Genomic DNA, 57,671 nt, shown 5'->3' with positions numbered 1-57,671 from the left:
GCGGCTATCGGCGACGGCGAAATGACAAGCACCTATTCGTACATCGGCACGAGTTATGGCAGCTACTATTGCACGAACTCCTGCTACGGCTACGGAAAAGCGCAGAGCAGCAATTCCTATGCAGACAGCAAACGGACAGCTAAGTTTGACTTCCGTGCGCCTGCAACACTGCTTGATTATCCGGTGTACTTCAATACCATCTTGATCGGTGGCGTCTGCTATGCAGAACTTCCCAATTCCGAGCTTGTGCCGAATTATACGATCACCGGATATCCGGTGGGTACCGGCGACGGAACAACGAAAGATTTTCTCTGCCCGTTCAGTTATTTTGTGAAGGACACGGATTCTATTACCGTGGGTGGCAATACTCTAACTCGTGGCGTAGATTACACGGTTATCAATGACAACAACCATGAAATGCTGCAGGAGCTGACACCTTTTGCAAGAGCCAAAGCATCCGGCGGCAACCGGGAGAAAAACCGGTCCGGAGTCGGCCTCTTCACAAGGCCCCTCTACAAGTGGCCTTCCAACTATCCGACGGATTTCGGAAACACCAATGGCTGGTATTCCAATTACAAGGATTCGGAATTTGTCTCCCGGATCTATAAAGGCAACCCAGTGATCTTTGATCTGGGTGATTCTTATGAACTCAATAAGTTTAGACTCCCCGCTTCCTTTACGGCGGCAACTTTCACGTTAAGTGTTTCTACCGACGGAGAGACTTATACAGAAGTTTTCTCAGAAGCAAAGGCCGCAAACACGGTTCTGGAAAAGGACTTCGATGCGACGGGACGTTACTGGAAACTGGAAACCACAGCAGATACATCGACGGTGGATTTCAGTGCAGATCCGGCAGCGGTTCCTTTCCTTGGCAAGGTTCAGGACGGATACATTCACTTCAAGGAGGCTCCGGCAAGCGGAGCTGCGATCACAATGAATGTTGCGATGGATCGCCCGTTCAAGACAGGAGAAACAGTCATCGATTACTCAGCGACTCTTGAAATTACAGTCTGACAGAAAGGAGGAGATGTGTTCATGGCACTTACCTTTGATAAGACGATCAATCTGACAGCGTATGACAAGAACCCATCTCCGAAGTTTGTCCGGCAGCTATCCATCACTCATGAGGCTACTGACGGAGAGCTGGTCCAGTACTATGTTCTCCCCTCCTCTATGACCGAAGAGGATAAAAACACTCACGCAATCGGAATCTACGATGAAGAAAACAAATCGTGGTCCTATACAGACTACGACGAAGTGCAGTGGAATACTCCGGGACAGAGAATTGCAGGAAACCGTCTGGAGAGGCTTGGCGTGAAGACGTTTCCGGATGTTGGAGCCATTGCCTTTTATAAGATTGCTTTTCGTGACATCTCAAGAATTGTCGCACCTGTAAATCCCAAAAATGAAAAGACCGATGCTCCGAAACTTTCTGCTGTCCAGAACAGTGATGGCACGATTACTTTCACAATCACGCCTCCGGAAAAGACGGAATACCGCTGCTATCGTCTTGTGATGATGGACGGCGCTTTCTCCGTGGATCATATCAGCTATGATCTGACATTTGCCGTGGATCCTCCGATTGTCTCGGGAACCTATGACTGTTTCTGTATCGGATTTCCGGATGAAGGCCAGTACTGCTCCAAGGACAGCAACGTGATCCGGCTTTCCATCACTGGAAAAGAAAGCACTTATGAGGAACCCTATTATTCCAAGGATGATCTGGATGCTTTGAAGATAAGGCTTGCTGATACTTACTCGAAGAAGGAAATCGACGATGCGCTTGCTGCTCTCAACGCAAAGCTCGAAGACGGAGACATAGGGGAATATTAATGAAGAAGCTATATACCGAAGAAAACATACAGCTCATCGCCGATGCCATCCGGGAAAAGAACGGTGAGACCAGAAAATATAAGGTGTCAGAAATGCCGGCTGCTATTCTTACTCTCCCGACAGATGGCTCGGAAGGCGCCGGTGGTAAGAACTACGTATTCATTACGGATTCCAAAGAGACTGTGATTTCTGAGTTTCCGCACGACATCAGCACTGTCTGGCTCCTCTCCGATACCATCCTGTCACCGGATATTGAGCTGAAAGATATCGACTGCTCTGTGGTATCGGCGGTTTCCTATGTGAACCGGCTGATGTTAAAACTCACAATCGATACCAGCCAGGTGAAAAAAGGAGAGGAATTTTCTATCCGCATAAACAGCGATGGATATCTGAACCACAACGGAAACTCCATCCGGCGAAAGCTCCCGATCATCAATACGCTGGATCTTTTTGATAACACCGATCTGGGCAGAAATACCATAACCAATACCTATTCCGATGAGGGAACCTGCAGCATTACCACTTCAAAATTCGGTATCATTCAGTTTCCGAATCTACAGGCGACGCTTTCAAAGGCAAGATCGCTGTACACTTCCTGCTCAGTTACCGGTAACTGCCTATTTAATGCCGGCGGCTGTACGCTCGGTATCAACCAGAGAGATAACGGCTACAAAACAATCAGCCTTCAGGAGGTCCCTGTAGATGATGCCATTTCATCCACGAGAATCACATGGGACGGCTACATGCCCTATAGCCAGAACGAATCCAACCGTGGAATGTGGGACCTGTATTTCCTTGGCAACGGCGATTTTTATATCCGGATTACATCACTCGGCACAAACGGCAGCGGATCATACCAGATCAACGGGAATAGCTTCACGAATCCCGGCGCTGGTGGATATGTCTCGTTTTACCGGAAAGATTACTATGGAACGAAGTTTGATATCGTAACTGAAAAATACGATATTTCAAAGCATCACTCCGGGGCTGACGAGGTTCTGAAAAGCATCAGCTTAACCGATGTCCTCGCTGATGTAGATGGCCTTTCCTACATCTTGAAGAGTGATGTAGATGATCAGACCTATACCGTCGGGAACGAAAACTTCTCGTGGCCGCTGGCTGGTAAGACTTACACCACGTTCTACGTCAGCACGAACTCGTGGATCGGAGTCACTGGTTCCGGTTCAGAAGAGGTCAAGGTAAACCGAAAAGACGCCAAGGCGCATCTCCTCTCACACGGGAACTACAAGCTGACTGATATCGGCATCACCTGCTACAAGATTCGATGGGAAGGATATCAATACTACAGTGGCAGTTCCTCTGTGAATCAGATCTGGGAGCTTTATCTTTTTGAAAATGGTGATGCCATGATTCGGATGGAGAAGAAATCGACCTCGGATGGCAAGTTTTCTTTCTTTGGCACGACCTTCTCCATAAACGAAGGAGAATGCGTCTCTTTTTATCGGACCGGTGAATCGACCGGCAAGTTTACGGCTGCAACAGAAGTCTATGACATTACAAAGCATGTGTCATGAAGGAGGTGATACCGTTGATAGACTTCATTTTGAAGTATTGGATTCAGGAGTTGTTCGCTCTGGTCATCGCCATCATCACATGGCTTTGGCGAGCACTTCTGCGAAGAAAACAGGAAAACGAACAGATCAGAGAAGGAATGATGGCACTGCTGCACGACCGGATTTATCAGGCCTGCAGCTTTTTTATTGCCCGGGGATGGTGCTCACCGGATGACCGGAGCAACCTAGAGTACCTGTACAAACCATACAAGGCACTTGGCGGCAACGGAACCGGAGAAACCCTGTACAAAAAGTGTCAGGAACTGCCCCTCTCGGCAGACAGTAAAGAAAAGGAGGAATGAAGCTATGGACTTTGGAATCGCTAGTGTGGCAGCAATCACGGTGATCGCCTATCTCGTCGGTATCGGCTGCAAAGCGGCTGGCTCCGTGAAGGATGAGCTGATCCCGGTGATCTGCGGTTGCGTCGGTGCCGTGCTCGGAATCGCCGGGCTGTATCTCATGCCGGACTTCCCAGCCAAGGATATCATCAACGCCCTCGCAGTCGGCATCGTATCCGGTCTTGCAGCAACCGGTGTAAACCAGATCTACAAGCAGCTGACCAAAACGAATCAGTGAGAGGAGGTGATCCTCATATCTCGGCTGCTCCTTCCGTCAAAGGAGCGCTTCCGGCTCTTTGGGCTTCAAAACCCAGGGAGCCTTTCTTATTGTCACAAATCTTAAGGAGGTAAGAACATGAGTGAGTTCAGAGGTATTGACGTCAGCCACTGGCAAGGAGCCATTGACTGGACAAGAGTCAAAGCAGCCGGTATTCAGTTCGCCATTATCAAGTCTGGCGGATCGGATGACGGATTCTACACAGATCCCAGATGGGAAGAAAACTACAGAAATGCGAAGACTAACGGCGTCGCTGTCGGAGCGTATTATTTTGTCGGGCCTGGCTGCACTTCCGCAGCAGACGGAAAGGCAGATGCAGAACGCTTCCTTGCACAGCTCAAGGGAAAGCAGCTCGAATATCCTGTCTTTATTGATCTGGAAGCCACTGTTCCTTCTGCCAAGACAGGCGCTACGGAAGCTACGATTGCATTCTGCCGAGCACTGGAAGCGGCTGGATATTTTGCAGGGATTTACAGCTCCACCGATTCCGGCTTCCGTGAGAGACTGGATGATTCCAAGCTCACGCCATTCACACATTGGGTCGCTCAGTATGCTTCCAAATGTACCTATTGCGGGGCTTACGGGATCTGGCAGTATTCTTCCACCGGCTCAGTAAACGGCATCAGCGGAAATGTCGATATGAATATTTCCTACATCGACTATCCGTCCACTATTAAGACCGGTGGATTCAACGGGTTTGCAAAGCAGCAGGCTCCTGCTCCCACTCCGGCACCAGCGCCGGCAAGAAAGAGCGTGGATGAAATCGCGCATGAAGTTCTGAGCGGTTCATGGGGAAACGGAGACGACAGGAAGAACCATCTTGCTGCCGCTGGATACAGCTATGACGCTGTTCAGGCCAAAGTAAATGAGCTGATGGGGGCCTATAACCAGCCGCAGGTGATCTATTACACCGTGCGTTCCGGTGATACGCTCTCTGCCATTGCAAGGAAGTACGGCACATCTGTCGGCACAATCCAAAAGCTCAATCCTACGCTGATCCGAAATGTGAACCTGATCAAGGTTGGATGGAAAATCCGTGTGGAATAAAGAAATGGCCAGAGGACTGTTCTTATGAGTGTTATCCTCTGGCCTTATTTTTTTCTCTACAAACTGGAATTTGCTATTACAGTTTCTTTCTGTATAGAAGGCATTTCAAAGCAACATCGCCTTGCAATTCAAGGACAATGCTTTGCTCGCCTATACGTTCAAATCCACGATGTTCATAAAACTGATAGGTGCAATTTGTATCTGTGTAAAGGTATATCTCTTTGCCTTGTTTTATTCTTGTAAGTTCATTTAACAGAAATGTACCGACACCTTTGACCTTGCTGTCAGGATTAGCTGCTAAAAAGCGAATTTCTCCGTCTGGGTTGAACTGCTCCGTATATTTTTCATACATTGCTTTATTAGCTTCGTTATATGGCATAACACCGCTACCGAAAAATAGGTTTTGAATCACATCTACAAATTTAACATATGCACTTTTCCAAAAAGACTTGTATGGTTTCGGTTCGTTTTTCATATCTACAACAAGAACGCCAAGAAGCTTATCTCCTTCATAGGCGGCAAGCACTTGTGTGGCGTTCGTATATTCCAGATACCAAAAGTATTGCCCATAGGCATTTAGTATAAATTTGTTTTTCAAATACTCTTCAAAATGCATACCTTGGATAGCAAAACGGATTACTTTTTTGAAATCTTTTTGCTGAATCTCTTTTATCTGCAATCGAACTCACCTCGCTGTCAAATTCTAATTTGTTGTTCTCTAATCTGATTCTATACCACTCTGTCTATACCGTTCAATAAATATCTGTTCCTTGCCTGAAGGTATCCTCTTCGAATGCCCGCAGGCTTTTTTTATTTTTTCTCATTCAGGGGTGCGTTTCTCCCCTCCTTTCGAGGACGGAAGACATGAAGGGAGAACAACAAAGAATCGAGGTGATGACATGAAACTCAGACACAGAATCCGCATCAACGTCACGGACAGCTCCGGACGCAGGACAAAGGTAGTAAGCAGCGGTGTCCGCCACCTTCCGATGAAACTCCTCACAGCTCTCTTCGGGGAAAACACGGAAGTACTAATCCTCTCTCCTGGTCAGAGCGTCCAGTCAGTAGAAATCCATGAAATGAAAGGAGGCGAAACAAATGACTCAGGAAGAACTGCTTAAGGCAATCGCAGAAGATTTCCGCAGAACAGCCGACCACATTGAAAAGCTCACAGGTGTAGAAAGCCCCGCCGATCCTAAAGCGGAAACGGCCCCGTCTGCAGAAAACGTACCGGATGAAAAGCCGGTGACACTCGAGGAAGTTCGCACGGTTCTCTCTGCAAAGAGCAGCGAAGGCTATGGAAGCCAGGTCCGCGATCTCATCCACTCATTCGGTGCAGAGAAGCTCAGCGCGGTCGATCCCTCGCACTACAGGAAAATGCTGAAGAAAGCTGAGGTGATCGGGAATGCCGGTTAATCACGCAATGCTCTCTCCTTCCAGTGCACACAGGTGGCTTCACTGTACGCCTTCCGCACTGCTCGAGAAATCCTTCAGTGATACCAGCTCTCCTGCTTCAGCGGAAGGAACTGCCGCTCATGCCCTTGCTGACCACAAAGTAAAGCGAGCTCTCAAGCGTCGCAGCAAACGTCCAGTGTCTGATTACAACACAGACGAGATGGAGGAATGCACTGACGATTACCGTGACTTTGTCATGGAGCAGCTTGGCAAGGAAAGACAGACCTGCAGTGATGCTCAGGCTTACACGGAGATCGAACTTGACCTTTCAGCTTACATTCCGCATGGCTTTGGGACCAGCGACTGCATCATTGTTTCCGATAACAGGATGCATGTCATTGATCTGAAGTACGGTCAGGGAGTGCTCGTGGAGTCAGAAGAAAACCCGCAGATGATGCTCTATGCACTCGGCGCACTGGATCTCTTCGGAGATCTGTACAACTTCGAGGAAGTATCGCTGACCATCTTCCAGCCGAGACGAGACAATATTTCGACCTGGAACACCACGGTATCACACCTCAGGGAATGGGCAGATGAAGTCTTAAAACCTAAAGTTGCTCTGGCCAATGAAGGACTCGGCGATTACTGCTCCGGCGACTGGTGCCGCTTTTGCAAAGCAGCAGTCAAGTGCCGTGCAAGAGCCGAAAAGCAGCTCGCTCTCGCAAAGTACGAATTCCAGAAGCCACCCCTCCTCTCGGATGAAGAGATTGATGAGATCCTTCCCGATCTCGATCCACTGATGAAATGGGCTGAAGATCTGATGCAGTATGCCACAGATGAAGCTGCCGAACATGGGAAGAAGTGGAAAACCTACAAACTTGTCGAGGGACGCTCAAAGAGAAAGTACACAGATGAGCAGGCTGTATCAGAGGCCGCGAAGAATGCCGGCTATACCGACATTTACAGGAGAAGCCTCATCCCCATCACGGAAATGGAACGCCTGATGGGTAAGAAAACGTTCCATGAAGTTCTTGGCGGACTTGTGATGAAGCCGCCGGGCAAACCGACGCTCGTACCGAGATCGGACGGGCGACCGGAAATAATGGCAGATGATGTTCATAACGAATTCAAGGAGGAAATTTAATTATGCCTATTAACAATCATTCTACAAAAGTCGTAACCGGTATCGTAAGACTCTCTTATGCAAATGTATGGGAACCGAAGTCCATCAACGGAGGCAAGGAAAAGTACAGCGTTTCGCTGATCATCCCGAAGTCCGACAAGAAGACCATTGACGCTATCAACAAGGCGGTCGATGCGGCTATCGAGGACGGCGTAAGCAAGTTCGGCGGCAAGAAGCCGAACAAGGCAGCCATCAAGCTCCCTCTCCGCGACGGTGATATTGAGCGTGATGACGAGGCCTACAAGGACAGCTTCTTCGTCAATGCCAACAGCACCACTCCGCCCCAGATCGTTGACGCTCATGTTCAGCCGATTCTAGATCGCAGCGAAGTTTACAGCGGCTGCTATGCGAGGGTATCCGTCACTTTCTACGCTTTCAACTCCAATGGAAACAAGGGCGTGGCCTGCGGCCTTGGTAACATTCAGAAGATCAGGGACGGAGAGCCTCTCGGCGGTCATAGCAGTGCTGCTGATGATTTCTCCGACTTCTCCGACAACAACGGCGATGATGATTTTCTTGGCTAATAGCAGAAAGGCAACGATATGAAATCCAAATACCTCGTGAATTGAAAAAGTAAATTCCAGTGTAGAAGTAAATTCTACTGCAACTTAAAAAGTTCCCTTTTTTTAATATTTCAGATGCAATTCTGTTCTGAGATGCATATAATTAGGATAACTTTACTGACAAAAACCTAAATTTAGACATGCTGAATAAGCCGCTGGAAATGCAGTATGCGAGACTGAATTCCACCAGCCACATTGAAAAAATGTGAAAAGTTTACTTCCAGTCTGACAGCAGATTTTTGTCTGGTTAGTTGTTTCGAATCAGCTTAGGCGAGAGTTTGACTTCATCAGGGTCAATGCGCCTAAGCTGTAGCTTTTTTAAGACTGCCTCGCCGTATGCTTCGGCAGAAACGTCATAGGGTGTACTTCCATTCAGGCTTTTACGTGGCATAGAGTTTATGTGGTTCACAATTAGATTGACGTCCCATTGTGTCAGAAACTCAAAACTTGTGCCTTTTGGCAAGACCATTCTAAGCAGCGTATGAACATTTTCCACGCCGCCTTTCTGGCAGCTCCGCATTGGATCACAGAAGTAAATGCTGGTACGCTCGACCCCCTTGATTCCTGTCTCAAGATCCTGCGGTTTTCCGAATTCGACTCCTCTGTCTGTCAGGATCGTACCGAATAACCGGTTGAACTCATAGGTGCCGATCTTTGCCTCCAGATGGTTATATACAAGACGCACGGCTCCTGGAGTACAACGATTCATCAGAAATGCCAGGAATAGCCTCTCCTGTGTAAAATAAAAGGTCAGAAGGCATTTGCGGCTGTCTCTGCTGGATTTCACCGTATCCATCTCGACCCATTGGTCCAGCTGCAGTTTCTGGAAACAGTCAAAAGTTCGTCCGATGAATACTTCGCGATCGGTGATCTGTGTTTTATGGCACTTCCTCGGCTTGAATTTTGTTTTTCGCTTGAGGTCGATGTTTCTGGCACAGAAACGGCCGTCATTGATGTACTGGTACATGGTTCGTACCGACATATCAATCTCTGGATGATTCGTCAGGATCTGATATGGAGACTGGCCTTGATCGATCAGAGGAGATACGACCCGGTCAATGGCTTGTAGCTCCTTTCGTGTGCGGTTGATGCCGGCTCGTGAACTGGAGAGCAGCTCGGTATATTTCCGGTCCGCAAATCTGGCATCATAGCGGTATTTCTGGCTGATATGGCACTTGGACGGTGTGAGCTGCTTAGGACATCCATTGCAGACATAGGGTGCCCTATCAAGGCGCTGACAGCGTTCTCGCTTGAAGTCCGGGCAGTGCTGATTGCAGGTTGGGCACGAGGCACACTTGATCCCGCAGCGAATGATCTTTCCACATGCATTGGTCTTCCTGCAATGATAGCGATGCTCACAGAAATTCTTCAGGTTTACGAAAAGGCCATGATCTTTCCACACGCTGAGACGGTGAGCCTTGACCTCCTTTGAGATGGTGGTTGGATCCTTACAAAGGTTCTTGGCAATGTCCTTGAAGGTTCTTCCTTCGTTGATTGCTTTTTCAATGTACAGTCTGTCATTGAGCGTCAGATGTTTTTGATTGCCTGGTATTAACTTACTCATTGATTTCCTTCTACTGCTGTCAGAAGGACAGGGCAATCATAGTACAATTATATGAAAGAGTAAATGCTACCTATGCAAGACTAACTTCCACATATAAAACCAAGAGTGGAATTTAAAATTTCATTTTTCAAATCCAAATACCTGTGTTACAATAAAACTGTATCACAAATACCTGTGTTACAATAAAACTGTATTGGGAACAAGAAAGGAAGATTCAAATGGCAAATATCATGATCTTAGGCGCACACGGGCAAATTGCAACGTTAGCGCGGCATCAGTTGCTGAAAGAAACCGATCATCACCTGAGTTTGTTTCTACGCAATGCCGGGCGGCTACAAGACGTCAATCCGCAACGGGAGACGGTGATTGACGGGGATGTCACCGACACCGCCAAGTTGACCAAGGCGCTTGCTGGCATTGACGTTGTCTATGCCAACCTTGGCAACAAGGGAATTGAAGATCAGGCAAAATCCGTCGTGAAAGCGATGGATGCTGCAGGTGTGAGTCGATTGATTTGGATTTCGACGTTGGGAATTTACGATGAAGTCCCCGGCGCTTTTGGCAAGTGGAATCATCAAATGCTTGATGGTGGTTATCTTGAAACCTACGCCGCAGCCGCCAAAGTCATTGAAAATTCTGACTTAAAATATACGATCATTCGGCCAGCTTGGCTTTCCAATAAAAACATTGTCAGTTATGAATTAACGGAAAAAGGCGAGCCATTTAAGGGCACAGAAGTCTCTCGGCGCAGCATCGCTGACTTCGTCGTCAAGCTGATTAACGATCCAAGCAAACACATCGGTGCTTCACTTGGCGTTGACCAACCTAACACCCAAGGCGATAAGCCTTCCTTCTATTAAAGTAACCAGTCATCGGCCAAATCAAAAAGAGTTTATTTCCGTGTTCATCACTGGGAAATAAACTCTTTTCTGTTGCCATGCCCTTTACTTGGCTATCAAAGTATTATCTTTTTAAGCTCGTCAGGTTCATTGACAGAAGCTTCAAGCAATTCTTGAATATCAATTTGCCAAGGATCAGTAAGCATTTCATCGATTGGTTTTAATACTTTCTTTTCGTCCAGCTTGATTACTCCTAACATCAAAATAATAATTTCAGTTTAGATACGCAGTTCTTAGACATTCTTGATACAGTTCTCTACATCATCTACGCCCTCTTCGGGCTCGGCGGACTGGGACTCACGATCATTATGGTCGTGATTTCCATCCGGAATACAAAGCGCGACGATGCGTTTGAGAAGGAACTGCACGACCAGAAGATGAAAAACGAGGCAGCCGCTGCAGAGCGTGACAAGGAATTCGCAGCGGAAAAACAGCAGTGGGACAAGGAATACCATGAAAGACGCATGGCTGCTCTCGAAGATCTGAAGCACTGACAACTGAATAACGGCAACATATAACGGCGGCGGGAGGCAGAATTCCCGCCGCTTATTTTTTTTTATGGAGACACATTATGAAATCACTTAGTATCGATCTCGAAACATTCTCAGACGTCGATCTGAACAAGTCTGGTGTGTACCGGTACACGGAAAGTCCGGCCTTTGAGATTCTTCTCTTCGGATTTGCCAGAGATGATGATCCGGTAACCGTCCTGGATCTGACTGCCGGCGATACCGTTCCTGAAGATGTTCTGGATGCACTGACAGACGAAACAGTGACAAAGTGGGCATTTAATGCAAGTTTTGAACGGATCTGTCTTTCCGCATATCTTAGAAAATATTACCCGGAGTGCTTTGTCACCTACAGTATTCCGGAAGACAGCGTCCGAAATTACCTCGACCCGGCATCCTGGCGCTGTTCCATGATCTGGTCTGCCTATCTTGGCCTTCCCCTCTCTCTGAAAGGCGTCGGCGAGGCATTAGATCTCGAAGAACAGAAAATGGCAGAAGGCAAGGAACTCCTCCGCTACTTCTGCACTCCGTGCAAGCCGACAAAGGCGAACGGCGGCAGAACAAGGAATCTCCCCTCTGACGCACCGGATAAATGGGAGGTCTTTAAGAAATACAACCGCCGCGATGTCGAGGCGGAAATGTCCATCAAAAAGCACCTGCGTAACTTCCCTGTCCCGGAATCAGTCTGGGAGGAATACCACATCGATCAGGAGATTAATGACCGAGGCATTCTTGTAGACCTTGAGATGGCAGAACAGGCCATTGCAATTGACAGCCGGTCAAGAGCCTCTCTTACCGAGAAGCTCAAGAAGCTGACCGGTCTTTCCAATCCGAACTCTGTCGTGCAGATGAAGGACTGGCTGAGTGCCCACGGCCTTAAGACAGATACCCTTGGCAAGAAGGCTGTGGCATCCCTTCTGGAAACTGCTCCGGATGATCTGAAGGAAGTGTTAAAGCTCCGTCAGCAAATTGCCAAATCCTCTGTAAAGAAGTATCAGGCCATGCAGAACGCTGCCTGTCGGGACCACAGAGCAAGAGGAATGTTCCAGTTCTATGGGGCAAACCGCAGTGGACGATTCTCCGGGCGGCTGATTCAGTTACAGAACCTTCCTCAGAACCACATGCCGGATCTGGCGGAGGCAAGAGCCCTCGTGAAAAGCGGCGACTATGATTCTCTGGATCTTCTCTATGATTCCGTTCCGAATGTTCTGTCCGAACTGATCCGAACTGCTTTTATTCCCCGTCCCGGTATGAAATTCATTGTCAGTGACTTCTCTTCCATCGAGGCAAGAGTCCTGGCTTATCTGTCCGGTGAACAGCATACGATAGACTCCTTTGCCAAAGGCGAAGATATCTACTGTGCAACTGCATCAGCCATGTTCCACAAACCTGTGGTCAAGCATGGCATCAACGGTGAGCTCCGCCAGAAAGGTAAGATTGCGACGCTGGCCTGCGGTTATGGCGGTTCCGTGGGCGCTCTGAAGGCGATGGGTGCCCTTGATATGGGACTCAAGGAAGAAGATCTCCAGCCCATCGTGGACGCTTGGCGTGCCGCAAACCCGAATATCACGCAGTTTTGGTGGGACGTCGACCGTGCCGTGAAGGAAGTTATCCGGACAAAGGGAACCAGGGAAGTCAGGGGAATCCGGTTCTTCTACAAAAGCCAGATGCTCTTTATCCATCTTCCTTCCGGCAGAGATCTGGCCTACGTGAAGCCGATGATCCAGCCGAATCAGTATGGCGGCGAATCCATCACATACATGGGCATCGGATCCACGAAGAAGTGGGAACGCATTGAATCATACGGTCCGAAGATCGTGGAGAACATTACCCAGGCGATCAGCCGCGACATTCTCTGCTACGCCATGCGGACGCTCTCCCACTGCTTTATCTGCGCTCATGTACACGATGAGCTGATCATCGAATGCGGCATGGACGTATCCGTCGACGCGGTCTGCAAGCAGATGGGAAGAACCCCTCCGTGGGCACCCGGACTTCTGCTCCGTGCGGACGGCTACGAATGCGAATTTTATAAGAAAGACTGACGTTTCTGATGGGCAGACGCACTTTTTAATCCGAAGGGGTGCGTTCTGCCCGTCTTTTTGAGGACGGAAGACATGAAGGAGGTGCTCATCCATGACCGATGAACAGAAAACCCGTATCTTCCGTATGAGAGAACAGGGAATGAGCTATGACGCGATTGCCGAGTCCCTCTCCCTTTCCAAGAATACCGTCAAGTCTTACTGCCGCCGGAACAACCTTTCCGGACGCAGGAAACAGGAGTCTGATGATGCAAAGCCTGCGGAATTCTGTCCGAACTGCGGAAAGCCCGTCCGGCAGATTCCGGGAAGAAAACATATCCGGTTCTGCAGCAGTGCCTGCCGTCAGGAATGGTGGAACAGCCATCTGGACCAGGTGCATCGGAAAGCGGTATATGACTTCACCTGCGCATGCTGCGGCAGACCCTTTTCCGCCTATGGCAACGCACACCGGAAATACTGCTCTCACGCATGCTACATCAAAGCGAGATTCAAAGGAGGCGCTGACCAGTGAATAAAGAAAAATGCGAAGCCGAGCGCCACTACCAGGCGAGCCTGTCGGCAGCAAAATCCATGCTGAAATCCGGCATCATCACCCGGAAGGAATACGACGAAATTGATACAATCCTGCTCCGCAAATACCGCCCTGTTTTCGGCACTTTATTCTCAGATAACGCTTGATACCATCGGCGGGTCTGAGTGATGAATAGACACGGAAAGGAGCTGATTTCATGAAGAAAATTACAGAAATCAAAAAGATGAAACCGGTCCTGCCGGAGCGGAAAAAGGTCGCTGCCTACTGCCGTGTATCCATGGAAACAGAACGGCTGCACCATTCCCTCTCGGCGCAGGTATCCCGTTACAGCGAACTGATCCAGAGCAATCCACAGTGGGAGTTCGCCGGGATCTACGCCGACGAGGGCATCAGCGGGACAAAGGCGGAAAAGCGCCCGGAGTTCATGCGTCTTATTGCAGACTGTGACGCCGGAAAGATCGACATTGTACTGACGAAAAGCATCAGTCGGTTCGCGAGAAACACCGTTGACCTTCTGAAAACGGTCCGGCACCTGAAAGACATTGGCGTGGAAGTCCGGTTTGAAAAGGAAAACATCCGCTCCCTCAGTGATGACGGAGAACTGATGCTCACGCTGCTCGCTTCCTTCGCGCAGGAAGAGTCGCGTTCCATATCTGAGAATGAAAAGTGGAGCGTGAAAAAGCGGATGGAACAAGGCATCCCGACTGCAAAGCCGCCCATTCTCGGATATAAATGGGTGGGAAATCATCTGGAGATTGTCCCGGAAGAAGCCGCAGTAGTCAAACGCATTTTTCAGAATTTTCTTGACGGAAAGTCCCGACTTGAAACAGAACGCGAGCTTGAAGCGGAAGGTATTCGTTCCGTGAACGGAAACGTCATGCGAGACTCCCAGCTAAAGCACATCCTTAACAATATTACCTATACGGGTAACACTCTTCTGCAGAAGGAATTCGTAGAGGATCCAATCACGAAAAAACGCCGAAAAAACAAAGGACAGCTTCCACAGTATTACATTGAAAACACGCATGAAGCCATCATCGACTACGACACATGGAAATATGTGCAGGACGAGATGGAACGGCGACGGGAACTCGGAGCTCTGGCGAACAAGAGCTTGAACACCTGCTGCTTCACTGGAAAAATAAAATGCCCATACTGTGGATTCAGCTACATGCACAACCATCGCAACAAGAACGGTCACCCTCAGGAATACTGGAATTGCGGCAGCAAGAAGAAAAAACAGGAACCCGATAAGAAGTGCCCGGTCGGTGGCACAATCAGCCAGAAGGCGCTCGAGAAAGCCTGCTGTGAAGTGCTTGGGCTTTCCGAATTTGACGAGGCTGTATTTCTTGAAAAGGTTGACCATATCGAAGTGCCGGAGAAATACACGCTCCAATTCTTCTTAAAAGATGGAACGGAGATCACCCGTCCTGCTCCGAATACCGGCCATCAGGACTGCTGGACAGCGGAATACCGGGCTGAGACTTCAAAGAAACGCCGCGAGCATCCCTACGCCAAAGGCACAACAGAGCTTTCCGGAAGAATCAAATGCGCTGCATGCGGCTGTAATTTCCGTCGCTGCACGCAGCCTGCTTCCAATCCGAACAAGCCGAAAATGCACTACTGGCGCTGTTCAAATCACAGCAATGGATGCATAACCATCGGATTACGTGAGGACGTTCTGAAGAAGCAGATCGCCGAGGTCATGGGAATTCCTGAATATGATGCGGATCTTTTCAAAAATCAGATTCCGCTGATCTATGTGAAAGACAAAGATCTTCTGGAAATTCACTTTAAAGACGGACGGGTCGAAACTACGCAATACGCTCCTCCGGAAAAGACCTTCACGCCTCGCAGCGAAGAATCTAGAGAACACATGCGGCAGCTCATGAAGGAAAGATGGACTCCGGAATATAAGGCTCAGATGAGCAGGAAGATGAAACAGATAAGGAGTGAGAAATTTTGGAACAGCAGCGGAAAGTAAAAACCATCCCGGCGACGCTGACGCCTATTACCGCCACTCCGATTGGCGAGAACAAGAAACGCCGTGTCGCAGCCTATGCCCGTGTATCCACCGATCATGATGAGCAGTTCACAAGCTACGAAGCTCAGATCGACTACTACACGAAATACATCAAATCGAGAAGTGACTGGGAATTCGTCAAGGTCTATACAGACGAGGGAATTTCCGGCACCGGAACGAAAAAGAGAATCGGCTTCCGCACCATGATCGATGATGCCCTTGCCGGAAAGATCGACCTGATCGTCACGAAGTCCGTCAGCCGCTTCGCAAGAAACACGGTAGACAGCCTTACGACCATCCGTGAGCTGAAGGAGCACAGCGTCGAATGTTATTTCGAGAAGGAGAATATCTGGACCTTCGACGGTAAGGGAGAACTTCTGATCACAATCATGTCAAGCCTCGCGCAGGAAGAATCCCGCAGCATTTCCGAGAACTGCACCTGGGGCCAGAGGAAACGGTTCGCCGACGGAAAGGTGACCGTGCCGTTCAAACGCTTCCTCGGATACGACCGAGGGCCTAACGGCGAGCTGGTAGTCAATGAAGAACAGGCCAAACTTGTAAAACGGATCTACCGGATGTTTATGGAAGGCACAACACCTTACGGAATTGCCACTAAGCTCACGGAGGAGAATATTCCATCACCAAGTGGCAAGCAGAAATGGCATGCCGGAACGGTAAAGGCTATCCTCTCCAATGAAAAATACAAGGGTGACGCACTCTTGCAGAAGTCCTTCACCGTCGACTTCCTGACCAAGAAAACAAAAATCAATGAAGGTGAGGTCCCGCAGTACTATGTCGAAAAGGACCACGAAGCAATCATTGATCCGGAGATCTTCGATCAGGTCCAGGATGAACTGAAGCGCCGCTGCCCCGGTAGAAACCGCTACAGTGGCGTTCATGTTTTCTCCGGCAAGGTAAAATGCGGACAGTGCGGGAGCTGGTACGGCTCTAAGGTCTGGCATTCCAATGACAAATACCGCCGGACGATCTGGCAGTGTAATCATAAGTACGATGGAGGTGAGAAATGCAAAACGCCAGTCCTCACGGATGATGAACTCAAGGGAAAATACATCTCAGCAGTCAACAAGCTGTTTGCCGACAAGAAATCGATTCTGGCAGATTATAACGAGATCCTCGCTGGACCGCTTTACGATACTTCCGGACTGGAAAGGAAAAGGACAGAATATGAAGACGAAATGAGTACCGCAGCTGAACTGGTGCAGAAGGAAATCAAGAAGAACGCTCTGGAACCGCAGAATCAGGCAGAATACCAGAAGCGGTATGACACCCTGACAGAACGCTTCAATGCAGCGAAAAAGAGTCTCGCCGACACCGAAGCTGAAATCAGCAGAAAAGAACTCGCCCGCTCTTCTATCCGGCAGTTTCTGGCTACGCTTGGCAAACAAAAAGACCTTGTGACAACATTCGACGCCGTACAATTCCAGAGCCTCGTTGATTTCATCACGGTTTACAGCAAAGATGACATCCGGATAAACTTCAAGAACGGGATGGAAATCAAAGCCTGAAACCAAATATCCATAGAACAAAATGCGCCACCTACGACAAAACCGGAGGTGACGTTTTTTATTCGTTCTGCAGCAATTCACGTATTCTTTTCGTCAGACCTCACTATTGTCTGCTTCTGGATCTACATCTTGTCCGGGATGCATACTGACAGCACCCTTGGCCTGTAAATTGGCTAGATTCTCCAGCATTATCTTTCCGATCTCGGTCGGATCATAATTGCACGCGGAACAAATGAGCCGCAGCCCATCTGGCGTCAACATACGACCATGCCTCGTGTCATCCAGCAACTTCTGATATTCTTCATATTGCTTGTTTGTAATCTTCTTCATTGCTTCGCTTCCTTTAGCAATGTGCAAATGCCTTGATAGCATAAACAGCAACTACTGCTGCCGGAATGCTCATCAAGGCAACAGCAGCTGGCCAACCAGTAAGACTGACATTTACAGTTGAATGCTTTGCTAATTCCGGTGCTCCCATTGTTAAGTTTTCAATCCCATTTTCCATGTTGCTATCCTTTCTCCGCTGCTTATTTGCGGTTGCTATATTTATGCCTCATTGGCCTGCATCGTTTAGAATGGATAGAATCTGACTGATGTAATCCATTGCTTCTTCATCTGAACGCTCAAGAAGTTTTGCGACCTTTCTTACCACTTCTAGACGATCAACAGTAGACATTTCTTGTGTTTTTACTTCAGGAGATGGAATTTCCGTGTACACCAGAAGGCGATTTCCAACTAAGTGACTGTTGTATCTTCCGTTACAGTTTTTAGTGAGGTAGGCAGAAACACCTCTTAAATGATTCCCAATTGCAAAACTGGAAACCATATCTACGGGAACCCTTACCTCAAGGACCACATTGTTTCCGATTAACATCGGAACTTCCAATTGAACATTGTATCTGGAGTACAGGTTAAGAGATGCGCTTTCTGTCGCATCGCGGATGTCCCGTAAACAGTCTGCTGCCTTGATGCTCGAATCAGCAAATTCTATCTGTATGAACTTAGATACCATCTTCATATTTCAGGTCTCCTTTTGTATCTACATTCGGAGTTACTTGTAAATTTGTTCTAAATATATCACGCTTGTTGCCAGATGTAAATACTTTCAGCGTGATTTGTAAAATATTTGGGCTCAAAAAAAATCGGGCTATAACCCGACATCTACATTGCACCCTTATTTTCGACCTTGCACCCTTTTTTCATGCGCACATTCTGGAAATGTTAAATTGTATCATTTTCGGTCGGATGTTTTCAGTTCATGATTTTTGCGTACCGTATCCATCAGTACACTGCGGGTTTCAATATACTGGATCGTTGATTCCCGGTTAGACGCATTGGACAGTCTGGTATACTTCCACAGCAATTGCAGATCATTCAGAAAACGTTCGTGATTGCCGGTATCTTCATCAAAGGCCACAATGACCTGCAGTGGCGGAATGACATCACCCGGCAGACTGTCCGGTCCTAAGGCATGGATGAAATAGCTGCTGATCTGGTAAAAGAGATCCTTGTAATTATGCTGAGAAAGATAGCGGAGATAGAAGAGAAACTCTGTGCCGCCTTCATCCAGAATGTCATTGCGCTTCATGACGGGCAGCAGTTTCTTTGCACAGTCATAGGAATCTGCCGGCTTTTTTGTGCGGTAAAGTTCCAGTATCATCATGGTAGGATTGCTGGCTGCGGATGGATATTCTTTAATCAGTTCCTGCACAAGAGAAATATATCTGCCTGCGTCTTCTTCTTGTTTTGTGAACGAGGCAAGCAGGGCACACTCGGCAATGGCAATTGTGGCATACTCCTCGTATCTTTCGTTCAGTCTCAGCTGGTCCAGCAGGCTTTCCGCTTTCTGTACATAGGCATAGGCATTGCCATAAGCATCTGCCCGCAGACATACATCGGCCAGGTTGATATTCATCAGTGTGATCTGTTCGCTCAGATTATGTTCTTCTGCAAAGGCAAGCCCCTGCAGGTAGGCTTCCATGGCACTGGCTGTATTGCCCATACGCATGGAGACCAGTCCGATCATGTTCAGGATGCCAATGATCTGCGGCCATGTCTGTGTCTTGAGAAGATGGCTCAGGGCAGAACGCAGCAGATCATATGCCTGCATGGCATGACCGGAACGATAGTATACAAAGCATCTGGCATACAGTGCCAGTCCCTGAAGGTAATCATCCTGCATCGTCTTGCCGGTTTTGAGCAGTACGTCTGCGGCTGTATTGACCGTGTCATCCTTTTCCTTGCGCATATTCAACAGGATATCGACATATGTTCTGATTTGAGGAGAATAATCGTCACGCATGCCTCTATTGTAGCCATAATTAACTCTGGTTTTTGAGTAATGAAACAAATAACCTGCCGGATGATAAAAATGTTATGAAACAAATGTAAATTCTATCATCCAAGGATCCTCTCATTCCCTTTACAATCAAGCCGTTTTTTACTAATATAACGTTGGTTTTTCACTTGGCAGTGCATTTGTCAGCTTTGGGAAGGAAGGACGGGATTATGGCTGTTTCTTTGCTTGACTGGTTTACTGTACCGCATTCTTTCCACACTGATGGAGGCGCTCTGCCATCATTTCACAACACGATTTACGCCCATGGAGTATCCATGGGCTGATTTTGTTTTGCAAAAGGAGAACAGATGAAAAAAGTTGGGATTGTCATGGGCAGTGACAGTGATCTTGGGGTCATGAAGAAGGCTGCCGCCGTACTGGATCAGTTTGATGTACCGTATGAAGTGCATGTTTACAGTGCACACCGCACACCGCTGGAAGCATCCGGGTTTGCTGAAAAGGCAAAGGAAAATGGCTTTGGTGTCATTATTGCCGGGGCTGGCATGGCTGCGGCACTGGCCGGGGTACTGGCTGCGCATACAACCCTGCCGGTCATCGGTGTACCGCTGAAGAGTGCAGCTCTGGAAGGCACGGATGCACTGCTTGCGACCGTCATGATGCCAGGCGGCATTCCGGTTGCCACGGTTGCCATCGATGGTTCCAAGAACGCCGCCTGGCTTGCTTTACAGATTCTTGCCGTAAGCGATGAAGATCTTGCCAAGAAATTAGCAGATGAGCGTGTAAAGATGCACGATGGCGTGATTGCTAAGGATGCGGCTGTTCAGAAGGAGTTTGCAAAGTAATGGAAAAGAGTTATTCAAAGAGCTACAAGGATGCCGGTGTGGATGTGACAGCCGGATATCGTTCGGTTGAGCTGATGAAGAAGGATGTGGCTTCCACAGCCAGAGAAGAGGTTCTGGATACAATCGGCGGCTTTGGCGGCCTGTTTGCCCCGAAGGTAAGCGGCATGAAAAAGCCGGTGCTTGTGTCTGGCACCGATGGTGTCGGTACCAAACTCAAGATTGCATTCCTGATGGACAAACATGACACCGTCGGTATTGACTGCGTTGCCATGTGCGTCAACGATGTGATCTGTGCCGGTGCCGAGCCGCTGTTCTTCCTGGATTACATTGCCTGCGGCAGGAATGAGCCGGAAAAGATTGCGACCATTGTCAAAGGTGTTGCTGCTGGCTGTAAAGAAAGCGGCTGTGCTTTGATCGGCGGGGAAACTGCTGAACATCCAGGCCTGATGCCGGAAGATGAATATGATCTTGCCGGTTTTACGGTTGGCATGGTTGATGAAGAGAAAATCCTGGATAAAAACAGTGTCATGGCTGGTGATGTGTGCATTGGCTTAGCATCATCCGGTGTGCATTCCAATGGTTTTTCCCTGGTGAGAAAAGTGTTTGGCATTGACAATGCGGATGTACTTGATGGTTACGAAGAAGAACTTGGGGCACCGCTTGGTGAAGTGCTGTTAACACCGACCCGTCTGTATGTCAAACCAATCCTCTCCTTATTAGATAAGGTACATGTGAAGTCCATTGCCCATATTACCGGCGGCGGCTTCTATGAGAATATGCCAAGAGCCTTTGGCGAGAATCTGTCTGCCTGCATCAGAAAGGGCAGCTGGCCGGTGCTGCCGATCTTTGATCTGATCCAGAAGAAGGGCGGCATTTCTGAGCATGATATGTTCAATACGTTCAATATGGGTATTGGCATGATGGTTATCGTGGCAAAGGAAGATGTGGATGCCACGCTGGCTTCTTTGAAGGAAAGCAATGTGCCTGCCTATGTCATTGGTGAAATGGTGGAAGGCAGCCATACGGTGGAGTTCAGATGACAAGGATTGCAGTTCTTGTTTCAGGGGGCGGGACCAATCTGCAGGCTCTGCTGAATGCGGAAAAGGATGGAAAGATCCCGTATGGGCAGATTGTTCTGGTTGTTTCATCCCGCCCGGATGCCTATGCATTGCAGAGGGCTGAGAAAGCCAATAAGAAGACGGCAGTGATTCGCAGGAAAGACTATGCCAGTGCGGATGATTACGACCAGGCCATGCTTTCTCTTTTGAAAGACAATGGCATTGAAGAAGTCATCCTGGCCGGTTTCCTGTCCATTCTGGGATCCCGTGTCATTGCGGCGTATCCCAAGCGGATCATCAATATTCATCCCTCTTTGATCCCTTCTTTCTGCGGCAAAGGCTACTATGGCCTGCATGTCCATGAGGCAGCTTTACAGCGTGGGGTGAAGGTGACCGGCGCAACCGTGCACTATGTCAATGAGATTCCTGATGGCGGTGAGATCATTGCCCAGAAAGCGGTTGAGATTCTGCCGGGTGATACACCGAAAGTGCTGCAGAAGCGGGTGATGGAACAGGCGGAATGGATCCTGCTGCCAAAGGCAGCGGCGGATCTTGCCGAGAGAATTGAAAAGGAGAAGAAGTCATGAAACCAGTTGATTTATATGCCTGGCTGCAGGCAAAGACATACCCGGGCCGGGGCATTGCCATTGGCCGCACACCTTGTGGTAAGAAGATGCGCATTGCCTATTGGATCATGGGCCGCTCTGACAACAGCCGCAACCGGATTTTTGTGACAACCGATGACGGTATCCGCACCCAGGCCTTTGATCCTTCCCGGTGTTCTGATCCTTCTTTGATCATCTATCATCCGGTCAGAGTCTTCCAGGATAATACGATTGTCACCAATGGCGACCAGACCGATACGATTCTGGAATTTCTCAAGAATGGAAAGAGCTTTGAAGAAGCACTGGATACACGAACCTTTGAACCGGATGGACCGAACTGGACACCGCGCATTTCTGCTCTGATCAAGGGTGATTCCTTAACCATGTCGATTCTGAAGAGTGATGATGGTGATGAAAGCAGCACATTGCGCTTTACCTTCTCTTACAGTCATGTTGCCCCGGGCAATGGCCGGGTGATTACAACGTATCAGGATGATGGCAGTCCGCTGCCTTCCTTTGGAGGTGAGCCGGTATCCTGGACAATGGTGCATGAGAACTTTTCTTTGTTTGGCCAGCATATCTGGCAGAGTCTGAATCAGGATAACAAGGTGTCTTTGTTTACCAGACAGATCAATCTGGAAACAGGTGAAGTTGAGACACAGATTTTCAATAAGAATGAGGGAGAATGAGATGGCAAATCAGTTGGAACTGAAGTATGGCATGAATCCGAATCAGAAACCGGCCCGCATCTATATGCAGGATGGTTCTGATCTACCTGTGAAAGTGCTGAATGGCCGCCCTGGCTATATCAACTTTCTGGATGCTTTGAACAGCTGGCAGCTTGTGAAAGAGTTAAAGGCAGCCACTGGCCTGCCCAGTGCAGCCTCTTTCAAGCATGTATCACCGGCCGGCGCTGCTGTGGCATCTCCTCTGTCTGACATCGACAAGCAGATTTATTTCACGGATGATGTCGATCTCAGTCCGCTGGCATGTGCCTATGCCCGGGCCAGAGGCGCTGACAGAATGAGCTCCTATGGTGATTTTGCGGCTCTGTCTGATGTGTGTGACAAAGCAACGGCATTACTGCTGAAGAAAGAAGTCAGTGATGGTGTCATTGCCCCGGGCTATACCCAGGAAGCACTGGATATTCTGTGTGCCAAGAAAAAGGGAAAGTACAATGTCATCCAGATTGATCCAGACTATGTACCGGCCCCAGTGGAGCACAAGCAGGTGTTTGGTGTGACCTTTGAGCAGGGCCGCAATAATTCTGTGATTTCCGAGGACCTTTTCAATAACATCGTGACAAAGAACAAGGATCTGCCGGAAGAGGCAAAGCGTGATCTGATGATCTCGCTGATTGCTTTGAAGTATACCCAGTCCAATTCGGTTGCCTATGCCAAGGATGGCCAGTGCATTGGCATCGGGGCAGGACAGCAGAGCCGTGTGCATTGCACAAGACTGGCTGGCTCCAAGGCTGACAACTGGTGGCTGCGTCAGAATGAGAAGGTTCTTTCCCTTCCGTTTGTCGAGAAGATCAGAAGAGCAGACCGTGACAACTGCATTGATAACTACATTGGTGAACATCCTGAAGATGTACTGGCCGATGGTGTGTGGGAGCAGTTCTTTACCAGAAAGCCGGAGCCTTTTACAAAGGAAGAAAAGCTTGCCTGGCTGAAGCAGCTGAAGAATGTATCGCTTGGCTCTGATGCCTTCTTCCCGTTTGGTGACAATATTGAGCGTGCTCATCTGTCCGGTGTGCAGTATGTGGCTGAGCCGGGTGGTTCCATCCGTGATGACAACGTTATTGAAACAGCTGACAAGTATGGCATGGTCATGGCCTTTACAGGTCTGCGCCTGTTCCATCATTGAGGAGATGTGATCATATGAAGGTACTGGTAGTTGGCTCCGGCGGCCGGGAACATGCCGTGATCCGCGCGCTTGCGAAGAACAAGAGTATTGATGAAATTGTCTGTGCACCTGGCAACGGCGGCATTGCCTCCCTTGCCACATGTGTGAATATCGGCGCCACTGATGTGGATGGCATGGTTGACTATGCAAAAAACAATGGCATTGACTTCTGTGTTGTCACACCGGATGATCCGCTTGCCTTAGGCATGGTGGATGCCATGGAAGCAGCCGGTATTCCAAGCTTTGGACCAAACAAGAAGGCTGCCCAGATTGAGGCCAGCAAGGTATTTGCCAAGGGTCTGATGAAGAAGTATGGCATTCCAACCGCTGCCTATGAAGTGTTTACGGATCCTGCGGATGTGCTTGCCTATCTGCAGAAGAGAAATACATGGCCGGCCGTGATCAAGGCGGATGGTCTTGCCTTAGGCAAGGGTGTTCTGATTGCACAGAATGAGGAAGAAGCCAGGGCTGCTGTCAAGGAGCTGATGGTCGATAAGAAGTTTGGTGCCAGCGGCAATGAAGTGGTTGTCGAAGAGTTCATGGAAGGGCCGGAAGTATCTGTGCTTTCCTTTACAGACGGCCATGTGATTGTGCCGATGGTATCGTCCATGGATCATAAGCGTGTCAATGATGGCGACAAGGGCCTCAATACCGGCGGCATGGGCACCATTGCCCCTTCTCCTGTCTATACACCAGAGATTGCCAAGGAATGCATGGAGAAGATCTTTGTGCCGACCATGCAGGCCATGAACAAGGAAGGCCGCACTTTCAAGGGCGTGCTGTACTTTGGCCTGATGCTGACAAAAGATGGGCCGAAGGTGGTGGAATACAACTGCCGTTTCGGTGATCCGGAGACCCAGGTTGTCCTGCCGCTGTTGAAGAGTGATTTGTTTGAGATCATGCAGGCTGTGCACGATGAGAAACTGGCTGATCTGAAGATCGAGTGGTCTGAGGAAGCAGCTGCCTGCATCATGGAAGCCAGCGGCGGCTATCCGGAGAGCTACAAGAAGGGCTATGAGATTCATGGCCTGGAGGAGAATGGCCAGCATCTGGGTGTGTATGTCTATCATTCCGGGACAAAGAAGGAAAATGGAAAGTTCTATACCAATGGCGGCAGAGTGCTGGGCATTATGGCCACTGGTAAGGATCTGAAGGAAGCACTGGCGAAGGCATATGCGGCCGTAGATGAGATCGGCTTTACAGATATGCATTATCGCCATGATATTGGCAAGAGGGTATTGTAATGACGGTATATCGTGGTTTTTCAGAGAAGAAAAGAGCATTTGCGACAGAAGCAGAAGGTGTGCGCACAGATCTTGAGACTGCATTGCGCAGACCGGTTGAGGCCGTACGTATTCTCAACCGCTATGACATCGAGAATATTGATCCGAAGGATTTTGAACTGGCAGCCCGCACCATTCTGTCAGAGCCGCAGGTAGATCATTACTATAATGAGGAAGCACCGGCCCCGGACAAGGATGACTATGTACTGGCCGTGGAATATCTGCCCGGTCAGTTTGACCAGAGAGCAGATTCCTGTGCCCAGTGCATTCAGCTGGCAACTGGCAAGGAGCGTCCATTAGTACGCACAGCCAGGATCTATTACATCAAGGGCGAATTCTCTGACAAGGAGAAGGAACTGATCCAGTCCACCCTGATCAACCCTGTGGAGGCAAGAAAAGCATCTCTTGCAAAACCGGCAACGATTCAGGAATCCTATCAGAAACCGCCGCTGCCGCCGGTACTGGATGGTTTCTGCCAGCTGGATGAAGCAGGTCTTGCAAAGTTCATCAAGGACCATGGCCTGGCCATGGATCTGGCGGATATTGTGTTCCTGCAGAAGTATTTCAAGGAAGAAGAAAAGCGTGATCCTAGACTCACCGAGATCATGGTTATTGATACCTACTGGTCTGACCACTGCCGTCATACAACCTTCAATACACGTTTGAACAAGATTGAGATTGAACCTGCATATGTCAAAGATGCGGCAAAGGAATATGCAGAGTTAAGAGAGACCGTCTATGCCGGCAGAGAAGCCAAGCCGGTTACGCTGATGGATCTTGGTACAATTGGTGCCAAGTATCTTAAGAAGATCGGCAGGCTGGAGGATCTTGACCAGAGTGAGGAGATCAATGCCTGCTCGGTGAAGATGAAAGTGGATGTCGACGGTGAAGAGCAGGACTGGCTGCTGATGTTCAAGAATGAGACACATAACCATCCGACAGAGATTGAGCCGTTTGGCGGTGCTGCGACATGTCTTGGCGGTGCCATTCGTGATCCGCTGTCCGGCCGTTCCTATGTGTATCAGGCAATGCGTATTACCGGAGCTGCCGATCCGACTGCACCGATTGAGGATACAATGCCCGGCCGTCTGCCGCAGAGAAAGATTGTCACAACTGCTGCCAATGGATACAGCTCCTATGGCAACCAGATCGGTCTGGCTACGGGTCTTGTGCAGGAACTGTATCATTCCAACTATGTGGCAAAGAGAATGGAAGTTGGTGCGGTCATTGCGGCTGCTCCGGCTGCCAATGTCATCAGAAAGCGGCCGGAGCCAGGCGATGTTGTGATTCTGCTGGGCGGCCGTACTGGCCGTGATGGATGCGGCGGTGCCACGGGTTCTTCCAAGGCACACAATGATGATTCTCTGGAAACATGTGGTGCAGAGGTACAGAAGGGCAATGCCCCGGAAGAGCGCAAACTGCAGAGACTGTTCCGCAATCCTGAGGCTACACGTCTGATCAAGCGGTGCAATGACTTTGGTGCCGGCGGCGTATCGGTTGCCATTGGTGAGCTGGCCGATGGCCTGGTCATTGATCTGAATAAGGTACCGGTCAAGTATAAGGGATTAAACGGCACGGAGCTTGCCATCTCCGAATCCCAGGAGCGTATGGCGGTTGTGGTTGCAGAGAAGGATGCACCGCTGTTCCAGGAACTGGCAGATAAGGAAAACCTGGAGTCCACGGTTGTGGCTGTGGTGACCAAAGAGCCGCGCATGGTATTGAATCTGGATGGTGTTTCGATTGTTTCACTGTCCAGAGCTTTCCTGGATACCAATGGTGCACCGAAGCATACCGATGTCATTGTTGAGGCAGATAAAGAGGAAGAGGATAAGACCTGTGTTCCGACAAAGGAGAAGCTTCTTTCCTTTGCCAGTGATCTGAATGTATGTTCTCAGATTGGTCTGTCGGAGCGGTTTGATTCGACGATTGGTGCTGGTACGGTATTGATGCCGTTTGGCGGCAGAAGACAGCTGACCCCGATTCAGACGATGGCTGCCAAGATTCCGCTGTTAAAGGGTGAAACCAATACGGCATCTTTGATGAGCTGGGGCTTTGATCCGTATCAGATGTCTGCTTCGCCGTTCAAGGGTGCGCAGAAGTCTGTGATCAATGCATTGAGTAAGATTGTGGCAGCAGGAGGCAGCCGCCATCATGCCTGGATGAGTTTCCAGGAGTACTTTGGCCGCTGCACGGCACCGAAGAAGTGGGGCCGTCCGTATGCAGCACTGCTTGGCGCACTGGAAGCACAGAAGGAGCTGGAAGTGGCTGCCATCGGCGGCAAGGATTCTTCTTCCGGTACGTTTGATGATATTGATGTTCCGCCGACATTGATTGCCTTTGCAGTATCTCTTGCCAAGGCAGATCAGGTTGTTTCCAATGAGTGGAAAGAGGCAGGGCATTATCTGTACCTTCTGAAGCCTGACTATGATGACAATGGCCTGCCGGTATGGCAGAGTGTGCGGGATACGATGGATGCCATGGAGCAGATGATCCGTGATGGCAATGTCCTCTCCTGTACAGCATTAGGGCCGCATGGCATTGCGGATGCTCTGCTGAAGAGTCCGCTGGGCAATCATCTGGGCTTTAAAGCAGCTGATGGCTTTGATGATACAAAGCTGTTTGTGGATGCCAGTGGTTCCTTCCTCTTTGAAACAGAAGAAGAGATCGAGGGTGCCCAGCTTGTCGGTATGACCACAGATACATACCGTCTTGTCATGCAGGATGTGGAGATTGGTCTGGATGAGCTGCAGGCTGCCTGGGAAAGCAAGCTGCAGGATGTCTTCCCGTACCTGAACAAGACTGAGGTCAAGACCTATGAGCCGGTCAATTATCATACCAACAGTTTCATGCATGCCTCTTACAAGTGTGAAAAGCCGCATGTGCTGATTCCGGTTTTCCCGGGCAATAACTGTGAGTGGGATACAGCCAGAGCATTTGAGAAGTTTGGTGCCGAAACAGAGATCTTTGTCATCCGCAACCGCAGTGCAAAGCAGATCAAAGAGAGTGTGACCGGGTTTGCCCAGGCCATGGATCACAGCCAGATTGTGGCCATTCCGGGCGGTTTCTCCGGTGGCGATGAGCCGGAGGGCAGTGCTAAGTTCATCACAGCGTTCTTCCGCAACCAGGAGGTCAAGGCTGCGGTGGAGCGGCTGCTCAATGAGCGTGAAGGTCTGATGCTTGGCATCTGCAATGGCTTCCAGGCACTGATCAAGCTTGGTCTGGTTCCTTATGGAAAGATCACAGAACCTGATGAGCATGCCCCGACACTGACCTTCAATACGATTGGCAGACATCAGAGCATGTTAGTGGATACCAGAATTGCGTCCAACAAGTCACCTTGGTTCCGTTACTTTACACCGGGTGAGGTCAAGACCGTTGCCATCTCTCATGGTGAGGGCAGATTTGTCATTGATCCGGAGCAGTACCTGCAGCTGAAGGAAAACGGACAGGTAGCTGCCCAGTATTGTGACCTGGATGGCAATCCGACCAATGATATCCGCTTCAATCCGAACAATTCCTTCCAGGCAGTCGAAGCTATTACTTCACCAGATGGCAGAATCCTGGGTAAGATGGGACATGCGGAAAGATCAGGTAAGAGCCTGTATACCAATGTACCGGATATCAACACCGAAGAACTGATGTTCAAGGGTGCAGTAGATTACTTCAAGTAATATGGAACTGGATGAGACCGTATACAGAGCTATTCTGGACTCACTGCCCTATGAAGTAGTCTTCTGTGACCGTACCCACACCATTCGCTGGCTGAACAAGAAGGCAGAGGAACGCTATGGTGACAGGGTTGTCATTGGCACATCCATCTTCAACTGCCACAACCCCAACTCCCAGAACAAGATCAAAGCCTTCCTGGATAGAGCAGACCATGGTGAAACCAATGAGATGTTCGAAGGATACAATGGCAAAACCGGTGAAAGAGAATGGTTTGTGCCAGTGGTCAGAGAAGGAAAAGTCATCGGCTACTTTGAACGCCATGAAGTACCATGGACCAAAGATAAGGCAGATGAACCAGTAGGAGAATACTGGAAGAGAAGAGTCAACCAGTAACACAGAGCAAAACAACATCAACAAAAGGAATACTGCAGAACCAATTTCTGATTCTGCAGTATTTTTGTGTAGGGTTTTCAAATGCGTTTGAAATAACAAGATATGGAACTTGAAAACCTTGTGTATTTTCAAAAATCACAAGGCGAAAGGACCTGGTTATTTACAAAATTACATCTTGAAAACATGCCATATTTTATAAATATAGTACTTGAAAACATGGCTTTTTACAGTAATAATCAAGTTGATATAGATGAATGATCTATCTGGAGAGAAAAATGACAGTGTTTCAACGAAAGGTATATAAGGAACTGTTAGATTGAAAACAAAACTTTGGTAGGAAATATGCAGCTTTGATTGAAGGCCCAAGACGTGTTGGCAAGTCTACGGCGGCAGAAGAGTTTGCAAAGAATGAGTTCAGATCATATATCAAGGTAGATTTTGCCAATATAACAAAAAGGCTTGAAGATGTTTTCCATGATATTGCTGATCTGGATATGTTTTTCAGACGCCTTCAGATCGAAACTGGAGTAATGCTGTATAAAGGTGAATCAGTTATCATCTTTGATGAGATTCAAAGAGCGCCTTTGGTGCGCCAGGCAATTAAGTATCTGGTAGCGGATGGGCGGTATTACTACATTGAAACCGGGTCATTAATCAGTATAAAAAAGAACGTGAAAGATATTGTGATTCCCTCAGAGGAGCACAAAATCGAAATGTATCCAATGGATTATGAAGAGTTTTTGCTTGCCACTGGAAATCAAACATATTCTCTTATAAGAGAGATTTATCAAAGCGGAAAACCTGTTGGAGAAACAAACCGAAAGTTAATTCGTGATTTTCGCGTGTATATGGCTGTGGGCGGAATGCCCCAGGCAGTTGAAGCATATGTGAATGGAGCAAGCTTTCAGGAAATTGACAGAGTAAAGAGAGAAATTATTTCGTTATATGAGGATGATTTCAGAAAAACTGATAATTCAGGAAGAATCTCAAGGATGTTTGAAGCAATTCCAAGTCAGCTGAGTTCTGATAAGAAAAGATATATTATTACCAGCGCTTTGAATAAGCCGAAAACCCGAAAAGATGAAGAAAGGCTTTCTGATCTGCTGGATTCCAAAACCGTGCTGGCTTCATATAACACAACTGATCCGAGCCTCGCATTGAACTTAACCAAAGATGACAGCTCTTATAAACTGTTTACTGCGGATACAGGTCTTTTTATCACTTTACTTTTTAATGATGAAAGCAAAGTGGATGCAGATATTTACAGTAAGCTTCTGAGTGATCGGTTAAATATCAATCTTGGCTATGTGTATGAGAACATGGCAGCACAGATGATCGCATCGACAGGCAGAAAATTGTATTATCATACTTGGAAAAAGAAGAATAGTACACATAGCTATGAAGTTGATTTCCTTCTTTCTTCTGGGACAAAGATCACGCCATTGGAAATCAAATCTTCATCTATCAGGTTTCATGATTCTATTTCAGAATTTGCAAAGAAATACTCCGCAAAAGTCGGAAAACAATATGTATTGTCACAAAGAGATGTTGCCAGAGAAGCAAACCTATATTTCAAGCCAATCTATATGCTGCCATTTATTCTGGAGGATCTCTCATAAAAGTTAAGTGAGATACAGGAATAATTATTCTGCTCGAAAATGAATAGTCGATCAATGAATAAGTGTAAAACTGCAGGATCAGTTTCCTGGTTCTGCAGTATTTTGTATTTATCAATCTTTTCCCTCTTCCTGTACTTTCCTGATTTCTTCAATCAGCAAATCTGAAAACATTAGAAACTCCATTGTCTCTGGCATGGCAGAGGTATTGTCACTGATGATGCCTGCTTCAGGAAGAACAATGGTCAGATCTGCATATTTACGCAATGGATGCCTGGCATTCATGGTGACCATGACAATATATGGCTTATTTGGACTCTGAGAAATTTCTGGCAGATATTTGCGATATGCATCACCGGCAATAGCTGAATACAGCAGAACAGTCTCTTCTCCTGTAAAGGCTAATGGCATACTGCTTGGAGAGGAATATACACCAACCGGTCCTAATCCCAGACGGCAGTAGTCTTCCAGGTATTTGGCGGGAATACCTGCAATAGATGCTCCAGTAAAATATGTTAATCTTGATGACATGATTTTCTGAGCAAGCTGTTGCAATACATTTCGATCTAACCCTTTTTCTGTTTCCTGCAGATATTGACTGAAATGCTCACTGCGTGTTTCTGTATTTCCATTTGTCCTGACTTCGGAAAGATCCTGCCGATACTGATACTGAAATTCCAAAAAGCCAGAAAATCCAAGCTTCTTGGCAAACCGTGTCAAAGCAGGCTGAGAGATGCCATAGTGCTTTACGATATCCGTCATTGAATCACTGGAAAACTGGTCTGGAAATTTCTTGATATATTCGTATATCCTGCGGTCAGTTGCTGTATAAGAGGACACCAAAGCGTCCATGCGCGTAATGATATTCATCGTTTTTCCTCACTCTATAACATCATAGCATTAAATGGTGATTCATATATTTAAATTTCATAGATATGAATTGCAATTCAAAAATAATATAAAATATATTGACTCACAATCCACTGGTGCTAGAATATTGGCAAGAAGTAAGCGCTTACTACACAGGCTATCCGGGGATTTTGATCAAATTCTTGAAAATAGCAGAGAAATCTGATTTCTTTTCAAATCAGGTGTGAATGAATTGTCATTCAAAGAGAGGATAGAGATGAGTACGAAGAAAAGTTTTACAGACCGTCTTGTGGATGCGTCGGCCAAGTTTGCCAATATTCGTTTTCTGCAGACGATCCAGCATGCATTTATGAGAATGCTGCCAATTACGATGATTGGCGGCTTTGCATCATTGTTCAAGGGAATCAGTATCGGCGGCTATCAGGCATGGCTGCAGTCAACACCGTTATACAGTGTGCTTGGTGCTATTTATACATTTACGGTTGGCTTGCTTGCCATCTATGTTGTTACACTGACTGCCTATGAATTTGCCAGTACTTATCATCTGGAAAAGAGCGGCGGGCTTGGTGTTGCGGTGATTGCTTTGGCATGTTTCTTGATTGTGACGCCATACACAGAAGCTGCAGATGCTTACAGCAGTGCAACGCTGCCAATGTCATGGCTTGGATCCTCCGGTATGTTTACGGCACTGATCATTGCCTTTGCGACTGGAGCAGTATTCAAGTTCTGTGAGAAAAAGAATCTGGCTGTCAAACTGCCGGATTCTGTACCGCCAAACATTGCCCTGCAGTTCACACTTCTCATTCCTGGCACCATTGCCATTATCCTGGCTGGCATTGTCAGAATGATCTTTGCCCTGACACCAATCGGATCTTTGCAGCAGGCAATCTATGCCGTTGTTTCTACACCTCTGCAGGCACTTGGCGCTAACATCTTTGGACTTTGGATTATTTATCTTGTTCTGTATCTCATGTGGTTCCTTGGCATTCATGGCGGCATGACGGTTGGCCCTGTCATTACACTTCTGTTCACACAGTTGCAGATGGAAAATCTGGCTGCCTATCAGGCTGGCCAGCCGCTTCCTCATATGGTTACTGGCAATGTGCTGAGTTATAGCAGCGGCTCTCTGCCATTGGTGATTGCGGCCCTGATCGTATGCAAATCGACTGCCAATCGTTCGATTACAAAACTTGGCTTCCTACCGTCACTGTTTGGCGTAGATGAGCCAATGTACTTTGGCTTCCCGATGATTCTCAATCCGATGTTCTTTATTCCATGGGTAATCGTCACCCCATCCATTGCTGTCTGGGGCACATGGCTGCTGCAGAAGGTTGGTTTGCTTGGCTATGCAACTGGTGCTACTGCAGGCTCGTTTGTACCATTCTTTGTCAGTAATCTTGTCTCTTATGGCATTCGTGGTTTAATCTGGGGCTGTATCTTCTTTGCACTGGATGTTGTGATCTACATTCCGTTTGTCAAAGCTTATGACAGGCAGATACAGAAGGAAGAAGCTGAGACATTAAAGGAAAAGGAAGAAGAGAAAGCGTAACTGCTTTGGGAGGTCTGAGATGAAACTGATTGCACAGTCAGATGACTATGGAATTACACCAGGATGTGCTGCCGGTGCACTTGCTGGAATTCGTCATGGGATTATTCGCAATACTGGGTTGTTTGCCAATATGCCATGGGCAAAGGAATGTGTGGATGAGATTCGTCCGTATTTATCTGACATTGCTTTTGGCATTGATCTGAATGCTTCTACGGGTCCTTCTTTGTTAGGACATGATGCGGTGCCTGCTTTAACACATGAAGATGATTCTTTCTATGGTTCACGTGAGAATCGAGCAATGGATAATGATGAAAACGGGCATGATCATCTTTCTGGTGCAGCGGATCAATTGGAAGCGGAGTTTAATGCACAGATCCAGATGTATATCAAACTGGTTGGACATGTTCCAGACTATGTTCATAACCATGCCTATGCCACAGCCACAACCATGGCTGTTTCTAAGAAACTTGCCGCAAAATATCACTGCATCTGGACAGATTCTGTGATGAAGAAAGAAAATGTGGCCAATGCCGGTATGGGGTGGTACCGCTATGGCGGGCCGGAAGAGCAGCTGAAGGAAGATATGATTTCTTATCTTGTGGAAGATAAGGGCGGTATGCTTGCCTCTGGGAAATTGTATGGCTATCTAGTATGTCATTGCGGCTATGCGGATGCACCGATCTTTGCCTTATCCAGCTTCAATACCTGCCGTGTGAAGGATCTGGAAGCTGTTACTTCTTCTGAAATCCTGAAATGGGTGAAGGATCATGGGATTGAGCTGATTACATTCCGTGATCTGCCGCGTGACTGGGAAGAGAAGTAAACATCATATGAAAAGGAAGCCGTGTATCAGGAATACTCCTGAACACCGCTTCCCTTTTTATCGATTACAGCTGATCCAGATCATCCTCAATGGCACTGCTCTTGGCATAGGCAGAGCTGCGTGCTTCAAAGAAGTCTGTCTTTACCTGGTTGGCATCGGCGTACTGGGATACCCATTTCATGGATTCCGGTTCTTCTTCCAGTCCCGGATACAGAGGCTTCAGATTGATGGATTTGAGTCTGAGGTTGCCAAGATACTTGATGTAGTCTTCTACCATCTGTTCATTCAGGCCCGGGATTTCATTGCCAATGACATATTTGCCCCATTCAATTTCCTGACGGACACCTTCATCGATCATGTCATAGATCATCTTTGTGTTTTCTTCAGTGAACAGCTGCGGTTCTTCATCCTGCAGAATGTGGATGATTTCCATGAACAGCCAGAGATGGGTGTTTTCATCACGGTTGATATAGCGGATCTCCTGGACGGAACCTGGCATCTTGCCGTTTCTGCCCAGGTTGTAGAAGAACATGAAGCCGGAGTAGAAATAGATGCCTTCCAGGATGAAGTTGGCAATGCATACCCGTAAGAAAGAACGCTTGTCCTGATTTGCCACAAATTCATTGTACAGATTGCCAATGAAGGTGTTTCTCTTCAACAGATGCTCATCTTCCTTCCACTGGTAGAGAATGTTGTCCCGTTCCATCGGTGAGCAGATCGTATCCAGCATATAGCTGTATGCCTGGCTGTGAATACATTCCTGAAAGGTCTGAATGGACAGACACAGGTTGATTTCATTGGCCGTGACATACTGGCTGATATTGGGCAGATTGGCAGACTGCAGAGAATCGAGATACACAAGGAAACTGAGAATCTTATCATAGGCAGTCCGCTCTGCCGGCAATAGATTTGGATAGTCAGACTTATCCGGATTCAGGCTGATCTCTTCTGGAATCCAGAAGTTGTTCATGGCATTGCGGTACCAGTCAGATACCCATGGATACTTCAGATTGTTGAAATCATTGATGTTGGTGGTATTGAAGTTCAGCAGTCTTCTGTCCCGTACTTCAATATCGCCATCGGGATTGAAAAGCGGTTTTCTTTGAATTTTCTCTGACATGATTTCTCTCCTTTTTAAGCTGAGCAGCTCTCACATTCCGCCGGGTCCAGAGAACGGGAACGTACGTAATAGATTGTCTTGACACCCAGCTGATCCGCCAGGATATACAGGTGTAATAACTGGCTCATCTTGTATTCATTGGTAATCCAGAGATTGAAACTCTGGGCCTGATCAATGTGGCGCTGTCTGATGGCTGCAGCTTTGACGGACCAGGTCTGATCAATCTCATGGGCATTCTTGTAATACCACCATGTTTTCGGTGAAAGATCCGGTGCCACTCTTGGCAGGATTGCGCCCTTCTTTTCTTCCAGATAGAACCGGTTCATGATCGGATCAAGACCGGCACTGGATCCCACCAGAATGGAAGTCGAAGAAGTAGGGGCAGTAGCCATCACATAGGCATTGCGCATACCATGTTTTCGTACTTCTTCTTTCAGCTTCTGCCATCTTTCACTCGTGTAATTTCTTCTTGTAAAGTATTCACCACTCTGCCATTCAGATCCCTCAAACAAAGAATAGCTGCCACGCTCTTTGGCTAGCTCATTGGAAGCTTTGATGGCGGCATAGCCAATATCTTCAAAGACTCTATCCGCAAATCTCAGATGTTCTTCAGATTCCCATTTGATCTGATGTTTTGCAAGCATGTGGTGATAACCGGAAATGCCAAGACCAACGGAGCGGTATTTCTGATTGGTCAGTTTGGCGGCAGGTACCGGATAGAAGTTGAGATCAATGACATTGTCCATCGCCCGGATGGCATCGGCAGTCACTGCTTCCAGCTCATCTTTATCATCCACATTGATATTGCCCAGGCACAAGGATGATAGGTTGCAAACCACGTAATTGCCAGGTTTTGTCGTTGTGACAATGATGTTCTCACCATTCTCTGTGGTAATGGTCTGTGAGACAATCTCAGATTCACTCATATTCTGGGCAATCTCAGTGCACAGGTTGGAGCAGTAGATCATGCCGGCATGCTTGTTGGGATTGGCTCTGTTGACCGCATCACGGAAGAAGGCAAACGGAGTGCCGGTTTCCACCGCAGAACGCAGGATTAATCTGACAATCTCTTTCAGTGATACCGTACGTTTACGGATTCTGGCATCATGGACACAATCCAGATACTTCTTTTCCCATTCTTCTCCCCAGCTGTCTTCCAGGGCATATCTTTTTACCATGAGAATCTCATGTGGATCCAAAAGATACCAGTTCTGGTTGAGGTTCTCACTTGCCATCTTCCAGAACAGATCCGGATAGCATACTGCCGGGAAGATATCATGTGCTTTCATGCGGTCATCGCCATTGTTTGTGCGCAATTGCAGGAATTCAGGCAGGTCCATGTGCCAGGCATCCAGATATACGGCGGCAGCACCTTGGCGTACACCAAGCTGATCTACGGCTACGGCCGTATCATTGATGACCCGGATCCAGCGGATCACACCGCCGGCAGCACCTTCAAACCCGCGGATACAGCCGCCTCTGGCCCTTACCTTTCCCAGGTACATACCCATGCCGCCGCCGAATTTTGATACTTCGGCAAAGTTGGAAATAGAGGCATAGATGCCATCCAGCGAATCCGGTACGGTATCAACGAAGCAACTGGACAGCTGATGGTATGGCTTACGCGCATTGGCAAGGGTAGGGGTTGCCATGGTCACCTTGTGCAGGCTCATCATGTCATAGAAACGTCTGACAATGGCCAGACGGTCCTGTTTCTCATTCATGCCTAAATGCATGGCGACACCCATGTACATCTCCTGCGGTGATTCCATCTTGACATGATTTCTTGTATGAATCACATAGCGGGATAACAGAAGATCAAGACCGGCCCAGGCAAACAGCTTGTCACGGTTATCATCCAGATAACCGGCAAGGGTATCAATGTCTTCCTTGGAATAGGCATCCAGAATGTAGGAGCCATAGTAGCCTTCTCTGGTTAACCAGACAATCTTGTCATAGAAACTGTGGATGCCAAGTTTCTTTTCTTCTCTGGCAAGAGAGACATGGTACTGATAGGCCAGCAGTCTGCCGGCAATCTTTTCCCACTTCGGCTCTTCTTTACTGGTAAGCTCTTCTGCACTGCGGGTTAATACTTCCATCCGTTCAGAAGAAGACAATACTTCCTTATCCATGGACTGAAACTTCAACAACAAACGTTTCAGATCATAGTCCAAAAAATCCTTCTGAATCTCAAACAACACATCATTCAGCTTCTCATCCCCTAATAAAGAAGAAAGCTGTAAACGTACCTCACGAGCCTCCGTCCGTTTCTGACGATACAGGATGTAAGCTTTTGCCACATCATAAAAGCCATCCTTCATCAGACTCTTTTCCACAGCATTCTGAATCTCTTCCACCGAAGCAGAATCACGGCCATTCAATTCCGTTTCTACAGAAGAAAGAATCTTACTGCCAAGTCCATCTGTATATTCCTGATGTACCTGCACAAATGCCTTGGATACGGCATTTGTGATTTTTTCCGGCTGATATGCCGTCACTGTCCCATTACGCTTGATTACCTGTTTCATGACCATTTCTCCAATTACTGCAACAGTAGCGGATCTTTGACTTTCCGGCAACAGATATGACCGGATCGAAGAGGTACGGAATCGAATTATATAAGATTATATAAGTAACAGAGAATTATATAAGATTATATATCTTGTAGAGAATTATATAAGATTATATAATTCTGATAGAAGTATACATTGCTGGAGGACTAAGAATGAGCTCAAATCCATATACTATTATTTTTGGAAAAGAACCAGCACAGATGATTGAAAGGCCGGTTCAACTGGATCAGATCATTTCGGATTTTACAGCGGAAGAGCCTTCTTCTCAGGCTTATGTCATCACCGGTGTCCGGGGATCTGGTAAGACCGTTTCCATGACCAGAATAGCAGAGGAGATGAGCCGGCGCAAAGACTGGATTGTACTGGATCTCAATCCAGAGGAAAAGATCGAAGAGCAGATTGCCGGCAAGCTGGCAAGTATTCCTTCGCTTAGTGTTCTTTTTACAAAGGCTGAAATCAATCTGTCTTTGCTTGGTTTTGGGGTTTCCCTGAAGTCTGCACCACCCATTTCTAATATCAATGCGGCAGTGGAAAGAATGCTTGCCGTGATCAAAAAAGAAGGAAAGCGTCTTCTCATTACGATTGATGAAGTCACGAACAATGAATATATCCGTGTCTTTGCCCATTCGTTCCAGTCCTATATTCGTGCTAAGGAGCCTGTCTTTCTGCTCATGACTGGTTTGTACGAGAATATCAGTTCCCTGCAGGATGAAAAGTCTTTGACCTTTCTGTACCGGACCCCAAAGGTGTTCCTGCGGCCGTTGAATCTTGCGGCAATTACTGCCAGTTATCAGAAAACGTTTGAAATCAGCAGCCAGAAGGCGCAGGAAATGGCTGTTTTGACTGGCGGCTATGCCTTTGCCTTCCAGGTGCTGGGATATCTCTGCTGGCAGAACAAACCGGAAAAGATTGAGGATATTCTTCCACAGTATGATCAGTATCTGCAGGAATACGTATATGAAAAGATCTGGTCAGAACTGTCTGCCAAAGATCAGTCTATTCTGCGGGTAATGGCTGAAGGCATTAAAGAAAACAAGACGATCAGAGAAAGACTTGGCATGTCCTCTGGACTGATGTCTGTCTATCGCAAAAGGCTGAAAGAAAAGGGCATCATTGATACACCTGCCAGAGGTCAGATGGTTATTATCCTGCCAAGATTCGATGCGTTTATCCAGATGATGCCGGAAGATGATTGAATGCTGAATCTAGGAAGAATATGAAACACAATACAGTATCAGATGGTGATATGAGGCCATCTTGATTGAACATGATTTCATCTGGCTGTATGACAAACGAAAATGGTATCCGGAATGTGGTGTAACAAAGCAGTGAAGAGGAAAAGAGGCTGTGCAGCAGGATGTTCTCCTGTACACAGTCTCTTTGCATATCTGGCTTATTGGAAATCTGCTGAGATTGTCGGTGTATCTATGTCGTTATAATCGCTGTCTTTGATTTCCAGGGTAATCTGGGCACTGGTGATACTGTTAGGATCGATATTATTGTCCTTGAGTGAATTGCCCAGGATTTCAATGTCGAGAATACCGCTGCTGCCGTTGGAAATGTCCTGGGAGAACATGATGTAATCAACCATATAATCACCAATGGACAGACTGTCATACTGATCTGTGACCATGATGTCCTTGCCGGAATTGTTCTGAACAAGGATCTCCCAGTGGCGCTCATCATTGTCATATTTGTCCTTGGTCAGTCCTTTGGAAATCATCGTGATGCCATTGCTGTTGTATACCTCATCACCAGACGTATCTGCCGATGCCTGCTCATCGGATACTGTCAGTGTCACATCATCCGGACCTGCCACGTAATCCCAGCCATCCATTAATGAAAGCTGGAAATCAATGGTACTGATGTGATCAAAGCCAATCACGTTCTGTTCATCTTCATCACTGACCATATTGCTTAGATTGATGGTGGACAGATATTTCTTGCCGGGAATGATATTGTCAGAACTCCAGATGCCGCTTGAAGTTTCTACGTTATTGATGGTGAAATAACCAGAGGAAAATTCTGCTGTATCAGAACCGTTGTTTTCAGCCAGCAGCATCAGAATCTGTTCGTTGTCCTGATTGGTAACGAGGGCTTCCTGAGATACGGTAACGCCGTTTTCATCAAAGATTTTCTGATCATCACTGTACTCCAGGGTATAGGATTTTCCGGCAATACCTGCTGCATTGTCCAGCAGTTCCTTCAAAGACCAGTCGGAATCTTTCTGATACGAATCAGACTTTGATGTCTTGATCTCAATGGGACCAGTGTATGTGTGATCATTGGAAGAACTATCTTCAATATCAAATCCCATCTGGATTGTGCCGATTTCATGAATGCCATATGCCTTCAGGCTGTCCAGGTCAAAGTAGGACTTTTCGACTGACTTTTTGCCTGCCTGAAGAGTGACATTAAACCAGCCGTCTTCAACCATCCAGCCGTTAATGGCATTGCAGCTGTAGCCAAGAGATCCGGTAGTGATGGAATATTCCTGATCCGCATTGTTCTCGACATTAAAAGTCAGGATCGCACGGGAAGAGTCAAACTCCAGACTGGATGCTGTAATCCTGATGCCGTTACTGTCATAAATGGTCTGCTCTTCAATGGTTGTGTCTGTCAGAAATGACTGATCCGACTTGTCTGATACATCTGATGCAGAACTGGATGCTTTTGGACTGGCACTGGCTGCTGTTCCCTTAGCACTGCAGCCTGCCAATACCAGCAGCAGCCCCATACTGATGGCGCTCAGGCGTCTTGAAACATGATCTTTCTTCATACTCTTTTTGATAATCTCCTTTGAAATGATGATTTGAATAAAAGATTCTGGAATCAACTTACAACTGTTCCCCCGGGGAACAGTCAAGCTGCACTTCATCATCTTCATGAAAGGAGCTGTAATATTCGCGAGGGTGTCTTAGTTTACAAAGCAAGTTCTGCAGGACATACTTACTGTTGTAAAAGGAGTTCTATATGAGTCATATTCTCATTGGTATATTGATACCGTTTCTTGGCACTTCCTTAGGTGCTGCGGTTGTGTTTCTGGTGAAGAAACAGATGAGTGAGAAGATGGGAAAGATCATGGAAGGCTTTGCGGCCGGGGTAATGGTCTCAGCAACTTTCTTCTCATTGTTACAGCCGGCGTTAAACCAGTCTGAAAGTCTTGGCAGGCTTGCCTTTCTGCCTGCTTCGATTGGATTCCTTGTTGGCATTGGTTTTCTGCTTCTGCTGGATCATGTCATCCCCCATATGCATATGGATGACAGTGTGGAAGGACCGGATGTCTCTTTAAAGCCAACCACCAAGCTGATTCTTGCCGTTACCATCCATAACATTCCGGAAGGCATGGCCGTAGGCGTTGTGTATGCCGGTTATCTGACTGGCAGTGTGTCTCTGGCTGCGGCGTTTGCTCTGGCAATTGGTATTGCCATCCAGAACTTTCCGGAAGGTACGGTTGTTTCGGCACCATTGCTGGCAGCGGGCATGAAGCGTTCAAAGACATTCTGGTATGGTGTATTGTCCGGTGCTGTGGAGCCGATTGCGGCTCTGTTTACCATCTGGGCAGCCGATCTTGTTGTGCCGATTCTGCCGTATTTACTGGCATTTGCGGCCGGCGCCATGCTGTATGTGGTCGTGGAAGAGCTGGTGCCCGAGATGTCAGAAGGAAAGCATTCCAACATTGGTACGATTTCCTTTGCCCTGGGCTTTGTGATCATGATGATCCTGGATGTCGCTCTTGGCTGAGCTTTGTTTTGCCTGTCGACGCCTGCCTTTGTTTCATGTATGATGTGGGCGGGAGAAAAGATCATGGAAAAAATCAAGAATGCATATACAACTAAGGTGACTTGCGGTGCCTGCGGCAAGGCATCAGACTTTACGGTTCATCAACTGATGGATACGCTGCAGGATCCCCAGGCTGCCAATCATATTCTGGATGGATCAGCGTTTTACTTCAGATGTCCGCATTGTGGTGAGATGACAGCTCTTTCTTATACATGTCTGTTTCATGATGGATCCAAGAAACTGCTGTATGCTTTGGCAGACAAGGATGAAGATGCGAAACGGTTTGAGCAGTTGTTTTCCGGTGAGAAGGAAGATGGCTTTCCGGATGCCGTACAGGCATGGATCAATACGTGTTCGTGCCGGATTGTAAGATCTGTACCGGATCTGCAGGAAAAGATCATTCTGGCCTATCTTGGCCTGGATGATCGGGTGATGGAGATGTGCAAGTATATTGCCACGGGCATCCTGCTGTCCTCCAAGCGCTTTGATAACATTGTGCACACCTGGTTCAATACCGATGGTGACAAGTGGGAGCTTGTTGTGGATGATGGCAAAGAGGATCTTGCCTATGCCGAGATGCCGAAGCAGATGTATGAGGACATGGAAAAACAGATGCCGGATCTCAAGAATGACAAGAGTTTTGTGGTGGATGAGGCCTGGGCTGCCCGCCATGCCGGTAAGCTGAGTTAAAAATCTTAAGATTGACTGCTGTGTGCTGGATGCGCACAGCTTTTTGTTTACCTGCAGTGAAAACAGGATAAAGATAATGATCGAGATATTATTCCAGTGGTTTCTGGGCAACTTGGATGTTGATCTTATATGCCGGGGAAACTCTTTCGATAATGGGCTGGAAGAGTTCGGTGGCAGAAAGTTTGGTGTAGCGGGCTGCCTTGTCAAAGCAGTCATCCTGGTTCAGTCTGTCAGACAGTTTCTCATTGGCGGTTGTTTCAAACTCTTTCTGCTGTTTTGCGTTCATTGTAATATTTCCAAAAGCCAGCCAGCCTCTTTCGGTATCACCGATGACGGTCTTGGTTGGATCAAAGGCAACGGTATGCAGTTCAGGATATGGAACATTGATGGTAATCGTGAAGTTGGTATCGTCCAGAACAACATCATCTGCTGTAATTTTTGAAAGATCGATCGTATATGTGCCAGTGCCATAAAGCGTCAGATTCTGTGTCTTTGAAAACAGGCCTAGCTTCATGAAGCCGGCATCGGTAATGGTGGAAGGTACAGACACTTCCTGCTCATCCACGATCAGTAATGTCTGCCGTTTGCATTCACCGAGAATCACATCCGCAAAGTCAGCGGCCTTGTAGCCGAAGATGCCGTTGTTCTCCAGAGTCAGATCATGCGTATCCACTGATGCCATGATCCGGAAATTGCGGTCAACGGAATCTTTTAGATTGTGGTAGGCATAGAATCCGCCGCCCACAATTGCCGCAATGACCACAATCTTGACAATCAGATTTCCTATTCTGCCTTTCCGGTTTGACCTGGCAACTGCCTTGTCGATCATCTTCTGCAGTTTCTCGTCATTCTACTTCTTATGTTCTTCTTCATTCATGATAAATCTCCCCATCCAATGCGTTCATGATAATACAGCAGGATTATTTTCCAAAGGACGAAAATAAAACAGCCTGAGTGCAGATGGTACTGCATCCAGGCTGTATCCTTATCTTCTTGTCTTCTTCTCTGCTTCTTCTTTATTGCTGGCTACCCATTCCAGCTCATATTCACCTGTGCATTCCAGTACGCCGCCGGCGGTGAGGTCAATACATTCCTCATTTTCATAATAGTCTTTGACTCTGCCAATGGAATCACGGATGTGCAGGCCGTCATCCTTGACTGCCTTTACCTTATAGATGCCAGGTTTCAAAGATCTTGGGATTTCATAGACACCCGGGGTGATGGTCAGTTCATTGTCATTGCGGATATAGATCAGGTGCTGCTGCTTGTTGTTGGCAGCGGCATTGACCTTACGGAAGAAACGCTCCCGCATGAAGAACAGATCCGCGTGCTTTACCTTATAGGTATAGGTATATTTCTTTGTCACTACCTGGATCTGGTCTGTTTCTCCCGTGTTGCGCTTGACAAAGCCCAGCCGGTGGCAGTTGATGAACTTCTCAGACAGGAAGTACAGGGCAACTTCACTTTCATACAGCATGCCCTTTACCTTCTGCACATCATTCCTTGCCGCATCTTCCGGTGCATCTGCCAGGTTGATGATATCTTTGCGCTGGATATCGGCAATGGAAGTTACGGCATTGGCAGTAGGAATCTCACTTTTTCTTACTGTCATCTCGGCTTCAATGGCATTGATGCAGTGCTCTCCCTCATGCATCATCACACGTGGCAGGGGATAGAACTTGGCAATGGCCGTGCCGGGATCATGTGTTTCCAGATAGGCATCCATGATCATATCGCGCAGGTTGGGATGGGCTGTCACCAGCTGCTGGAACAGATCGAACTGTACCGGCAGTCCATAGGACTGGATGATGGAACGGCAGTTCTTACAGACATGATGGCCATCCGCAAGCCGAATTGTTCTGCCAAAAAGACCGCCGTATTCTTTCAGGCAGAAATCACATACATTTTTAGCCATGGAAACACCTCCAGACTACATTATAACGGGTGCAGTCAAGCTTGAAAAGGAAACCGCAATGATTCGATGGGGATCCATCACAGCTGAAAGACTGTGCTATACTGAGAATACAGTAAATATATTCGGGCTATGCAGTATAAGGTTGCGTTTCTGACATTTGACTGGAATTACATGATGATGACCGGTCTTCTGAAGGGAATTCGAACACGTCTTGGCGTTGAAAAAGACGTGACTTTTTACGTGTTCAATGCGCTGGCACGCTATCTGGATGAAGAAATTGAAGAGGGCTCTCTGGAAATCTTCAACCTGTGCCGTCTTTCTGACTATGACGGCATCCTGATCCAGGGCAATGTTTCCTGGCCTGTGGAGCAGAGACAGCATATTGTCAATGCCGCCCATGCCCTTGGCATTCCGGTGATCTCGGTCAACTATCCTCTGGACAATGCGGTGTATGTCGGTACGGACAATTACACGGCCATGGCTGACATGACAGAACATGTGATTTCTGTGCATCATGCCAGAAAGATTTATTATGCCAGCGGCCGTGTGGATTCCCAGGAGTCAATCCAGCGGGAAAGAGGCTTTCTCGATACCTGTCATAAAGCAGGTATTGCGGGTGATGACTGCCGGGTTGTCAGCCATGGCTGGAATGAAGAAAATGGTGCTGCCGCGGCAAAGTACTGCCTGGAACATGAAATGCCCGATGCCCTTGTGTGTGCCAATGATACAGCAGCGCGCGGTGCTTTGAAATATTTTGAGAAACATGGCATTCAGGTGCCGCAGGATCTGATTGTGACAGGGTTTGATGGCCAGCCGGCGGGCTATGAGAAGAAGCCGGAAGTGACGACCATGGTCCGTGATTTTGAAAGAATCGGGGCGATGGCAGCCAGTACGATCATCAGTATGATGAAAGGTGAGAAGACACCGTCATGTGTCTATGTGCCGGCTCATCTGCATGTGAAGGATACCTGTGGATGTGAGCGGCCAAAGGAAGATACGGCTGCCTTGATCAATGCGTATGGCTGCCTGTTGTCAGAGGTACACCGCTTTCTGCGGGTGCAGTCGCATGATCTTCCTGGCATGGGCGCAGCGTCAAATCTGATTGATCTTGAAAAAGAGCTGGAAAAAGATGTCAGCCATGCCGGTCTGGATCATTTTGCTTTACTGCTGGATCAGAACTATCTGGAAAACTATGAAAATCCGGATGGCTGCCGCCATTACAGCCATACACTGTGTCTTGGTGCCTGGAGCCCGGCCGAAGATCATTCTCTGATTCCGGATCCTGTGGAGCATATCTATGCCCGCATCGATTCCGATCAGATTCTGCCAAAGGAACTGCTGCAGTTAAGCAACTTCTATCTGATCATGCCCCTGCGGCTGAACCATCTTTCTATTGGCATTGTCGTACTGCCAGAAATCCCGGACATCATGGAAAACGGCTTTCTGGCCATGTACCTGTCCATGATTGAAAATGCGCTGGAGAATGTGCGCCGCAAGACGGTTATGACCAAACGCAACCAGCAGCTGGATGATCTGTATATTCATGATTCGTTAACGGGCTTCTTTAACAGATTCGGTCTGGAGAAGTATGGCAATGTGCATTATGAAAAGACTTTATCTGACTGTGGAAAAGTATATGTTGCGTTTATTGATATTGACCGTATGAAGCAGATCAATGACAGATATGGCCACCGGGCTGGTGATGAAGCTATCTGTACAGCCAGCCGGATCATCCGTATGGCCGTGGATCAGAAGGCTTTCCTGATGCGCTATGGCGGCGATGAGTTTGTGGCAATCTGTCAGGCACCGGTCAAGGATGCCATTGAAGCAGTGTGTGCTTCTGTATTAAGTAAGGAAAAGACGCACCTGAAGGGATTGAGTGTGGGTGAGATCTGTGTACAGCAGCAGATGCCGCTGGATCAGGCCATTGCCAGGGCGGATGACTGCATGTACCGCGAGAAGCACAGTCATGATGGCCTGCTTGTGAATGCAGGCAGATAAGTATTCCTTATATTGATTGGTGATTGATATACACTTCTGTGAAAGCTCCTTGGAAAGGATGGAAACAGAATGATCGAAGAACCGCTGGATAAGCCGCTGCCATCAGCGAAGGCAGAAAGATCGCAGATGATCCAGGTGTAAAAGGATATGACAGCATTGATGCACTTAAAGATGCGCTGAAATAGTGAACGTAAATATTTGCGTTCATGGTGATTACTATATTAATAAGAAATGGGATGAGTTGGGAAGCGTTGGGAAGCTTTTGAAAAAAGTGCTTGACGCTGAGGAATAAAGCAAATAGAATAGTTTCGCTTAGTGAAAACGAGCTTTACGTGTGCGTAAAGCTTATATTTAGGCTAAGAGGCGGCACACTTGGTTGTGTGTGCATGAAACAAGATGGAAGGAGATTATAGATGCCTACAATAAACCAGTTGATACGCAAAGGGCGTACCGATAAAGTTTACAAGTCAAAGTCCCCGGCTCTGAACAGAGGTTTCAATACTCTGCACAGCCGTCCGACAAAGCTGAATTCCCCGCAGAAGAGAGGTGTCTGCACCCGTGTTGGTACAATGACACCGAAGAAGCCTAACTCTGCGCTTCGTAAGTATGCCCGTGTACGTCTTTCCAATGGTATGGAAGTGACTGCTTATATTCCGGGTGTTGGTCACAATCTGCAGGAGCATTCCGTGGTTATGATCAGAGGCGGCCGTGTCAAGGACCTGCCTGGTGTTCGTTATCACATTATCAGAGGCACACTGGACTGCGCTGGTGTTTCTGATCGGAATCAGAGCCGTTCTCTGTATGGTGCTAAGAAGCCGAAGAAGTAATAGATAGGAGAAGATAGAATATGCCAAGAAAAGGTTATGTAGCAAAGCGCGACGTACTGCCGGATCCGATCTATAACTCCAAGCTGGTCACAAAGCTGATCAACAGAATCATGCTGGATGGCAAGCGTGGTACGGCTCAGACAATTCTGTACGATGCATTTGCAGATATTGAGAAGAAGACGGGTGAGAACCCGATGGAAGTATTTGAGAAGGCTCTGGGCAATGTTATGCCGCAGCTGGAACTCAAGGTCCGCCGTGTTGGTGGTGCCAACTACCAGGTTCCGGTTGAAGTCAGCGCTGAAAGAAAGCTGACTCTTGGCCTTCGCTGGATCGTCAACTATGCTCGTCTGAGAAATGAGAAGACAATGGAGCAGAGACTGGCGAATGAGATCATGGATGCTGCCAATGGTACTGGTGCTTCCGTGAAGAAGAAGGAAGAGACACACAAGATGGCTGAGGCAAACAAGGCGTTTGCTCACTATCGCTGGTAATTGAGGGAAGGAGCTAAAAATGCCCAGAGAGTTTCCATTAAACAAGATTCGTAACATTGGCATCATGGCCCACATCGATGCTGGTAAGACAACAACTACTGAGCGTATCCTTTATTACACAGGTAAGATTCACAAGATCGGCGAGACACATGATGGTGCTTCGCAGATGGACTGGATGGCCCAGGAGCAGGAAAGAGGCATCACGATTACTTCGGCTGCGACAACCTGCCACTGGAAGGACTGCCAGATCAATATCATTGATACACCAGGCCACGTCGACTTCACTGCTGAGGTTGAGCGTTCTCTGCGTGTATTGGATGGTGCGGTAACAGTTCTTGACTCCAAGGCTGGTGTTGAGCCGCAGACTGAGACTGTCTGGAGACAGGCAACTGAGTACAAGGTTCCGCGTATCGTTTTCTCCAATAAGATGGATGCGACGGGTGCTGACTTTGACATGAGTGTCAAGTCCATCGGTGACCGTCTGGGTGCCAAGGCAGCTGCGATTCAGATGCCGGTTGGCAAGGAGAGCACATTCCGCGGCATTATCGACCTTGTTACGATGAAGGAAGAGATGTACGAGAATGACCTTGGTACAAATATCAAGGTTGAGGACATCGAACCGCAGTTCATTGACAAGGCCAAGGAAATGCGTCAGACCATGCTGGAGGCAATTGCCGACTATGATGATGATCTGATGATGAAGGTTCTGGAAGGTGAAGAGCCGACCGTTGAAGAGATCAAGGGTGCTATCCGTAAGGGTGTTCTGACTTCTGAGTTCTTCCCGGTTCTGTGCGGTTCTGCCTACAAGAACAAGGGCGTACAGATGCTGCTGGATGCCGTTGTTGACTATCTGCCTTCTCCGGTGGATGTCCCGGCTATTATCGGCCACAAGGAAGATGGCACAGAGGAAGACAGAAAGCCTTCCGATGATGAGCCGTTCAGTGCTCTGGCCTTCAAGATTGCGACTGACCCGTTCGTCGGCCGTCTGACTTACTTCAGAGTTTACTCTGGTACAGCAACTGCTGGCTCTTATGTGCTGAATGCATCCAAGGACAAGCGTGAGAGACTGGGCCGTATCGTGCGTATGCATGCCAACCACAGAAAGGATATTACTGAGGTTTATGCCGGTGATATCGCTGGTGCTGTTGGTCTGAAGTACACAGGTACAGGTGATACGCTGTGTGATGAAAATCATCCGATTATTCTTGAGTCCATGGTCTTCCCAGATCCGGTCATTCAGATGTCCGTTGAACCGAAGACAAAAGCTGACTCTCAGAAGATGGATGATGCTCTGGCTAAGCTGGCTGAAGAGGATCCTACTTTCAAGACATACACAGATGAAGAGACAGGTCAGACCATCATCGCTGGTGTTGGTGAGCTGCAGCTGGATATCATCATGGACCGTATGAGAAGAGAGTTCAAGGTTGAGGCTACGGCTGGTGCACCGCAGGTTGCTTATCGTGAAACCATCACCAAGGAAGCTGAGGTTGAAGGACGTTTCATCCGTCAGTCCGGTGGTCATGGTCAGTATGGTGATGTCTGGATTCGTTTCTCTCCGAACCCTGGCAAGGGCTTCGAGTTTGAGGATGCCACTGTTGGTGGATCTGTCCCGAAGGAATTCATCAAGCCTACTGAGCAGGGTCTTGAAGAAGCTCTGCCGAATGGTCTGGTAGCCGGTTATCCGGTTGTCGACATCAAGGCAGTTCTGTTCGATGGTTCCTATCACGATGTCGACTCTTCTGAGCAGGCATATAAGATCGCTGCATCTCTGGCCCTCAAGGAAGCTGCCAAGAAGTGCGGTCCGACTATTCTGGAGCCGATCATGTCTGTTGATATCACCGCACCGAGTGAGTACCTTGGTACGATCATGGGCGATGTCACAAAGAGACGTGGTCAGATCCGTGAGCAGGAAGAGACCGGCAATGCCATCAAGGTCAAGGCATTCATTCCGCTGGCATCCATGTTCGGCTATGTAACGGATCTGCGTTCGTTCACACAGGGCCGCGGCATCTATACGATGCAGATGGATCACTATGAGGAAGTGCCGAAGAACATTGCCAAGGAAATTATCGAGAAAAACAGCACTGCTTCTAAGTAATGATTGATTTTGAAAACTGTATAAATTAGAATACATACAGGCTGACTAAAAAACCAGGAGGATAAAAGTATTATGGCTAAGGAACATTTCGACCGTACGCTGGAACATGTCAACATCGGTACTATCGGCCACGTTGACCATGGTAAGACAACACTGACAGCTGCGATCACTAAGTATCTGTCCGAGCATCCGGAAGATGGCAAGGCCGTATTTGAGGCTTATGACAAGATCGACGGTGCACCGGAAGAGAAGGCTCGTGGTATTACGATTAATACTGCACACGTTGAATATCAGACAAAGAAGAGACACTATGCACATGTTGACTGCCCAGGTCATGCTGACTATGTCAAGAACATGATCACTGGTGCAGCTCAGATGGATGGCGCTATCCTCGTTGTTGCTGCTACTGATGGACCGATGCCTCAGACTCGTGAGCACATCCTGCTCGCCCGTCAGGTTGGTGTTCCGAAGATTGTCGTATTCCTGAACAAGTGCGACATGGTTGATGATGATGAGCTCATCGACCTGGTTGAGATGGAAGTTCGTGAACTTCTGAATGAGTATGGCTTCGATGGCGATAACTGCCCGGTTATCCGTGGTTCCGCTTATCAGGCTCTGCAGGGTGATCCGAAGTGGACACCGGCTATCAAGGAACTCCTTGATGCTGTTGACACCTATATTCCGGCTCCTGTTCATGAGTTCGACAAGCCGTTCCTGATGGCTATCGAGGATGTCTTCACAATCACTGGCCGTGGTACTGTTGCAACTGGCCGTGTTGAGCGTGGTAAGCTGAACATGAACGATGAAGTTGAGATCGTTGGTCTGAAGCCGACTATCAAGACTGTCGTTACTGGTATTGAAATGTTCAGAAAGACTCTGGATTATGCTCAGGCTGGTGACAACATCGGTGCTCTGCTCCGTGGTGTCAACCGTGACCAGGTTGAGCGTGGTCAGGTTCTGGCTAAGCCGGGTTCTGTTACTCCGCATACAGAGTTCAAGGCTCAGGTTTACGTTCTGACCAAGGAAGAGGGCGGCCGTCATACACCGTTCGTTTCCAACTACCGTCCGCAGTTCTATTTCAGAACAACTGACGTTACCGGTGTCATCACGCTGCCGGAAGGCACAGAAATGTGCATGCCGGGCGACAACGTCGAGATGACTGTCAACCTGCTGGCTCCGATCGCTATCGAAAAGGGAACACGTTTCTCCATTCGTGAGGGCGGCCGTACCGTTGGTTCCGGAAACATCACTGAAATCATTAAGTAAGTGATAACAAAGATGCCGAAAGGCATCTTTTTTTGTGGCTTTCTGGGTATCCTTCCTGTTTTGGTGTATATTCATATTGTACAATTGTCTAGGTTCGGGAGGGTTCCATGAAGAATAAAAGACTAGGTGAAATGCTGGTAGATGCCGGTGTATTGACAAATGAGCAGGTCAATAAAGCACTGGAACTGCAGAAGGGTACCGGCAAGCGTCTTGGCACGGTATTGATCGAAAATGGCTTTATTTCAGAATCACAGCTCATTGAGACACTGCGTATGCAGCTGGGCATTGAGTTTGTGAATCTCAACAAAGTCCAGATTGATCCGGCCATGGCCCAGGTTGTACCCCGCAACATTGCCCGTGCCTATCGTGTAGTACCGGTGAAGATCGAGAATAACCAGCTGTATCTTGCCATGGAAGATCCGCTGAACTTCCGTGCTCTGGAGGTTGTGCGTGAAGCAACCAGACGCAAGGTTGTGCCGATGATTGCTTATTCTAATGCCATCAGCCGTGCCCTGAGTGTTCTGTATGAGAACGAAGGCGCTGCCATGGCCATCAAGGAAATGAGTGAGGAAAGGGGCCTTACAATCGGTGCCGCTGCGGATGAGCGGGAAGTACAGGATGAAGCCTCGGCTGCTCCTACCGTCAAGCTTGTTAACAGTATTCTGGAAAGAGGCTTTGATGAAAAAGCCAGTGATATCCATGTGGAACCACACCAGGACAACATGGTGGTACGTATTCGTGTAGATGGCAGACTGCAGGAGATCCTGACCATTCCTTCGCAGCTGCAGTCTGCGGTCATTTCCCGTTTCAAGGTTATGGCCGGTATGAACATTACAGAGCGCAGAATTCCACAGGATGGCCGTGCCCAGTTCAGGCGGGCCAATGGCCAGAGCATTGATCTGCGTCTGAATACAATGCCAACGATCTTTGGTGAGAAAGTCGTCATCCGTATTCTGTGGCGTGATGCCACGACACTGACCAGAAAAGGCATCGGTATCACCGACCGTGACAATGCCAAGTTTGACCGTATTCTTCATAACTCCTCCGGCATGATTCTGATTGTCGGCCCGACTGGTTCTGGTAAGACCAGTACGATGTATACCATGATTCAGGAGCTGAATAAGCCTGACATCAACATGATTTCTCTGGAAGATCCGGTGGAGTATCAGATTGATGGGGTTACCCAGGTTGCCATCAATGAGAAGGTCGGCCTGACTTTTGCCAGTGCCCTGCGTGCATGTTTGAGACAGGACCCGGATGTCATCTGTGTCGGTGAGATCCGTGATGGTGAAACAGCAGAGATTGCCCTGCGTGCTGCTATGACCGGCCATCTTGTGCTTTCTACCATTCATACCGAGGATACAATCAGTGCCATTGACCGTTTGAGAGATCTTGGCATTGAGCCGTATCTGATTGCCTCAAGTGTCAGAGGTATCATTTCGCAGCGTCTGGTCAGACGCATCTGTCCAAACTGCCGCACCCAGGTACAGCCCGATCCGTATCTTTGTGATCTGGCTGGCATCAAGAATCCTTCCCAGTACAGGTTCTACAAGGGCAAGGGATGCCATATGTGCTTTGGCTCCGGCTATAAGGGCAGAACGGGTGTGTTTGAGATTCTGCCGATGAATGCAAAGATCCGTGAGGCTATTTCTGAGGGTAAGAACAGTACGGAACTGCGTAAGGTTATTGCATCGGAAGGCGACTTTGTGCCGATGATTGCCAATGCGCGTGATCTTGTGGAAAATGGTGTGACAACGCTGGATGAGGTTGTGCATCAGGTGGTGACGATCGAATGAGAAGTCTAAAAGAGCTTGTGAACTCAGCCAGGGAAAAGGGTGCTTCGGATATTCATATTGCGGCTGGTGTACCCATCAAGTTCCGCATTGACGGCAGCCTGGAGAATGCTGGTGATGAGATTGTTACGGATCAGGATTGTGACAGCTATGCAAAGCAGTTGGATCCGGATGGTTTTGCAAGAAGTGCAAAGATCGGAGAAAGTGACAGTGCCGGATTGATTGATGGAAACAGAGTCAGAATCAATCTGTATCGAACAGCCGGCAGTATGTCATTGGCCATTCGTTTGTTAGCAGATCATATTCCCAATCTGAAAGATCTTGGTTTACCGCCGGCAGTGGATACCTTTGCGTCCATGCAGAAGGGGCTTGTGCTGGTGACAGGTGAAACCGGCTCTGGCAAATCCACAACGCTGGCAGCGATTCTGGATCAGATCAATCACACCAGGAAAGAGCATATTATTACATTGGAAGATCCGATTGAGTATGTATATTCACCGGATCAGGCTTTGATCTCACAGCGTGAAATCGGCAGGGATACAGCTTCCTGGGCAGATGGCCTGAAGTCTATTCTGCGTGAGGATCCGGATATTATCCTGATTGGTGAGATGCGGGATGCCGCGGCGATGGAGATTGCACTGACTGCTGCAGAAACCGGCCATCTTGTGTTTTCTACCGTACATACCAATGGTGCCGTGGATACGATTGACCGTGTGGTATCGGTATTCCCGGCGGACAGGCAGCCGGAGATCCGGGTGCAGCTGGCAGCAGTATTGAAGGCTGTCCTGTCACAGCAGCTGCTTGTCAGGAAAGAAGGCCATGGCAGAGTGGCTGCCTGTGAGCTGATGATGGTCAATGCGGCCATCCGCAACCAGATCCGTGAAGGCAATACACCGCAGATGCAGTCTTCTCTGCTTTCTTCCAGGAATATTGGTTCGATCTCAATGGATAACTGTCTTCTGGATCTGAATCGAAAGGGTCTGATCAGTGCCCAGACAGCAGTAGAGAGTGCTGTGAATCAGGAATATGTGCGCAAGAGTACGGGCGGTGGTTTGTCCTATGGCTCTGCACACATGGGAGGATTGCGATGATTTCGTATAAATATACAGCCCAGTCAAGAGATGGCGCCAGGGTGTCCGGGGTACTGGAAGCAGTGGACGAGTATTCTGCAGTTGCCAGCATCAAGCAGGAATATCCGATTGTTCTCTCAATTTCTGAGGTGAAGCAGGGTGGATTAAGCGGCATCCTGAACAAGGAAATCAATACGAAGATTGATCACAAGGCACTGAGTGTCATGTGCTCACAGTTTTCGATTATTCTGAGTTCTGGTGTTGCGATTGATAAGGCGATCATGATGGTGGCGGAACAGACCAGGGATAAGAAGCTGAAGAAGATGCTGGTAAGCTCGGCCAAGGATGTGGCTCAGGGCTCAACCATGGCCGATGCCTTTTCCAAGAACTGTCCGCAGGTGCCGGTATTGTTTATTGAAACAATACGGGCAGGTGAACTCTCCGGTACCATTGACCATGCCTTTGCGACCCTGCAGGATTACTATGAGAAAAGCTACAAGGTCAGCCAGAAGATCAAACAGGCAATGTCCTATCCGATCTTTGTCATGGTCGTGGCTGTGATCGTCATTGCCATTGTCATGATCTTTGTCATGCCGACATTTATCTCTACATTCAATGATCTTGGCGGTGAACTGCCAACCATGACTGTAATTCTGATTCATATCTCTGACTTCTTTGCCAAGTGGTGGCCGATCATTCTGGCCATTATCCTGGCAGCCATTGTAGGTTTCAAGATCGGCACATCAACAGAAAAGGGAAGACTCTGGTGGGCAAAGCGCAAACTGACTTCCCCGATTACAGGCAATATCAATACCCTGCAGGGTGCTACCCAGTTTGCCTCAACCATGGCAGCATTGACGCAGGCAGGTATGACGGTCTCAGATTCATTGCGTATTACCGCAAAAGTCATGGACAACTATGCCCTGCAAAGAGATGTGGCCCCAATGGCGGAGAAAGTTGAAACCGGACATACACTGGGTGAAGTGATGAAGGAAAGCAAATACTTCCCGCAGGTACTGGATGAAATGACAGCCGTTGGTGAAGATACAGGTGAATTAGGCAAGACATTAACAACCATTGGTGACTACTACACCAATGAATACAACTATGCTGTACAGAAAGCCATTGGCAAGATTGAACCTACCATGTTGATCATCATGGCCTTCATTGCCGGCTTCATTGTCATTGCCCTCTATCTGCCGATGTTCACCATGTATAATTACATGTAGTCTGAAAACATCAGGTAAAATCGAAGAAAATCAAAACCATACAATCACAGTAAAGTATCTGAAAATATCACAAATTACTCAAAATATTTCGCACACGTGATTGAACGAAACTAGCCAAGATGCTAGCATAACAGTGAAGAATCTCTACCCGAAAAGGCAGGATTCCAACCAAAACAAGGAGAGGATTATCATGAACAATTCAAGAAAGAAAAAGGGCTTCACACTCGCTGAGCTGCTCATTGTTGTAGCAATTATCGCAGTTCTCGTCGCTATTTCCATTCCGATCTTCAAAAGCCAGCTGGAGAAGGCTAGAGAGGCTACTGACCTGGCTAACCTGAGAAGCGCTTATGCAGAGTGCTCTGCAGCTGTTCTGACAGAACAGGATACAGGCAACGCAAAGGTTTCTACTACCGATGGCTCCGCATCTGAAACAGTAACACTGACGCAGAAGAAAGACGGTTGGACAGGTACTAATAAGGAAGCAAAGATTGGTTCTTTCGCAGTTAGTGGTCTGACAACTACAACAGGAACAGCAACAGTTAAGATTACATCTGACGGAGAAGTTTCTATCACTGTCGGTAAAGCTCCGACACCTACAGCTAAGCCGTAAGCTGGGTGCATGATTCTAAAATATCATCACCTTAAAGGCACTCACCCTCATCACGAGGATGGGTGCTTTTTTTGTTTTGCTCAATAGTTATCTTGCACTGCAGGCTGGAACCAATGCACAAAACAGGTAACCTCAGGGCAAAAGCAGTGAGCCTGGGAGAACTGTGGGGCGGAAGCAGATGGGCGAGCACAGAATGGGTGCAATGCTTCAGATGCAAAGAAAACAAATCTGCTGATGAAATGTGACCTTCAAGTGTTAAGCTATGGTTGAACAAAACGTGGGGGATTTAATCATGGGAATATTTAGCAATATTTTCGGTAAGGACAAAAGCAAAGAAAAGATTCAGCCATATCACAATTCAAGTGACATCACAATTGGCGTTGGTCAAGATTCTGACGATACGACTGAATATAAAAAAGAATCAGTTGAAAGTGAGGAAGACATTTGTATTGCGATTCGTGACAATATCTGCAAAGTAAGGAAGCCAAAATATCAATTTGAAATCCGGCATCGTTCTTCTGACTATACAACGCTTGCATATAGAAATTCAGATATTGTACGTGTCAAATGGACTCCTATGTCAAAATGGCTGGCACTGCAGATTGGCAGCAGTGAACTTTATGATAAGTATGCCAACGATCCTATTTTTGCCGGCCAGGCAGATAAAGAAAAAATACAGTGGAAGGTGAACTGCACCAGTACAGATGACCTAGAAAGGTTGATGCCTATTATTCTAGATGTTTTTGATGATGTTGATCATTTCGAGGTCCATTTTGATTTGACGGATACTGAACAACTTTTTGTCAATGCTGCTGCAAGGGCAATGGCCGAAGTCACAGAGGATCCGGATAATATTTATCTTCAGAAAACGACAGAGCATATTTGTGTCATGTATAAGGGCTCAACCGGATGCATGGTTACTTTTAAGATTTATAAAAGAAAAAGCCACAGGCTATATGTAGATTCAAAGTATTATAAGTTCTTAAAGACCACTGGGCTCTATGTTGGTAACAAGAATAATTTTCATGACTATATCGAATTTACTGATCCAGAAGTCTTTAAAAGAATTAAACCGATTATCAAAGAAAAATACGATAATTTTAAGGAACATGAGAAAATGTATACCGATGCAGTAGAGCTAAGCTATTTACAGAACATAAAACTTTAGTATTAATGATAGTTGTCCTGCATTTGAGCTATGTTAGTGCCTGAAGAATACTTGATCAGCTGTTACTGAACTAGAAGTGCTGAATTTCTCTTAATTTTGAATAACATGATAGATGAGAATTCTTGGTAAACGGAGACTGTCACTTCAAATGCATAAAATAATGCTAGCGTTTTTTTCTGTTAATCCGATGATCTCTCAATTTTTTCCATATATTTCGAAGGGTGTTGATATCATTATCCGATAAATTTAATCCCTCTTTTAGCAAAATCTGATCGGTGTAATCTAAAGCAGACTCAATTCTGTTTTTCCTAATAAGCGAATCAATCTTAATAAAATCAAGTTTATCCGCATTGTTCATTGGTAAAAGTAATTTTCGCACTTCACCTGGCTCAAATGTCATGACACCTCCTCCATAGCTTCTTCCAGTCAACTCGCATTGTGCGAATGTGAATGAGTTGATAAAAGCTGCAGTAACACGTCTGCCGTCAACTCCGTTATTAAAACGGAGTTTATGCAATGTATCGGTATTTGTTGCATCAGTATTATTTAGAACTATTTTGGGATAAGAATTTATCTGCCGCAGCATAAATGCATCAGGATACCAGGCGGTTGGAACGATATACCATTGTTTTCTAATTCTGCATTTATAGCCTTTATTGAAATTTTGTGCTTCGCCATACCTGATGTATTTTTGATCTTCAATGGAAAGTTGGTCGAATGGCTTATCCGGGGGAAGAAATAAAAACATTTTTTTATTTTTGGGCATATTAACAAATCAGTGAATTTTAGCTCCTTGCATAGATGATAGTGTAATGAT

General features: G+C 47.5%; 54 protein-coding genes (1 of these 54 running past the window's edge). 40 read left to right on the top strand and 14 right to left on the bottom strand.

Annotated features, from left to right (window positions below):
- The 6 genes from SOI44_RS03835 to SOI44_RS03810 all read left to right on the top strand — a co-directional run.
- Window positions 1-1,014 carry the 3' portion of a discoidin domain-containing protein gene (locus tag SOI44_RS03835; RefSeq protein WP_331347911.1) on the top strand. 585 nt of this gene lie to the left of the window's left edge, so only the last 1,014 of its 1,599 coding nucleotides appear in the window; the start codon falls outside the window, past its left edge; it ends in the stop codon at window positions 1,012-1,014.
- A 21-nt stretch (window positions 1,015-1,035) separates the two neighbouring features.
- Window positions 1,036-1,833 carry a hypothetical protein gene (locus tag SOI44_RS03830; protein WP_331347910.1) on the top strand — a complete coding sequence of 266 codons (798 nt, stop codon included), beginning with the start codon at window positions 1,036-1,038 and terminating at the stop codon, window positions 1,831-1,833.
- Window positions 1,833-3,368, top strand: a complete 1,536-nt coding sequence (locus SOI44_RS03825) for a hypothetical protein (protein WP_331347909.1) — start codon at window positions 1,833-1,835, stop codon at window positions 3,366-3,368. Before SOI44_RS03830 ends, SOI44_RS03825 begins: the two co-directional genes overlap by 1 nt.
- Complete coding sequence (locus tag SOI44_RS03820; protein WP_331347908.1) at window positions 3,365-3,709, top strand: hypothetical protein; 345 nt, start codon at window positions 3,365-3,367, stop codon at window positions 3,707-3,709. The genes SOI44_RS03825 and SOI44_RS03820 overlap by 4 nt, the downstream gene beginning before the upstream one ends.
- A gap of 4 nt (window positions 3,710-3,713) precedes the next feature.
- Window positions 3,714-3,983, top strand: a complete 270-nt coding sequence (locus tag SOI44_RS03815; protein WP_066647697.1) for a phage holin family protein — start codon at window positions 3,714-3,716, stop codon at window positions 3,981-3,983.
- A 117-nt stretch (window positions 3,984-4,100) separates the two neighbouring features.
- Window positions 4,101-5,069 (top strand): GH25 family lysozyme, encoded by a 969-nt coding sequence (locus SOI44_RS03810; RefSeq protein ID WP_331347907.1) that lies wholly within the window; start codon window positions 4,101-4,103, stop codon window positions 5,067-5,069.
- Window positions 5,070-5,145: 76 nt separating this feature from the next.
- On the opposite strand, the gene SOI44_RS03805 is transcribed toward SOI44_RS03810, so the two are convergent.
- Window positions 5,146-5,748 (bottom strand): GNAT family N-acetyltransferase, encoded by a 603-nt coding sequence (locus SOI44_RS03805; protein WP_331347906.1) that lies wholly within the window; start codon window positions 5,746-5,748, stop codon window positions 5,146-5,148.
- 419 nt (window positions 5,749-6,167) lie between these two features.
- Here SOI44_RS03805 and SOI44_RS03800 point away from each other — a divergent pair, with 419 nt between their 5' ends.
- The 3 genes from SOI44_RS03800 to SOI44_RS03790 are packed head-to-tail and all read left to right on the top strand — an operon-like array spanning window position 6,168 to window position 8,171.
- Window positions 6,168-6,485: an rRNA biogenesis protein rrp5 gene (locus SOI44_RS03800; RefSeq protein WP_331347905.1), complete on the top strand. Its 318-nt coding sequence runs from the start codon at window positions 6,168-6,170 to the stop codon at window positions 6,483-6,485.
- Window positions 6,475-7,608, top strand: a complete 1,134-nt coding sequence (locus tag SOI44_RS03795) for a DUF2800 domain-containing protein (RefSeq protein ID WP_331347904.1) — start codon at window positions 6,475-6,477, stop codon at window positions 7,606-7,608. Before SOI44_RS03800 ends, SOI44_RS03795 begins: the two co-directional genes overlap by 11 nt.
- 2 nt (window positions 7,609-7,610) lie before the next feature.
- Window positions 7,611-8,171, top strand: a complete 561-nt coding sequence (locus SOI44_RS03790; RefSeq protein WP_331347903.1) for a DUF2815 family protein — start codon at window positions 7,611-7,613, stop codon at window positions 8,169-8,171.
- Between the two features lie 286 nt (window positions 8,172-8,457).
- On the opposite strand, the gene SOI44_RS03785 is transcribed toward SOI44_RS03790, so the two are convergent.
- Window positions 8,458-9,774 (bottom strand): IS30 family transposase, encoded by a 1,317-nt coding sequence (locus tag SOI44_RS03785; protein ID WP_331347902.1) that lies wholly within the window; start codon window positions 9,772-9,774, stop codon window positions 8,458-8,460.
- Window positions 9,775-9,992: 218 nt separating this feature from the next.
- Here SOI44_RS03785 and SOI44_RS03780 point away from each other — a divergent pair, with 218 nt between their 5' ends.
- Window positions 9,993-10,634 (top strand): SDR family oxidoreductase, encoded by a 642-nt coding sequence (locus SOI44_RS03780; protein ID WP_003596107.1) that lies wholly within the window; start codon window positions 9,993-9,995, stop codon window positions 10,632-10,634.
- A 95-nt stretch (window positions 10,635-10,729) separates the two neighbouring features.
- Here the strand turns inward: SOI44_RS03780 and SOI44_RS03775 are convergent, their stop codons facing one another.
- Window positions 10,730-10,873, bottom strand: coding sequence for a hypothetical protein (locus tag SOI44_RS03775; protein ID WP_261621905.1), 144 nt, complete (start codon window positions 10,871-10,873; stop codon window positions 10,730-10,732).
- A 108-nt stretch (window positions 10,874-10,981) separates the two neighbouring features.
- On the opposite strand from SOI44_RS03775, the gene SOI44_RS03770 reads away from it, so the two are divergent.
- The 6 genes from SOI44_RS03770 to SOI44_RS03745 all read left to right on the top strand — a co-directional run bounded on the left by SOI44_RS03770 (window position 10,982) and on the right by SOI44_RS03745 (window position 17,305).
- Window positions 10,982-11,167 carry a hypothetical protein gene (locus SOI44_RS03770; protein WP_331347901.1) on the top strand — a complete coding sequence of 62 codons (186 nt, stop codon included), beginning with the start codon at window positions 10,982-10,984 and terminating at the stop codon, window positions 11,165-11,167.
- A gap of 77 nt (window positions 11,168-11,244) precedes the next feature.
- Complete coding sequence (locus SOI44_RS03765; protein WP_331347900.1) at window positions 11,245-13,227, top strand: DNA polymerase; 1,983 nt, start codon at window positions 11,245-11,247, stop codon at window positions 13,225-13,227.
- Window positions 13,228-13,318: 91 nt separating this feature from the next.
- Window positions 13,319-13,735 (top strand): sigma factor-like helix-turn-helix DNA-binding protein, encoded by a 417-nt coding sequence (locus SOI44_RS03760; RefSeq protein ID WP_331347899.1) that lies wholly within the window; start codon window positions 13,319-13,321, stop codon window positions 13,733-13,735.
- On the top strand, window positions 13,732-13,902 hold the full coding sequence (locus SOI44_RS03755; protein WP_167836628.1) for an SHOCT domain-containing protein: 171 nt from the start codon (window positions 13,732-13,734) through the stop codon (window positions 13,900-13,902). The genes SOI44_RS03760 and SOI44_RS03755 overlap by 4 nt, the downstream gene beginning before the upstream one ends.
- Before the next feature lie 50 nt (window positions 13,903-13,952).
- Complete coding sequence (locus SOI44_RS03750) at window positions 13,953-15,740, top strand: recombinase family protein (protein ID WP_331347898.1); 1,788 nt, start codon at window positions 13,953-13,955, stop codon at window positions 15,738-15,740.
- Window positions 15,719-17,305: a recombinase family protein gene (locus tag SOI44_RS03745; protein ID WP_105305026.1), complete on the top strand. Its 1,587-nt coding sequence runs from the start codon at window positions 15,719-15,721 to the stop codon at window positions 17,303-17,305. The genes SOI44_RS03750 and SOI44_RS03745 overlap by 22 nt, the downstream gene beginning before the upstream one ends.
- Window positions 17,306-17,398: 93 nt before the next feature.
- On the opposite strand, the gene SOI44_RS03740 is transcribed toward SOI44_RS03745, so the two are convergent.
- The 4 genes from SOI44_RS03740 to SOI44_RS03725 form a co-directional block, all read right to left on the bottom strand.
- The gene (locus tag SOI44_RS03740) at window positions 17,399-17,635 is read right to left on the bottom strand and encodes a cytochrome C (protein WP_105305025.1); all 237 of its coding nucleotides are present in this window, start codon (window positions 17,633-17,635) and stop codon (window positions 17,399-17,401) included.
- Between the two features lie 13 nt (window positions 17,636-17,648).
- Complete coding sequence (locus SOI44_RS03735; RefSeq protein ID WP_167836627.1) at window positions 17,649-17,810, bottom strand: hypothetical protein; 162 nt, start codon at window positions 17,808-17,810, stop codon at window positions 17,649-17,651.
- A gap of 48 nt (window positions 17,811-17,858) precedes the next feature.
- Window positions 17,859-18,323 (bottom strand): hypothetical protein, encoded by a 465-nt coding sequence (locus SOI44_RS03730; protein ID WP_105305024.1) that lies wholly within the window; start codon window positions 18,321-18,323, stop codon window positions 17,859-17,861.
- 213 nt (window positions 18,324-18,536) lie between these two features.
- A complete protein-coding gene (locus SOI44_RS03725) occupies window positions 18,537-19,607 on the bottom strand; it encodes a hypothetical protein (protein ID WP_331347897.1) in 1,071 nt (356 codons plus the stop codon).
- Window positions 19,608-19,951: 344 nt separating this feature from the next.
- Between SOI44_RS03725 and purE the strand changes: the two genes are divergently transcribed.
- The 9 genes from purE to SOI44_RS03680 all read left to right on the top strand — a co-directional run bounded on the left by purE (window position 19,952) and on the right by SOI44_RS03680 (window position 30,981).
- The gene (gene purE, locus SOI44_RS03720; RefSeq protein ID WP_331347896.1) at window positions 19,952-20,446 is read left to right on the top strand and encodes a 5-(carboxyamino)imidazole ribonucleotide mutase; all 495 of its coding nucleotides are present in this window, start codon (window positions 19,952-19,954) and stop codon (window positions 20,444-20,446) included.
- Entirely contained in the window at window positions 20,446-21,486 is a 1,041-nt protein-coding gene (purM, locus tag SOI44_RS03715) for a phosphoribosylformylglycinamidine cyclo-ligase (protein ID WP_331347895.1), read from the top strand. The genes purE and purM overlap by 1 nt, the downstream gene beginning before the upstream one ends.
- On the top strand, window positions 21,483-22,091 hold the full coding sequence (gene purN, locus SOI44_RS03710) for a phosphoribosylglycinamide formyltransferase (protein WP_331347894.1): 609 nt from the start codon (window positions 21,483-21,485) through the stop codon (window positions 22,089-22,091). The genes purM and purN overlap by 4 nt, the downstream gene beginning before the upstream one ends.
- Window positions 22,088-22,798, top strand: coding sequence for an IMP cyclohydrolase (locus tag SOI44_RS03705; protein WP_331347893.1), 711 nt, complete (start codon window positions 22,088-22,090; stop codon window positions 22,796-22,798). Before purN ends, SOI44_RS03705 begins: the two co-directional genes overlap by 4 nt.
- Window position 22,799: 1 nt before the next feature.
- Window positions 22,800-23,978, top strand: coding sequence for a phosphoribosylaminoimidazolecarboxamide formyltransferase (locus SOI44_RS03700; RefSeq protein WP_331347892.1), 1,179 nt, complete (start codon window positions 22,800-22,802; stop codon window positions 23,976-23,978).
- A gap of 14 nt (window positions 23,979-23,992) precedes the next feature.
- On the top strand, window positions 23,993-25,261 hold the full coding sequence (gene purD, locus SOI44_RS03695; RefSeq protein WP_331347891.1) for a phosphoribosylamine--glycine ligase: 1,269 nt from the start codon (window positions 23,993-23,995) through the stop codon (window positions 25,259-25,261).
- A complete protein-coding gene (locus tag SOI44_RS03690; RefSeq protein WP_331347890.1) occupies window positions 25,261-28,971 on the top strand; it encodes a phosphoribosylformylglycinamidine synthase in 3,711 nt (1,236 codons plus the stop codon). The genes purD and SOI44_RS03690 overlap by 1 nt, the downstream gene beginning before the upstream one ends.
- A 1-nt stretch (window position 28,972) precedes the next feature.
- Complete coding sequence (locus SOI44_RS03685; protein ID WP_331347889.1) at window positions 28,973-29,362, top strand: PAS domain S-box protein; 390 nt, start codon at window positions 28,973-28,975, stop codon at window positions 29,360-29,362.
- A gap of 350 nt (window positions 29,363-29,712) precedes the next feature.
- On the top strand, window positions 29,713-30,981 hold the full coding sequence (locus SOI44_RS03680) for an ATP-binding protein (RefSeq protein WP_331347888.1): 1,269 nt from the start codon (window positions 29,713-29,715) through the stop codon (window positions 30,979-30,981).
- A 111-nt stretch (window positions 30,982-31,092) separates the two neighbouring features.
- Here SOI44_RS03680 and SOI44_RS03675 read toward each other — a convergent pair whose 3' ends face one another.
- The gene (locus tag SOI44_RS03675) at window positions 31,093-31,848 is read right to left on the bottom strand and encodes a MurR/RpiR family transcriptional regulator (RefSeq protein ID WP_331347887.1); all 756 of its coding nucleotides are present in this window, start codon (window positions 31,846-31,848) and stop codon (window positions 31,093-31,095) included.
- A gap of 256 nt (window positions 31,849-32,104) precedes the next feature.
- Between SOI44_RS03675 and SOI44_RS03670 the strand changes: the two genes are divergently transcribed.
- A complete protein-coding gene (locus SOI44_RS03670; RefSeq protein ID WP_331347886.1) occupies window positions 32,105-33,397 on the top strand; it encodes a PTS sugar transporter subunit IIC in 1,293 nt (430 codons plus the stop codon).
- Window positions 33,398-33,416: 19 nt separating this feature from the next.
- Window positions 33,417-34,220 carry a ChbG/HpnK family deacetylase gene (locus tag SOI44_RS03665; RefSeq protein ID WP_331347885.1) on the top strand — a complete coding sequence of 268 codons (804 nt, stop codon included), beginning with the start codon at window positions 33,417-33,419 and terminating at the stop codon, window positions 34,218-34,220.
- A 64-nt stretch (window positions 34,221-34,284) separates the two neighbouring features.
- On the opposite strand, the gene SOI44_RS03660 is transcribed toward SOI44_RS03665, so the two are convergent.
- Both SOI44_RS03660 and SOI44_RS03655 read right to left on the bottom strand, forming a co-directional pair.
- Window positions 34,285-35,340, bottom strand: a complete 1,056-nt coding sequence (locus tag SOI44_RS03660; protein WP_331347884.1) for a ribonucleotide-diphosphate reductase subunit beta — start codon at window positions 35,338-35,340, stop codon at window positions 34,285-34,287.
- A gap of 14 nt (window positions 35,341-35,354) precedes the next feature.
- Entirely contained in the window at window positions 35,355-37,868 is a 2,514-nt protein-coding gene (locus tag SOI44_RS03655) for a ribonucleoside-diphosphate reductase subunit alpha (protein ID WP_442914578.1), read from the bottom strand.
- A 197-nt stretch (window positions 37,869-38,065) separates the two neighbouring features.
- Here SOI44_RS03655 and SOI44_RS03650 point away from each other — a divergent pair, with 197 nt between their 5' ends.
- Entirely contained in the window at window positions 38,066-39,109 is a 1,044-nt protein-coding gene (locus SOI44_RS03650) for a hypothetical protein (RefSeq protein WP_331347882.1), read from the top strand.
- 197 nt (window positions 39,110-39,306) lie between these two features.
- Here the strand turns inward: SOI44_RS03650 and SOI44_RS03645 are convergent, their stop codons facing one another.
- On the bottom strand, window positions 39,307-40,692 hold the full coding sequence (locus SOI44_RS03645; RefSeq protein ID WP_331347881.1) for a hypothetical protein: 1,386 nt from the start codon (window positions 40,690-40,692) through the stop codon (window positions 39,307-39,309).
- Between the two features lie 194 nt (window positions 40,693-40,886).
- Here SOI44_RS03645 and SOI44_RS03640 point away from each other — a divergent pair, with 194 nt between their 5' ends.
- Both SOI44_RS03640 and SOI44_RS03635 read left to right on the top strand, forming a co-directional pair.
- A complete protein-coding gene (locus SOI44_RS03640) occupies window positions 40,887-41,657 on the top strand; it encodes a ZIP family metal transporter (RefSeq protein WP_331347880.1) in 771 nt (256 codons plus the stop codon).
- 63 nt (window positions 41,658-41,720) lie between these two features.
- Complete coding sequence (locus SOI44_RS03635) at window positions 41,721-42,386, top strand: CpXC domain-containing protein (RefSeq protein WP_331347879.1); 666 nt, start codon at window positions 41,721-41,723, stop codon at window positions 42,384-42,386.
- Between the two features lie 88 nt (window positions 42,387-42,474).
- Here SOI44_RS03635 and SOI44_RS03630 read toward each other — a convergent pair whose 3' ends face one another.
- Together SOI44_RS03630 and SOI44_RS03625 are read right to left on the bottom strand one after the other, a co-directional pair.
- Window positions 42,475-43,215 carry a DUF4230 domain-containing protein gene (locus SOI44_RS03630; protein WP_331347878.1) on the bottom strand — a complete coding sequence of 247 codons (741 nt, stop codon included), beginning with the start codon at window positions 43,213-43,215 and terminating at the stop codon, window positions 42,475-42,477.
- A gap of 156 nt (window positions 43,216-43,371) precedes the next feature.
- On the bottom strand, window positions 43,372-44,301 hold the full coding sequence (locus tag SOI44_RS03625; RefSeq protein ID WP_331347877.1) for a hypothetical protein: 930 nt from the start codon (window positions 44,299-44,301) through the stop codon (window positions 43,372-43,374).
- Window positions 44,302-44,430: 129 nt separating this feature from the next.
- Here SOI44_RS03625 and SOI44_RS03620 point away from each other — a divergent pair, with 129 nt between their 5' ends.
- From SOI44_RS03620 to SOI44_RS03575, 10 genes are all read left to right on the top strand, one after another.
- The gene (locus tag SOI44_RS03620; RefSeq protein ID WP_331347876.1) at window positions 44,431-46,302 is read left to right on the top strand and encodes a GGDEF domain-containing protein; all 1,872 of its coding nucleotides are present in this window, start codon (window positions 44,431-44,433) and stop codon (window positions 46,300-46,302) included.
- Between the two features lie 413 nt (window positions 46,303-46,715).
- Complete coding sequence (rpsL, locus tag SOI44_RS03615; RefSeq protein WP_331347875.1) at window positions 46,716-47,129, top strand: 30S ribosomal protein S12; 414 nt, start codon at window positions 46,716-46,718, stop codon at window positions 47,127-47,129.
- 20 nt (window positions 47,130-47,149) lie between these two features.
- The gene (rpsG, locus tag SOI44_RS03610; protein WP_108775632.1) at window positions 47,150-47,620 is read left to right on the top strand and encodes a 30S ribosomal protein S7; all 471 of its coding nucleotides are present in this window, start codon (window positions 47,150-47,152) and stop codon (window positions 47,618-47,620) included.
- 19 nt (window positions 47,621-47,639) lie between these two features.
- The gene (gene fusA, locus SOI44_RS03605) at window positions 47,640-49,718 is read left to right on the top strand and encodes an elongation factor G (RefSeq protein WP_331347874.1); all 2,079 of its coding nucleotides are present in this window, start codon (window positions 47,640-47,642) and stop codon (window positions 49,716-49,718) included.
- Between the two features lie 72 nt (window positions 49,719-49,790).
- The gene (gene tuf, locus SOI44_RS03600) at window positions 49,791-50,984 is read left to right on the top strand and encodes an elongation factor Tu (RefSeq protein ID WP_331347873.1); all 1,194 of its coding nucleotides are present in this window, start codon (window positions 49,791-49,793) and stop codon (window positions 50,982-50,984) included.
- Between the two features lie 107 nt (window positions 50,985-51,091).
- Complete coding sequence (locus SOI44_RS03595) at window positions 51,092-52,780, top strand: GspE/PulE family protein (protein ID WP_331347872.1); 1,689 nt, start codon at window positions 51,092-51,094, stop codon at window positions 52,778-52,780.
- On the top strand, window positions 52,777-53,868 hold the full coding sequence (locus SOI44_RS03590) for a type IV pilus twitching motility protein PilT (RefSeq protein ID WP_331347871.1): 1,092 nt from the start codon (window positions 52,777-52,779) through the stop codon (window positions 53,866-53,868). The genes SOI44_RS03595 and SOI44_RS03590 overlap by 4 nt, the downstream gene beginning before the upstream one ends.
- Window positions 53,865-55,076: a type II secretion system F family protein gene (locus SOI44_RS03585; protein WP_331347870.1), complete on the top strand. Its 1,212-nt coding sequence runs from the start codon at window positions 53,865-53,867 to the stop codon at window positions 55,074-55,076. The genes SOI44_RS03590 and SOI44_RS03585 overlap by 4 nt, the downstream gene beginning before the upstream one ends.
- 190 nt (window positions 55,077-55,266) lie before the next feature.
- Window positions 55,267-55,686, top strand: a complete 420-nt coding sequence (locus tag SOI44_RS03580; RefSeq protein WP_331347869.1) for a type IV pilin protein — start codon at window positions 55,267-55,269, stop codon at window positions 55,684-55,686.
- A 262-nt stretch (window positions 55,687-55,948) separates the two neighbouring features.
- On the top strand, window positions 55,949-56,854 hold the full coding sequence (locus SOI44_RS03575; RefSeq protein WP_331347868.1) for a hypothetical protein: 906 nt from the start codon (window positions 55,949-55,951) through the stop codon (window positions 56,852-56,854).
- 163 nt (window positions 56,855-57,017) lie between these two features.
- Here SOI44_RS03575 and SOI44_RS03570 read toward each other — a convergent pair whose 3' ends face one another.
- Window positions 57,018-57,620 (bottom strand): hypothetical protein, encoded by a 603-nt coding sequence (locus tag SOI44_RS03570; RefSeq protein ID WP_331347867.1) that lies wholly within the window; start codon window positions 57,618-57,620, stop codon window positions 57,018-57,020.
- Window positions 57,621-57,671: the final 51 nt, after the last annotated feature.

This window comes from Lactimicrobium sp. (assembly GCF_036453465.1).
Lineage (GTDB): Bacteria > Bacillota_I > Bacilli_A > Erysipelotrichales > Erysipelotrichaceae > Bulleidia.
The sequence above is the reverse complement of the archived record's forward strand: the minus strand, read 5'-3'. Positions and strand labels throughout refer to the sequence as shown.

Excerpts from the sequence above, each read along its gene's own strand:
- SOI44_RS03830 (WP_331347910.1), top strand. The coding sequence starts at position 1,036 with ATGGCACTTACCTTTGATAAGACGATCAATCTGACAGCGTATGACAAG.
- SOI44_RS03825 (WP_331347909.1), top strand. The coding sequence starts at position 1,833 with ATGAAGAAGCTATATACCGAAGAAAACATACAGCTCATCGCCGATGCC.
- SOI44_RS03820 (WP_331347908.1), top strand. The coding sequence starts at position 3,365 with ATGAAGGAGGTGATACCGTTGATAGACTTCATTTTGAAGTATTGGATT.
- SOI44_RS03815 (WP_066647697.1), top strand. The coding sequence starts at position 3,714 with ATGGACTTTGGAATCGCTAGTGTGGCAGCAATCACGGTGATCGCCTAT.
- SOI44_RS03810 (WP_331347907.1), top strand. The coding sequence starts at position 4,101 with ATGAGTGAGTTCAGAGGTATTGACGTCAGCCACTGGCAAGGAGCCATT.
- SOI44_RS03800 (WP_331347905.1), top strand. The coding sequence starts at position 6,168 with ATGACTCAGGAAGAACTGCTTAAGGCAATCGCAGAAGATTTCCGCAGA.
- SOI44_RS03795 (WP_331347904.1), top strand. The coding sequence starts at position 6,475 with ATGCCGGTTAATCACGCAATGCTCTCTCCTTCCAGTGCACACAGGTGG.
- SOI44_RS03790 (WP_331347903.1), top strand. The coding sequence starts at position 7,611 with ATGCCTATTAACAATCATTCTACAAAAGTCGTAACCGGTATCGTAAGA.
- SOI44_RS03785 (WP_331347902.1), bottom strand. The coding sequence starts at position 9,774 with ATGAGTAAGTTAATACCAGGCAATCAAAAACATCTGACGCTCAATGAC.
- SOI44_RS03780 (WP_003596107.1), top strand. The coding sequence starts at position 9,993 with ATGGCAAATATCATGATCTTAGGCGCACACGGGCAAATTGCAACGTTA.
- SOI44_RS03775 (WP_261621905.1), bottom strand. The coding sequence starts at position 10,873 with ATGTTAGGAGTAATCAAGCTGGACGAAAAGAAAGTATTAAAACCAATC.
- SOI44_RS03770 (WP_331347901.1), top strand. The coding sequence starts at position 10,982 with ATGGTCGTGATTTCCATCCGGAATACAAAGCGCGACGATGCGTTTGAG.
- SOI44_RS03765 (WP_331347900.1), top strand. The coding sequence starts at position 11,245 with ATGAAATCACTTAGTATCGATCTCGAAACATTCTCAGACGTCGATCTG.
- SOI44_RS03760 (WP_331347899.1), top strand. The coding sequence starts at position 13,319 with ATGACCGATGAACAGAAAACCCGTATCTTCCGTATGAGAGAACAGGGA.
- SOI44_RS03750 (WP_331347898.1), top strand. The coding sequence starts at position 13,953 with ATGAAGAAAATTACAGAAATCAAAAAGATGAAACCGGTCCTGCCGGAG.
- SOI44_RS03740 (WP_105305025.1), bottom strand. The coding sequence starts at position 17,635 with ATGAAGAAGATTACAAACAAGCAATATGAAGAATATCAGAAGTTGCTG.
- SOI44_RS03735 (WP_167836627.1), bottom strand. The coding sequence starts at position 17,810 with ATGGAAAATGGGATTGAAAACTTAACAATGGGAGCACCGGAATTAGCA.
- SOI44_RS03730 (WP_105305024.1), bottom strand. The coding sequence starts at position 18,323 with ATGAAGATGGTATCTAAGTTCATACAGATAGAATTTGCTGATTCGAGC.
- SOI44_RS03725 (WP_331347897.1), bottom strand. The coding sequence starts at position 19,607 with ATGCGTGACGATTATTCTCCTCAAATCAGAACATATGTCGATATCCTG.
- purE (WP_331347896.1), top strand. The coding sequence starts at position 19,952 with ATGAAAAAAGTTGGGATTGTCATGGGCAGTGACAGTGATCTTGGGGTC.
- purM (WP_331347895.1), top strand. The coding sequence starts at position 20,446 with ATGGAAAAGAGTTATTCAAAGAGCTACAAGGATGCCGGTGTGGATGTG.
- purN (WP_331347894.1), top strand. The coding sequence starts at position 21,483 with ATGACAAGGATTGCAGTTCTTGTTTCAGGGGGCGGGACCAATCTGCAG.
- SOI44_RS03705 (WP_331347893.1), top strand. The coding sequence starts at position 22,088 with ATGAAACCAGTTGATTTATATGCCTGGCTGCAGGCAAAGACATACCCG.
- SOI44_RS03700 (WP_331347892.1), top strand. The coding sequence starts at position 22,800 with ATGGCAAATCAGTTGGAACTGAAGTATGGCATGAATCCGAATCAGAAA.
- purD (WP_331347891.1), top strand. The coding sequence starts at position 23,993 with ATGAAGGTACTGGTAGTTGGCTCCGGCGGCCGGGAACATGCCGTGATC.
- SOI44_RS03690 (WP_331347890.1), top strand. The coding sequence starts at position 25,261 with ATGACGGTATATCGTGGTTTTTCAGAGAAGAAAAGAGCATTTGCGACA.
- SOI44_RS03685 (WP_331347889.1), top strand. The coding sequence starts at position 28,973 with ATGGAACTGGATGAGACCGTATACAGAGCTATTCTGGACTCACTGCCC.
- SOI44_RS03675 (WP_331347887.1), bottom strand. The coding sequence starts at position 31,848 with ATGAATATCATTACGCGCATGGACGCTTTGGTGTCCTCTTATACAGCA.
- SOI44_RS03670 (WP_331347886.1), top strand. The coding sequence starts at position 32,105 with ATGAGTACGAAGAAAAGTTTTACAGACCGTCTTGTGGATGCGTCGGCC.
- SOI44_RS03665 (WP_331347885.1), top strand. The coding sequence starts at position 33,417 with ATGAAACTGATTGCACAGTCAGATGACTATGGAATTACACCAGGATGT.
- SOI44_RS03660 (WP_331347884.1), bottom strand. The coding sequence starts at position 35,340 with ATGTCAGAGAAAATTCAAAGAAAACCGCTTTTCAATCCCGATGGCGAT.
- SOI44_RS03655 (WP_442914578.1), bottom strand. The coding sequence starts at position 37,868 with ATGAAACAGGTAATCAAGCGTAATGGGACAGTGACGGCATATCAGCCG.
- SOI44_RS03650 (WP_331347882.1), top strand. The coding sequence starts at position 38,066 with ATGAGCTCAAATCCATATACTATTATTTTTGGAAAAGAACCAGCACAG.
- SOI44_RS03645 (WP_331347881.1), bottom strand. The coding sequence starts at position 40,692 with ATGAAGAAAGATCATGTTTCAAGACGCCTGAGCGCCATCAGTATGGGG.
- SOI44_RS03640 (WP_331347880.1), top strand. The coding sequence starts at position 40,887 with ATGAGTCATATTCTCATTGGTATATTGATACCGTTTCTTGGCACTTCC.
- SOI44_RS03635 (WP_331347879.1), top strand. The coding sequence starts at position 41,721 with ATGGAAAAAATCAAGAATGCATATACAACTAAGGTGACTTGCGGTGCC.
- SOI44_RS03630 (WP_331347878.1), bottom strand. The coding sequence starts at position 43,215 with ATGATCGACAAGGCAGTTGCCAGGTCAAACCGGAAAGGCAGAATAGGA.
- SOI44_RS03625 (WP_331347877.1), bottom strand. The coding sequence starts at position 44,301 with ATGGCTAAAAATGTATGTGATTTCTGCCTGAAAGAATACGGCGGTCTT.
- SOI44_RS03620 (WP_331347876.1), top strand. The coding sequence starts at position 44,431 with ATGCAGTATAAGGTTGCGTTTCTGACATTTGACTGGAATTACATGATG.
- rpsL (WP_331347875.1), top strand. The coding sequence starts at position 46,716 with ATGCCTACAATAAACCAGTTGATACGCAAAGGGCGTACCGATAAAGTT.
- rpsG (WP_108775632.1), top strand. The coding sequence starts at position 47,150 with ATGCCAAGAAAAGGTTATGTAGCAAAGCGCGACGTACTGCCGGATCCG.
- fusA (WP_331347874.1), top strand. The coding sequence starts at position 47,640 with ATGCCCAGAGAGTTTCCATTAAACAAGATTCGTAACATTGGCATCATG.
- tuf (WP_331347873.1), top strand. The coding sequence starts at position 49,791 with ATGGCTAAGGAACATTTCGACCGTACGCTGGAACATGTCAACATCGGT.
- SOI44_RS03595 (WP_331347872.1), top strand. The coding sequence starts at position 51,092 with ATGAAGAATAAAAGACTAGGTGAAATGCTGGTAGATGCCGGTGTATTG.
- SOI44_RS03590 (WP_331347871.1), top strand. The coding sequence starts at position 52,777 with ATGAGAAGTCTAAAAGAGCTTGTGAACTCAGCCAGGGAAAAGGGTGCT.
- SOI44_RS03585 (WP_331347870.1), top strand. The coding sequence starts at position 53,865 with ATGATTTCGTATAAATATACAGCCCAGTCAAGAGATGGCGCCAGGGTG.
- SOI44_RS03580 (WP_331347869.1), top strand. The coding sequence starts at position 55,267 with ATGAACAATTCAAGAAAGAAAAAGGGCTTCACACTCGCTGAGCTGCTC.
- SOI44_RS03575 (WP_331347868.1), top strand. The coding sequence starts at position 55,949 with ATGGTTGAACAAAACGTGGGGGATTTAATCATGGGAATATTTAGCAAT.
- SOI44_RS03570 (WP_331347867.1), bottom strand. The coding sequence starts at position 57,620 with ATGCCCAAAAATAAAAAAATGTTTTTATTTCTTCCCCCGGATAAGCCA.